This window comes from Salmonella sp. HY31 (assembly GCF_042604575.1).
Lineage (GTDB): Bacteria > Pseudomonadota > Gammaproteobacteria > Enterobacterales > Enterobacteriaceae > Salmonella > Salmonella diarizonae.
This window is the reverse complement of the sequence record NZ_CP170479.1, coordinates 3,449,043-3,506,378: the sequence shown is the minus strand read 5'-3', so window position 1 is coordinate 3,506,378 and position 57,336 is coordinate 3,449,043. Positions and strand designations below refer to the sequence as shown.

The window sequence follows — 57,336 nt, the reverse complement described above, 5'->3', positions numbered from 1 at the left end:
CTTGCGCACTGACGTAATGGATGCCGCCTTGCGCCAGCCGTTAAGCGCCTTCGACACCCAGCCTGTCGGACAATTAATTTCACGCGTGACTAACGACACGGAAGTTATCCGCGATCTGTATGTCACGGTCGTCGCGACGGTATTACGTAGCGCGGCGCTGATCGGCGCCATGCTGGTCGCCATGTTCAGCCTTGACTGGCGGATGGCGCTGGTGGCGATTTTGATTTTTCCGGCGGTATTGACCGTGATGATCATCTATCAGCGCTACAGCACGCCGATGGTACGCCGCGTGCGGGCATACCTGGCGGATATTAACGATGGATTTAACGAAATCATCAACGGGATGAGCGTTATTCAGCAGTTTCGCCAGCAGGCGCGCTTTGGCGAACGAATGGGCGAGGCCAGCCGTTCGCACTACATGGCGCGGATGCAGACGCTGCGCTTAGACGGATTTTTATTGCGTCCGCTGCTTAGCCTCTTTTCCGCGCTCATTTTGTGCGGTCTGTTGATGCTCTTCAGTTTTACGTCTGCCGGCACGATTGAGGTCGGGGTACTGTATGCGTTCATTAGCTATTTGTCGCGTCTGAACGAGCCGCTCATTGAACTGACCACCCAGCAATCCATGCTACAGCAGGCGGTTGTGGCGGGAGAGCGTGTTTTTGAACTGATGGATCGCCCACGACAGCGCTATGGCAGCGACGACAGGCCGTTGCAAAGCGGCGCGATTGATATTGATCATCTGTCGTTTGCTTACCGCGATGATAGCCTTGTTTTACAGGACATTACGCTATCAGTACCGTCCCGTAGTTTTGTGGCGCTGGTGGGACACACAGGCAGCGGGAAGAGCACGCTCGCCAGCTTGTTGATGGGGTACTACCCGCTGACGCAAGGCGAAATTCGGCTGGATGGGCGAGAAATCTCTTCTTTTAATCATCGCGTTTTACGCCAGGGCGTGGCGATGGTTCAACAGGACCCGGTAGTGATGGCGGATACCTTTCTGGCCAATGTGACGCTGGGGCGCGATGTTTCAGAGGCGCAGGTCTGGCAGGCGCTGGAAACGGTACAGTTGGCAGACCTGGCGCGCGGCCTGAGCCACGGGCTGCATACGCGTCTTGGTGAGCAGGGGAATACGCTGTCCGTCGGGCAAAAACAACTCTTGGCGCTGGCGCGCGTGCTGGTTGACGCCCCGCAAATATTAATTCTTGATGAAGCGACGGCCAGCATCGATTCCGGCACTGAGCAGGCGATACAGCAGGCGCTGGCGGCGATTCGCGAGCGCACCACGCTGGTGGTTATCGCCCATCGGCTATCGACTATCGTGGAGGCGGATACCATTCTGGTACTCCACCGCGGCCAGGCGGTGGAGCGCGGGACGCATCAACAATTGCTGACGGCGCAAGGACGCTACTGGCAAATGTATCAATTACAGTTGGTTGGTGAGGAGTTAGCCGCCAGCGTACATGAGGAGTCCGGCCCCGCGACGTAAGGTTTTGCCCCGTGGCGCAAAACCTCGCCCATCACGCACCGTCATGGTGCGTTTTTCTTTTCCTGCTTCGATTTTGGGGCGCGTCAATATAAAGACGCCCCGCTAACCGCGCCTTTCACCACTCACTCATTTCTGGCACACCCTTTGCAACGCTCATTTTGAATAGTCTATATGCCTTACCTAATTCTGACTGGAGGGGGGCTATGAAGCTGGTTACCGTGGTTATCAAACCGTTTAAGCTGGAGGACGTGCGGGAAGCGCTTTCTTCTATTGGCATTCAGGGATTGACCGTCACCGAAGTGAAAGGGTTTGGTCGTCAAAAAGGACACGCCGAACTGTATCGCGGCGCGGAGTACAGCGTGAATTTCCTGCCGAAAGTCAAAATTGATGTGGCTATCGCCGACGACCAACTGGAAGAGGTGATCGATATCATCACTAAAGCGGCTTATACCGGAAAAATTGGCGATGGCAAAATTTTCGTCGCGGAGCTCACGCGTGTTATTCGGATTCGTACCGGCGAAGCTGACGAAGCGGCGCTTTAAGACCCGCCACACAGCAACAGGAAATGAAAAAATGAAGATAGCGATGATAAAAACCACACTGGCTTCACTGGTGCTGCTGCCTGGGCTAACGATGGCCGCGCCAGCGGTTGCCGATAAAGCGGATAATGCTTTTATGATGATCAGCACCGCGCTGGTGCTGTTTATGACGATACCGGGTATCGCGCTGTTTTATGGCGGATTAATCCGCGCTAAAAACGTGCTGTCGATGTTAACGCAAGTGACCGTCACCTTTGCGCTGGTCTGTATTTTATGGGTGGTATACGGCTATTCGCTGGCTTTTGGCGAAGGGAATCATTTCTTCGGTAATGTCGAGGGGGCGATGTTGAAGAACATCGCGTTGACGGCGGTAACGGGCACGATTTATCAGTATATCCATGTCGCGTTTCAGGGATCTTTCGCCTGTATTACCGTCGGGCTGATTGTCGGCGCGCTGGCGGAACGTATTCGTTTTTCGGCGGTACTGATTTTTGTCGTGGTGTGGTTCACGCTCTCGTATATTCCGATTGCGCACATGGTGTGGGGCGGCGGCCTGCTGGCTGCTCACGGCGCGCTGGATTTTGCCGGCGGTACGGTGGTGCACATTAACGCCGCTATCGCCGGTCTGGTGGGGGCTTATTTAATTGGTAAGCGCGTCGGCTTTGGGAAAGAAGCATTTAAACCCCATAATCTGCCGATGGTCTTTACCGGTACTGCGATCCTGTATATCGGCTGGTTTGGATTTAACGCGGGTTCTGCCAGTAGCGCAAACGAGATAGCCGCGCTGGCTTTTGTGAACACCGTGGTGGCGACCGCCGCCGCGATTCTGGGGTGGATTATCGGCGAGTGGACGCTACGCGGTAAACCTTCCCTGCTGGGAGCCTGTTCCGGCGCGATTGCCGGTCTGGTCGGCGTGACGCCAGCCTGTGGCTATGTTGGCGTTGGCGGCGCGCTGGTTATCGGCGTTATTGCGGGTCTGGCGGGATTGTGGGGAGTCACCATGCTTAAACGTCTGTTACGGGTAGATGATCCGTGCGACGTATTTGGCGTTCACGGCGTTTGCGGAATAGTCGGCTGTATCCTGACCGGCGTTTTTGCCGCCAGTTCGCTGGGCGGCGTTGGCTTTGTCGACGGCGTTACGATGGGCCATCAGGTTATGGTACAACTGGAAAGTATTGCTATTACGGTCGCCTGGTCCGGCGTTGTCGCGTTTGTTGGTTACAAACTGGCGGATATCCTTGTTGGACTGCGCGTACCGGAAGAGCAGGAGCGCGAGGGGCTGGATGTGAACAGCCACGGCGAGAATGCATATAACGCGTGATTGCGCAACATGCCGGATGGCGACGCGAAAGCGTCTTATCCGGCCTACGGTAGGCCTGATAAGCGCATCGCCATCAGGCCATTAACGCCGGATAGCGGCATGTTTTTTAATTGTGATTACGCATCACCCCTTCCTGCACGGTCGAGGCGACCAGCGCGCCATCCTGAGTATAAAACTCGCCGCGAACAAAGCCCCGGGCGCTGGAGGCGGAAGTGCTCTCCACGCTATAAAGTAGCCATTCATTAAGATTGAACGGGCGATGGAACCACATAGAGTGATCGATAGTGGCGATCTGAATGCCCTTTTCCAGAAAACCGATGCCGTGAGGCTGAAGCGCGACGGGGAGGAAATTCAGGTCAGAGGCATATCCCAGTAAATATTGATGGACGCGAATGTCATCCGGAACGGTGCCGTTGGCGCGAATCCATACCTGACGGGTTGGCGCGGCGACGTGACCTTTTAACGGATTGTGAAATTCGACAGGACGAATCTCCAGGGGGCGATCGCAGAGAAACTTTTCTTTCAGAATCGGCGGCAGTAAATGCGCCAGCGACTGCGCGATTTCCGTTTCTGACGGTAGTCCTTCCGGCCCGGTTGCCGTCGGCATGGTTTTTTGATGTTCAAAACCCGGTTCCGGCGCCTGGAATGAGGCGGTCATGTAAAAGATGGGTTTCCCGTTCTGAATAGCGGCAACGCGGCGGGCGCTAAAACTATTTCCATCGCGCAGCACTTCAACGTCATAGATAATGGGTTTTTGACTATCGCCTGGTCGCAGAAAATAACTGTGGAATGAATGCACCAGTCGCTCTTCCGGCACCGTCTCTTTGGCGGCATATAACGCCTGGCCCACCACCTGACCGCCAAATACCTGACGCAGCCCTAAGTCTTCACTTTGGCCCCGAAAGAGTCCTTCTTCAATTTTTTCCAGATTCAACAATGTCAGCAAATTATTTAGCGTCTGACTCATACATGCTCTCCAGGTGACAACGATGCCGAAGCGAGGTAGGCCTGAGTATAACGCAATTTCGCAAGTGGTCCGATGGGTACAAAAGTCTGAATAACAGAGCAATTCCAGGCAAAAATGAGTGACCTGTGCCACACTTAATCACGTTATGTTTCTGTTAACCACTCTTCCGGCGGGGGGAAAGGCCTGCTGGTGCATTGATGATAAGGAGAATTGAATGAAACTCGTGCACATCGTAAGTGGTTTAGCGGTTGCGATATCTCTGGCGGCCTGCGCTGATAAAAGCGCTGATATCCAGACGCCTGCGCCAAACCCTAACATGTCGATTACAGCTAACCAGTCTACTATTCAGCAACCCAATGTTTCCGGTACCGTCTGGATCCGCCAGAAGGTCGCTCTGCCGCCAGATGCGGTGCTGACCGTAACGCTTTCTGATGCTTCTTTGGCTGATACACCGTCTAAGGTGCTGTCGCAAAAAGCGGTACGGACCGAAGGTAAACAGGCGCCTTTCAGTTTTGTGCTGCCGTTTAACCCATCAGATATTCAACCTAACGCACGTATTCTCCTGAGCGCGGCAATCACCGTTGACAATAAGCTGGTATTTATTACCGATAGCGTGAAACCGGTGATTAATAATGGCGGCACCAAAGCGGACCTGACGCTGGTACCGGTACAGCAAACGGCGGTGCCTGTTCAGGCCAGTGGTGGTGCGACGACGACGGTTCCATCGACTTCGCCGACCCAAGTCAATCCGTCTTCTGCCGTTCCTGCGCCTACCCAGTATTAATCCTGCGCCAACCCTCTCCGTAACGGAGAGGGTTAATACACCCAGCGATAGCGTTGTAAATCGATTTGCCCGCTCCCCGACACCACCACGCCTTCTGCCAGTAATGCCTGGCGTTGCCGTTGTAGATCCGGCCCGGTAAGTGATATCGCGCCGCGGCGGTTCACTACCCGATGCCATGGCAAAGTGCTGCCTTCCGGCAGACGTTTTAAAACTCCGCCGACCTGACGCGCCGCCCGAGGCGAACCGGCAAGCCGGGCGACATCGCCGTAGGTCGTGACAAAACCTTCCGGGATCGAGGCGACGATTTGCCAGACGCGCTGCGGAAATGTGTCCTGAATATCCATAATAGAATCCTGCATTAATGCTTCAGGATAATCTGGAATAAGGGGAGAGGAAAGCCCAGGTGCGCAAGAAACCAGCATCCAGCGCCTGATGGGTTGCAATTACACGGTATAGCAGTGATAATGCGCCTGCGCGTTGGTTCACAACGCTCTCAATGGGGGCTCTGTTGGTTCTCCCGCAACGCTACTCTGTTTACCAGGTCAGGTCCGGAAGGAAGCAGCCAAGGCAGATGACGCGTGTGCCGGGATGTAGCTGGCAGGGCCCCCACCCAATTCTGCCTCTCCACACTGTTCTTTTCTTCTGTGCGACGTTATAGCCGCTGTTCCGCCCAAAGAATAAATGCCGAGCCGGATAGCGGTTTACTGTATAACCAGCCCTGACCATAATGCACGCCATGCTGGCGTAGCCACTGTTCTTGTCTGGTCGTTTCGATACCTTCTGCGACCATTTTGAGTTTGAGCGTTTTTGCCATTTCAATAATATGCGGCGTGACGTTTTTATATTCCAGCGCATCGACAAAAGATTTATCAATTTTAAGGACATCCACATCCAGATTTTGTAAGTAGCTGAGGCTGGAATAGCCGGTGCCAAAGTCATCAATATAAATTGAATGCCCTGCGTTACGGTATCTGGCGACAATTGGCGCGCTGGTTTTCGGATCGGCGAACTCGCGTTCCGTTAACTCAAGCGCGATTTGCGACGGAGAAATTTGGCTACGGTTCAGCAGCGTGCTTAACAGCGCCGGGAGCGTTTCCGACGCCAGATCGGATGCCTCAAGATTGATCGAAATATGTTGCTCGGGATGGGACTTTAACCAACTCCCCATGTCTTCAAAAACGGTTTCGATGATTAGCCGGGTTAGCGGCTCCGTAAGTCCGGTTTGCTCAGCCAGCGCGATAAAAATTTCCGGTGAAAGGAAGGTGCCGTCCGCCTGTTGCCAACGAGCTAACGCTTCGGCGCCGACAATTTTCCCGCTGCTCAGGGAGACAATAGGCTGATAGTGTACGTTAATTTCGCGATTGTCTATCGCATCCTGGAGACGGTGGCGGGGCGACTGTAGCCGACGTAAAATACGCAGAATAAAGGCCGCGGCCAGCAGACCCGTTACGATGCCCGCCGGTAGCCAGATAAACGCCTGGCGATACCAGTTCTTTTCCTGCGGAGCGGTGGATGCCCAGCTTACGATAGTGATGCCCATTTCCGGAAGGGGGTGGATAGCGTACAGAATGCCTCGGTTTTCCAGCCGCAGGGGCGTCTCATGCTGAATCAGCGGAAGGATTGCGGGGTTAAGCTTACCGCTGCTGGCAACCACGGTATTACGCTCCCGACCAATAATGGCGACGTCAATCGGCCATGCTCCAAATGGAATCACATCGATAAAGGACGCCGGGTCGATCATCACGATATAGTTATCGCTACCGAGTGCCGCCATATAGCGTTTTATACCCAGATCGTTTTGCGCTGTAAACCAGGCGCGATAACCGTCCCGAGTGATTTTCATTGGCGGAGGGAAAGCGGGAATATGGCTCTCTTTTTCAAGTGAGGAGCAAACGGGAATCGTATTTTTAAGGTACAGAACTTCCTGAACATACCGAAAGCTATAAGACACGCGACGCATGGCGAGTAAATGAGCGCTGCTGCAGGGCTCGCCTTTAAAGGCGGCGATATGCGTTAACGCGGCTTTTGCCTGGTCACTGACCCTTTCTGTACGTAGCGCCACCCGGGACGAGAAGATATCCAGCTCTTCATTAAACCTTTTTTCAACTTGACGGTGCGCCAGCCACAGACTCAATCCTATCGGGAAAAGGACAGACAGGATAAGCACTCCCGTTACCAGGCTGACCAGATGTCGTGTTGTCACAGTGATGTCCTTATAAACACAGCGTAGATAAAGTATATCCGATCGCAAATCGCGCCCTCGAATGATAAAGCTATTCTATCGATTTTATAGATTCAGGAGCCAGACTAGCGCGTTACGCCACGTTGTTTTTGCCGCCAGGAAGAGATCGTGAATGTTTGCGGGTTGAAAAAAGATCGTTAATGGCGTACTGTATTGTTATGTTATAACATAATCATGAGAGTGCAATGAAACCTGATATCCATCCTGTGTACCGCACCGTCGTATTTCACGACACTAGCGCAAATGAATATGTGAAGGTGGGGTCAACTATCAAAACCGAACGTGAAATCGAACTGGACGGCGTAACGTATCCATATGTCACCATTGATGTGTCATCAAAATCACATCCTTTTTATACCGGTAAACAAAAAACGTTTGATAACGAAGGTAGCGCCGCGCGTTTCCAGAAACGTTTTGGTCATTTTATCGGCGCTAAACGGGGGTAAATGAAATGCAGGTGCTAAACTCACTTCGCAATGCAAAACAGCGGCATCCGGATTGCCAGATAGTGAAACGAAAAGGACGTTTATACGTGATTTGTAAAACAAATCCACGGTTTAAGGCGGTTCAGGGACGTAAAAAAAGACGTTAAAAGCCAACAGTTCGGGGAAAGCAGTGCGTACCAGGGAGGGTGCGCACTTTTTTATTATCGGCTTGCTTCTGCACGAGCCAGCGTAAAAATATCGTAGAAGGAAAGCTCGCCTTTACGGGCAACCATTTTTTGTAGCTGGACTTTATGCTCATTATCCACCTGTGGAGATTGAAGAATTGTCTCAATGAGCGTGGGGGGAACAAAGCGGGTGTTGTACCATTCGCCGTTGTAACAGACCCGGAGATCCAGCACGTCGATGTCGTCATAGTGATAACGCGGGGCGATGTCGAAAAAGAAAAAGCCATTAAATACGATAAATAGCACCACTAACAGCCACACTGACCCCACCAGCGTTTCTGATTGCAGCATGATCGCCAGCGTCGCAAACCAGGCGGCATACATCGCGATAAATAGCCCAGGATGCTTGCGGATAAAACTGATACTAAAACGCGGTCTGTTATCGCGTTTTTCACGGACGTTTAAGTCATCAATAGTTTCGCTAAGCAGGCGCTGTATCTCTGTCATCTTTTGCCTTCATGATTTCTGCGACATACGGGTAATAACAGCCCATTTTAAAGGGAGGCGTAACGTAAAAAAAGTAACAGATTAACCACGAATTAGCATAACAGTTGTCATTTTAACTACAATTTTTTAATAATCCGCGCCGGGTTTCCGCCTACCACGACATCTGGCGGTACGTTTTTTATCACCACAGCGCCTGAAGCGACGACGACGTTATCGCCGATGGTTACGCCCGGATTAATGACGGCTCGTCCACCTATCCAGACGTTATTTCCGATAGTAACAGGTTTGCCTAACTCTCTGCCGCTGTTGCGTTCGATGGCGTCCAGCGGATGCGTGGCAGTATAGATATGTACCCCTGGCGCGAGCATACAATTGTCGCCGATATGAATTGGGCAAACATCAAGCATGACGCAGTCGAAGTTAGCGTAAAAGGAGTGACCAAGAAAAATATTATAGCCATAGTCGCAGCGAAAAGAAGGCTCAATATAGGCGTCTTCGCTTCGGGCTAACAGATTGTCTAAAATTGCCTGACGCTTATTTATTTCATCAGGCGTAGTATGGTTGTATTGATGGATGAGTTGGCGCGCCCGCAGACGATCCTGGCATAAAGTTTCATCGGTCGGGCAATACAGCGCCCCAGCGATCATTTTTTGTTTTTCATCACTCACTGCGCGTTCCCCTTAGTGGATATTATCGTAATATAAGCGATAGTATATTATTAGAGGGAACGTTCCCTGATATTTGTATGTGATCTATGTCACTGTTATATAATAGTCCATTGTGTTATTAGCCAAAAACGAAGGGTCGGATAACACCTGAGTATTCCCTGAAAAGCAATGCCGAGTGATTAACGAATGAATTTCCATACTGAAGAGGGGATCTTGTCGTAAAGTTTGTTCATCGTCAATTCTGCAAGACGGTGATCCGCTGCTGAGTAAAATACAGCCAACTCATTATCGGACAGTTCATATTTATTTTTCTCAATGACGCGCTCCAGAGTGTCAATTGTCTGACAGCGCCGTAAACGCATCAAATAATCAGTTTTAGTTAATGGTTTATCAGACATAAATTCTACCTATGATTGTAATAATTTTTAACAAGACAAACTAACAGGATTGGCCCTGGTGGCGTTGACGAAACAGCGAAACAGGCGGTTGCCCGATTTACGCCATTTTTGCAAATCCTGCGTATTAATACCATAGCTGCTGAACAACATAAAGGTGTCGTCCAGGTATTCATCTATCTGCGCAATCAATTTATTGTCTTCATTGTACTTAATCTTATAATTAAGTGCGAAGGTTGCAATATGCTCTATCAGCTCATTGAGCTGGAGATTGACTGCTGAAGTCGGGTCATTAACCCAACCATGATTGCTTTCTTCAAGGTTTGCAAGACAGTCATGATACAGGGTTTCGCAAAGGAATTTAAGCTGTGCTATATCATGTCTTTTGGGTGAGTATTCGTCCATAATGCATCCCCTTTTTAGTGGCTTGAACTAACCGAACACCTTCGGGATGGATACAACTAACTAACCTGGTACTTCCCCACGTCACCTTATGATTTAACTATAATCTACTCTAAAAAACTTTTCATCGTCATATTACGAAAAATTACAATTGCGTGAAATCCGCTTACTGGCATACTTTTTCGAATGTTAACAGTCGGCGCCATATGCCTAAAAAGGGACCATTTTTAATGTTTGTGTAATCATTGGGTTAACGTTTTTTAGCTTTTCAGGCTAAAACAATAGTCACTGACAGGAGAAAATAGCCAGGAATATTCTTAATATTCCTTAATTAATGGCTGAATTAAGGAATTGCCGGGCTTCCTAAGAAAAGCCTTTAAAGCGGTAGGGACTATACGTTTTATTAATATGGCAAAAAATAAACAATCTAACAATAAGCGTATTTTATGATTTTTACGCAAAAAAAGGCCGCTTGCGCGGCCTTATCAACAATCAGTAGATCAGCGATGTTCTGTAGAATGGCTGTGCTCTATATCTTCGCTTTTACGGCTAAAGCGGCGGCGGACCACCACGAAGAAGACCGGTACGAAGAAAATAGCCAGTACGGTTGCCGTTACCATCCCGCCCAGTACGCCAGTACCTACCGCATTCTGAGCGCCGGAACCCGCGCCGGAACTGATAACCAGCGGCATAACCCCCAGCATGAATGCTAACGAGGTCATCAGAATCGGGCGCAAACGCATACGGACGGCCTCCAGCGTCGCTTCTACCAGACCTTTTCCTTCTTTATCCATTAAGTCTTTGGCGAATTCGACGATAAGTATCGCGTTCTTCGCCGACAACCCAATGGTTGTGAGCAGGCCCACCTGGAAGTAAACGTCGTTAGTCAGCCCGCGGAAGGTGGCGGCAAGCAGAGCGCCGATAACCCCAAGCGGCACGACCAGCATTACGGAGAACGGTATAGACCAGCTCTCATACAATGCCGCCAGACACAGGAAGACGACGATCAGCGAGATAGCATACAGGGCAGGGGCCTGGTTGCCGGACAATCGTTCCTGGTAGGACATCCCGGTCCAGTCATACCCGATGCCGGATGGCAGCTTGCTGGCCAGTTCTTCCATCATCGCCATCGCTTCACCGGTACTCTTACCTGGCGCCGCCTGACCCAGAATTTCCATCGAAGGCAGACCGTTATAGCGTTCCAGACGCGGCGAACCATATTCCCAGCGGGAAGAGGAGAATGCGGAGAACGGCACCATCTGACCATCGCTACCACGGACGTACCAGTCATTAATATCATCAGGCAACATGCGGTATTTCGCTTCGGACATCACGTAAACTTTTTTCACACGACCGCGATCGATAAAGTCGTTTACATAGCTGCCACCCCATGCTGCGCCCAACGTGGTATTAATGTCGCTAATGGACACGCCCAGCGCCTGAGCTTTTTCCTGGTCGATATCGATTTTGAACTGCGGCGTATCTTCCAGGCCGTTAGGTCGAACACCTACCAGCAGATCAGGATATTTCGCCACTTCGCCGAACAACTGATTACGCGCCTGGGTGAGTTTTTCATGGCCAAGGCCTGCCTGGTCAATCAACTCGAAGTCAAACCCGGTTGCGGTGCCCAGTTCAACAATCGCTGGCAGGTTAAAGGCGAAAACCATCGCATCTTTAATTTGTGAAAACGCTGCGGTTGCCCGTTGGGTAATCGCTTCAACCTTGTTTTCATCACCTGGACGATCGGCCCAGTCTTTTAACGATACGAACGCAATACCGGTATTTTGACCGCGTCCTGCAAAACCGAAGCCGTTGACGGCGAATACTGACTCAACGTTGGCTTTCTCTTTGTTCAGGTAGTAATCCGTGACCTCATCCAGCACTTTTTGCGTGCGTCCTTGCGTCGCGCCAGCAGGGAGCTGAACCATTGTCAGAAATACGCCCTGGTCTTCATCCGGCAAGAAAGAACTTGGCAGACGAACGAACAGATAAGCCATACCGACGACGATAATGAGATAGAGAAGCAGATAACGACCGGTGCTGCGCAGAATATTGCCTACGCTATCGGTGTAGTGATGCGTGCTCTTATCGAACAGGCGGTTAAACCAGCCGAAAAAGCCTTTTTTCTCTTCGCCGTGATCGCCTTTGGCGACGGGTTTGAGCATCGTGGCGCACAGCGCTGGCGTCAGGATCAGCGCAACCAGCACTGACAGCGCCATCGCCGATACGATGGTGATAGAGAACTGCCGATAAATCGCCCCGGTTGAGCCGCCAAAGAAGGCCATCGGAATAAATACCGCCGACAGTACCATCGCGATACCCACCAATGCGCCCTGAATCTGCCCCATTGATTTGCGCGTTGCTTCCTTCGGCGGAAGGCCTTCTTCCGTCATAACACGTTCAACGTTCTCGACCACCACGATGGCGTCATCCACCAGCAAGCCGATGGCGAGCACCATCCCGAACATCGTCAGAGTGTTTATCGAGAAACCGAAGGCCGCAAGCACGGCAAAGGTTCCCAACAACACTACCGGAACCGCAATGGTCGGAATCAACGTCGCACGGAAGTTCTGCAGGAACAGGTACATGACCAGGAACACGAGGATAATCGCTTCGACCAGCGTTTTTACCACTTCATGAATAGAGATTTTCACGAATGGCGTGGTGTCATACGGATAGACGATTTTCATCCCAGGCGGGAAGAACGGTTCCATTTTTTTCAGTTCGGCGCGAATAGCGGTAGCGGTATCCAGCGCGTTGGCGCCGGTAGCCAGTTTGATGCCAAGACCTGAAGCCGGCTGACCGTTAAATTTCGCGATGATGTCGTAGTTTTCGCCGCCAAGCTCAATTTTCGCTACATCCCGCAGACGAACCTGGGAGCCATCCTGATTCACCTTCAGCAGGATTTTGCCAAACTCATCCGTCGAGGTCAGACGCGTTTGGGCAATAATCGATGCGTTAAGCTGCTGGCCTTTTACTGGCGGCGTACCACCGAGCTGACCTGCTGCGACCTGGGCGTTCTGCGCTTTGATAGCGTTAATCACGTCGACTGGCGTTAGTTGGTATTTGGTCAGCTCTGTCGGATTCATCCAGATACGCATCGCGTACTGCGAACCAAATAGCTGAACGTCGCCCACCCCAGAAGTACGGCTGATCGGATCTTTCATATTGGCGGCAACATAATCCGAAATATCCTCCTGGGTCATGGTGCCGTCAGTGTTAATGACGCCCACTACCATCAGGAAGCTACTTGAGGATTTCTCAACGCTCACGCCCTGTTGCTGTACTTCCTGCGGAAGTAACGGCATTGCCAGTTGCAGTTTGTTCTGAACCTGAACCTGCGCGATGTCCGCATCGGTGCCGGATTCAAAGGTCAGCGTGATCTGCACGGTCCCCGTGGAGTCACTGTTTGAGGACATATACATCAGGTTATCGATACCGTTCATATTCTGTTCGATAACCTGCGTGACGGTATCCTGTACCGTTTTCGCATCAGCGCCAGGATAGGTCGCGGAGATCGTCACTGCTGGCGGCGCAATCGTTGGATATTGCGCTACCGGCAATTTGAGGATCGCGAGCCCCCCTGCCAACATGATGATGATGGCGATCACCCACGCAAATATAGGGCGATCGATAAAGAAATTAGGCATGTCTTAACGGCTCCTGTTTAAGTTAAGACCTGGGCTGAGCAGGTTGATCACCGCTTGCGGCTTGCTGTTTGTTATCCGCGGTAATTTCCTGCACTTTAACCTGTGCGCCAGGACGTACTTTTTGCAGCCCGCTGACGACTACGCGGTCGCCCGCTTTCAACCCGTCAGTCACCAGCCACTTATCGCCGATCGCCTGGTTTGCGACGATTTGGCGGGTTTCGACTTTGTTATCGGCGCCAACCACCAGCACCGTGGCATCGCCGCGTGGAGTACGGGTAACGCCCTGTTGTGGAACCAGTAATGCCGTCGGTTTTGTCCCTTCCTGCAGACGTGCGCGAACGAACATTCCTGGCAATAAGGTGTGATCCGGGTTAGGGAAGATGGCGCGCAAAGTAATAGATCCGGTGGTTTGGTCAACGGTAACGTCGGAGAATTCAAGTGTACCGGACTGTGGGAATTTGATACCGTCGCTGGTCACCAGGTCCACCTTCGCTTTGCCGTTTTCCTGTTTCAGCGAACCATTTGCCAGCTCCTGTTTCAGGCGCAGGAAGTCATTGCTGGACTGGGTCACATCCACATAGATAGGGTCTAGCTGCTGCACTGTCGCCAGCGCCGACGCCTGACCGTTCTGTACCAGCGCCCCTTCCGTTACGGACGACTTACCAATACGGCCGCTAATCGGTGAGGTAACTTTGGTATATGCCAGGTTGATACGTGCGGTTTCAACGGCGGCTTTTGCTGCGACAACGGCGGCAGTCGCTTGTTGCGCGTCGGCCAGCGCCTGATCGTATTCCTGCTTACTGATGTACTGCGTACCCAGCAGTTTTTGATAACGCTTCACCGTCAGTTCAGCGATATTCGCGGCGGCCTGTGCTTTTGCCAAATCGCCCTTGGCGCTGTCGTAAGTCGCCTGATAGGTCGCAGGATCAATCTGATAGAGAGAGACTCCCGCTTCGATATCACTTCCTTCAACGAAATTACGCTTCAGGATAATGCCGCTTACCTGTGGACGAACTTCGGCGATACGGTAAGCAACGGTACGACCCGGAAGTTCAGTTGTGATCTGCAGTGGTTCCGTTTTTAGCGTGACAACCCCAACTTCTGGCATCTGCTGGCCGCCTTGCTGGTCCTGTTTGTCGTCACATCCTGTTAGCGCTAAGCTGCCTGAGAGCATCAGAACGACCGCCAGAGGCGTTAACCCTCTGTTTTTGTTCATATGTAAACCTCGAGTGTCCGATTTCAAATTGGTCAATGGTCAAAGGTCCTTAAACCCATTGCTGCGTTTATATTATCGTCGTGCTATGGTACATACATCCGTAAATGTATGTAAATCTAACGCCTGTAAATTCACCGACATATGGCACGAAAAACCAAACAACAAGCGCTGGAAACACGACAACACATCCTGGATGTGGCCCTGCGCTTGTTCTCGCAGCAAGGCGTATCGGCGACCTCGCTGGCGGAGATTGCGAACGCTGCTGGCGTGACGCGCGGCGCAATCTATTGGCATTTCAAAAATAAGTCGGATTTATTCAGTGAGATCTGGGAGCTATCAGAATCCAATATTGGTGAGCTTGAGATTGAGTATCAGGCAAAATTCCCCGACGATCCACTATCTGTATTAAGAGAAATTTTAGTTCATGTTCTTGAAGCTACTGTAACAGAAGAACGACGCCGCTTATTGATGGAGATTATATTCCATAAATGTGAGTTTGTCGGAGAAATGGTTGTGGTTCAACAGGCGCAACGTAGCCTTTGTCTGGAAAGTTACGATCGGATAGAACAAACGTTAACACATTGTATTAATGCTAAAATGTTGCCTGAAAATCTGTTGACCCGTCGTGCGGCGATACTGATGCGCAGCTTTATTTCAGGGATTATGGAAAACTGGTTATTTGCCCCGCAATCATTTGATTTAAAAAAAGAAGCTCGCGCCTACGTCACCATCCTGCTGGAGATGTATCAACTGTGTCCGACCCTGCGAGCGTCGACGGTCAACGACACCCCCTGATACTATTCCAGGAAAACTCCTGGACGTTTTCTGTCTCGCTATTCTGTTTGTTACAGGCGTGATACTCTTGCGGCTTAATTATTTCCGCTCTGCTTGCCGGTTCAGACACTTCATTCTCATGACTATGTTGAAGCTTTATAAACGTTCACAGCATTTTGTTTTTATTACAATTAGCTTCCTTATTATCCTGCTGTCCTGTCAGTCTCTGGCGTTTGCACGGGGGCAAACGAATGGCGACCTGCCGTCAAAGGCGGATGTGCAAAACCAGTTGGATACGCTGAATAAGCAAAAAGATCTCTCCGCCCAGGATAAGCTCGTCCAGCAAGATCTTATTGATACGCTAGCCACGCTGGAGAAAATCGAGCGGATAAAAGATGAGACCGTACAACTGCGGCAGAAGGTGGCGCGGGCGCCTGAAAAAATGCGTCAGGCGACGGACGCGTTGAATGCGCTGAGCGATGTCGATAATGATGATGAAACGCGAAAAATGCTGAGTACGCTTTCGCTACGCCAGCTTGAACTGCGCGTGGCGCAGGTACTGGATGATTTGCAAAATTCGCAAAACGATCTTGCCGCTTATAACAGCCAGTTGGTTTCGTTACAGACCCAGCCGGAGCGCGTACAAAACGCCATGTATACCGCCTCACAGCAAATGCAGCAAATCCGTAACCGTCTGGACGGCAATAACGTCGGCGAGGCTGCGCTGCGCCCCAGCCAACAGGTGTTATTACAGGCGCAGCAGGCGCTGCTTAACGCGCAGATCGACCAGCAACGTAAGAGTCTCGAAGGGAATACTGTTTTGCAGGATACCTTGCAAAAACAGCGGGATTACGTGACGGCCAACAGTAATCGCCTTGAGCATCAGCTTCAACTTTTACAGGAGGCGGTCAACAGTAAACGACTTACGCTAACGGAAAAAACGGCCCAGGAGGCCATTTCGCCGGACGAAACGGCGCGTATCCAGGAAAACCCGCTGGTAAAGCAGGCGCTGGATATTAACCATCAACTAAGCCAGCGTCTGATTGTCGCGACCGAAAATGGCAATATGTTGATGCAGCAAAATATTAAAGTGAAAAACTGGCTCGATCGCGCGCTGCAGTCGGAAAGAAATATCAAAGAACAGATTGCCGTCTTAAAAGGCAGCCTGTTGCTGTCGCGTATTCTTTACCAGCAGCAGCAAACCCTGCCCTCTGCCGATGAACTCGAAGACATGACCAACCGCATTGCGGATTTGCGCCTGGAACAGTTTGAAGTCAACCAGCAGCGTGATGCCTTATTCCAAAGCGATGCCTTTGTCGACAAGCTGGAAGAGGGGCATACCAGCGAGGTGAATGATGAAGTTCACGATGCGTTGCTTCAGGTAGTGGAGATGCGCCGTGAGCTGTTGGATCAGCTAAATAAACAGTTGGGTAACCAGCTGATGATGGCAATTAACCTGCAGATTAATCAGCAGCAGTTAATGAGCGTCTCGAAAAATCTGAAAGCCATTCTGACGCAGCAGATTTTTTGGGTGAACAGTAACCGCCCCATGGACTGGGACTGGCTTAAAGCATTCCCCCAAACGTTAAAAGATCAGTTCAGCGCCATGAAAGTCACGGTGAACTGGCAAAAAGCCTGGCCCGCGGTATTTATTGCTTTTTTGGCCGGATTGCCGCTCTTGCTTATCGCCGGTTTAATTCGCTGGCGCCTGAAATGGTTAAAAGCGTATCAACAGAAGCTGGCCGCCGCCGTGGGGTCGTTGCGTAACGATAGTCAACTCAACACGCCGAAAGCTATTTTGATCGATCTGATCCGCGCGCTGCCGGTGTGCCTGATTATCCTCGCGCTTGGACTGATCCTGTTGACCATGCAGTTAAATATCAGCGATCTGCTCTGGGCCTTTAGCAAGAAGCTCGCGCTGTTCTGGCTGGTATTTGGGCTGTGCTGGAAGGTTCTGGAAAAAGAGGGCGTGGCGATACGCCATTTTGGTATGCCGACGCAGTTGACCAGCCACTGGCGTCGCCAGATTGTACGCATTAGCCTCGCATTGCTGCCGCTGCATTTTTGGTCTGTGGTGGCGGAACTGTCGCCGCTGAACCTGATGGATGACGTGCTGGGGCAGGCAGTTATTTTTCTCAACCTGTTGTTGATAACGTTGCTGGTGTGGCCGCTGTGTCGGGAAAGCTGGCGCGATAAAGAATCTCACGGCATTCGACTGGTGACCGTGACGATTCTTTCCATCATTCCGGTAGCGTTAATGGTATTAACGGCGACTGGCTATTTCTATACCACGCTGCGCCTGGCGGGGCGCTGGATTGAAACCGTCTATCTGGTCATTATCTGGAACCTGCTTTATCAAACGGTGCTGCGTGGATTAAGCGTAGCGGCGCGCCGGATTGCCTGGCGCCGCGCACTGGCTCGCCGTCAAAACCTGGTTAAAGAGGGAGCGGAAGGTGCGGAGCCACAGGAAGAACCCACCATCGCGCTGGAGCAAATTAACCAGCAAACGTTACGTATCACGATGCTGCTGATGATTGCCCTGTTCGGCGTTATGTTCTGGGCGATTTGGTCCGATCTGATCACTGTATTCAGCTATCTTGATAGCATCACGCTGTGGCACTACAACGGCTCCGAAGCTGGCGCTGCGGTGGTGAAAAGCGTAACGATGGGCAGCTTGTTATTCGCCATTATCGCTGCGATGGTGGCCTGGGCGCTCATCCGCAACTTACCCGGTCTGCTGGAAGTGCTGGTGCTTTCACGCCTGAATATGCGCCAGGGCGCCTCGTATGCGATCACCACGATCCTTAACTACATCATTATCGCTGTTGGCGCGATGACGGTATTCGGATCGCTTGGCGTCTCATGGGATAAACTCCAGTGGCTGGCGGCGGCGTTGTCGGTGGGTCTCGGCTTTGGGCTACAGGAGATCTTCGGTAACTTTGTCTCGGGTTTAATCATCCTCTTCGAACGTCCGGTACGCATTGGCGATACGGTAACGATCGGCACCTACTCCGGCACGGTCAGTAAGATTCGTATTCGTGCCACCACTATTACCGATTTTGATCGTAAAGAGGTGATCATTCCGAACAAAGCGTTCGTGACGGAGCGGCTGATTAACTGGTCCCTGTCCGATACCACGACCCGTTTGGTGATCCGGCTTGGCGTGGCCTATGGTTCGGATCTGGAGAAAGTGAAAAAAGTCCTGCTACAGGCGGCGATGGAACATCCGAAGGTGATGCACGATCCGGAACCTGCCGTATTCTTCACCACCTTTGGCGCCAGTACGCTGGATCATGAACTGCGTCTGTATGTGCGTGAATTGCGCGATCGTAGCCATACGGTGGATGAACTGAACCGCGCGATCGATCGACTGTGCCGCGAAAATGATATCAATATCGCCTTTAACCAGCTTGAGGTGCATCTGCACAACGCGAAGGGCGATGAAGTCACGGAAGTGAAGCGCGATCTCAACGGCGGCGATCTGGCGTCGGCGGCAAGCTAAAAGGCGATGGGCCGCGCGCTTTATTAGTGCGCGCGGCACCGCTAATGCGAAAGCGTGGAAAGCTCTTCCGACGTAATGCCGGCGACGCTGGCGATGAGTCCGGGTTCCAGTCCGTTGGCAAGCATTTTGCGGGCAATAGCGCGCGCTTCGGCCTCACGGCCTTGTGCTAACCCTTGCTCAAGCCCTTTTTGCAGGCCCTTTTGCAACCCTTCCGTGCGGCCTTTTTCTTCCAGCCATTCCGCTATTGTCATCAGTTGCTCCTTATACTGCGGCGCGCCCTGCGCCAGTTGACGAATCAGCGCCCCGGGTTCTGCGGCGTTTCCTGCTTTCAACATATAGTTGACCAGCACACTGAGCTGCGTGTCCGTTAAATGGTCCTGCGTTAAAAGTGTGATAAGGGGGTCGAGCAGTTCGCTTAAATCGCGTTGACGAATATGTTTTTGCAGGAGCGCTAACATCGCTATCCGCCGATGCTGCAAAAGCTGATTATCCGGCATTATCGTCAGGTCGACCAGCGCAAATTCATGGCTGTATATACCCTTCATACTTCAAGTTGCTTATGTGTTGGCTACGCTCGCTCACCCCAGTCACATAGTTATCTATGCTCCTGGGGACTCACTCCCTTGCCGCCTTTAAGCAACTCGAATTATTTTGGGTATAAGGCCTTCGCCATATCCGGTTTCACAAACATATTATGCCAGTTAAGGCTATAGGGCCACGGGCTTTCCGGACCGTGATAAAAGAGGATTGGCACCACCAGCGGCAAGGTATCATGACCGGCATCCAGATGACGCTGCATTGCGGCAATGGCGTAACGCATCAGGCGAAAAGCCATCAGCCGGTCTGATTTGCTCTGATGTTCAATGAGCGCGTAAACATACCCGGGGCCGTGTTGGGTATGCAGAGAGTAGAGAATATCTGAATAGCGGCTGCGTAAATTGCCTTCAACAAAACTCCCCGACTCCAGCTTCAGTGAATCCAGATCGCAGATTTCAAGAAAGGCTTCTGGCAAGTGGATAGCCAGAAAGTCGCGGGCGACCTCTTTTTGCATCAGCATCTGTCGAAATACCGCATCGTGCGGCGTGGTGGGTAGACGTTCCATGACCCGTCCCTTGTTGCCTGACTGTGGCGACCACTCTGTCAGCGACAACGAGGACAAACCAGGGGGCAATTACTCTGTTTGCGAGTCGTCTTCCGTACTTTTTAACTTGTTTTCATAATCACGCCTAACAATTTCCAGCGCGCGTAGCACCGTTCGTGCCGGTAAGCGATTCTCTTCAAGTAGAACAATTAAATCCACGGCCAGTTTGACTTCATCAGGGGCATTTTCAAGCGACATACTTTCTCCTGGATTAACGGGTTAAACGCGCCAGTACGTTTTCTATTTTTTCCAGCGCATGTCGACAGCGCGCCAGTCGTTCTTCATAGATCTCGACTTCCTTTTGCAGCGTTTGTTGTTCGACAAGGCGGGTCGCCTGCGCCAGACGAATTTTGCGCTCCTGTGTCATCACCAGGAGTCGACGTTCAAACTCCTGATGCTGTATTCGTCTGCGCTGCCAACGGCCAAGTCCTGGCGCGGCGGTGTCCCACTGGCGCAGCGACCAGGCGGCGGTTTCACGCGATATCGCCTCTAGTTGCGAAGCCAGATGTTCCGCCAGCCAGGCGACTTGCGGCAGTTGCTCATGTTTTACCGCCTGACGCAGCGCGGCGAGATTGGCGTCTGCCTCTTCCAGATATCCCTGCAACAGAGTACTGCGGGTACGGAAAAGATGCCGGTCAAAGCGCGCGCTTAACGTCGCATGTTGCGCCAGCGGCGCGCAGCGTTGGCGTAGCGTCGCCAGCCTCTCTTCCAGCGTCTGTAACAGCATAGCGGTTTTCAATTCAACACCCCGATGAAAATAAGACAGGCTGTGCTACAGTAGCCTTCTGTTTGATAACGATTCGCATTATGCAACGTACTATTTTAATCATCATTGGCTGGCTGGCGGTAGTATTAGGGACATTGGGCGTGGTTTTGCCCCTGTTGCCGACTACGCCGTTCATTTTACTGGCGGCCTGGTGTTTCGCCCGCTCGTCGCCGCGTTTCCATGCCTGGCTGTTATACCGCTCATGGTTTGGCGGTTATCTGCGCCACTGGCAACGCTATCGAGCCATGCCGCCGGGAGCAAAACCGCGAGCGATCGCGCTGATATTGCTGACCTTTGGTATTTCGCTGTGGCTGGTGAATATGATGTGGGTGCGGGTGCTGCTGTTGGTTATTTTGACCTGCCTGCTGATTTTTATGTGGCGGATACCGGTGATTGATGAAAAGCAACAAAAGCGCTGAAGCACACGAATCGCTGTTGCAATTGTCGTTCACAGCCAGTAAATTCGACCGTTTTCGAGCACAGGCGCAGGCGGTCAAAGAGTAACCGAGCGTTACTCCTGACCGAAAAGTATTGCGCCGTGAGTAACACCGTACTTAGCAGGCATATATCCATGACCGCGACTGCACAGCAGCTTGAGTTTCTCAAAAACAGCATCAAAAGCATTCAGGATTACCCGAAACCGGGCATTCTTTTCCGTGATGTCACCAGCTTACTGGAAGACCCGAAAGCCTACGCGCTCAGTATTGACCTGTTGGTTGAGCGTTATAAAAATGCGGGTATTACCAAAGTGGTCGGCACCGAAGCGCGTGGCTTCCTGTTTGGCGCGCCGGTTGCGCTTGGGCTGGGCGTTGGTTTTGTTCCGGTACGTAAACCGCGCAAATTACCGCGTGAAACTATTGCCGAGACCTATGAACTGGAGTATGGCACCGATCAGCTGGAAATCCATGTCGACGCGATTAAACCTGGCGACAACGTGCTGGTCGTGGACGATCTGTTGGCGACAGGTGGCACCATTGAGGCGACCGTGAAGCTGATCCGTCGTCTGGGCGGGAAAGTCACCGATGCGGCGTTCATCATCAATTTGTTCGATCTGGGCGGTGAGCAGCGTCTGGAAAAGCAGGGGATTACCTGTTATAGCCTGGTGCCGTTTCCAGGGCATTAATTCAGACTATCCGCACTGCTATTTTAGCCAGAGAGACAACCTCGCTGTATCGGCGAGGTTGTGTTAGCATTACCCTCCTATGAATCCACCTTCCAGCGTTTCAGAGCCTGCCAATGAGTTATCAGGTCTTAGCCCGAAAATGGCGCCCACAAACCTTTGCTGACGTCGTCGGCCAGGAACATGTGCTGACCGCACTGGCGAACGGCTTGTCGTTAGGGCGCATTCATCACGCATATCTTTTTTCCGGCACGCGCGGCGTCGGTAAAACCTCTATCGCCCGACTGCTGGCGAAGGGGCTGAACTGTGAAACCGGCATCACCGCGACGCCGTGCGGCGTTTGCGATAACTGCCGGGAAATTGAGCAGGGGCGTTTTGTCGATCTCATTGAGATTGACGCCGCATCGCGTACCAAAGTCGAAGACACCCGCGACCTGCTGGATAACGTCCAGTACGCGCCTGCGCGCGGTCGCTTTAAGGTCTATCTGATAGACGAAGTCCACATGCTGTCGCGCCACAGCTTTAATGCGCTCCTTAAAACGCTTGAAGAGCCGCCAGCGCATGTGAAATTTTTACTGGCGACCACCGATCCGCAGAAGCTACCGGTGACCATTTTGTCGCGCTGCCTACAGTTTCATCTCAAAGCGCTGGATGTTGAACAGATTCGTCATCAGCTTGAGCATATTCTCAATGAGGAACATATCGCTCACGAACCCCGCGCGTTGCAGTTATTATCACGCGCGGCTGACGGCAGCCTGCGCGATGCATTAAGTCTGACTGACCAGGCGATCGCCAGCGGCGATGGACAGGTCTCGACGCAGGCGGTAAGCGCCATGCTCGGTACGCTGGACGACGACCAGGCATTGTCATTAGTCGAGGCGGTGGTTGACGCTAACGGCGAACGCGTCATGTCGCTTATCAACGAGGCGGCGGCACGCGGTATTGAATGGGAAGCGCTGCTGGTCGAAATGCTTAGCCTGCTGCACCGTATTGCGATGGTGCAACTTTCGCCTGCCGCGTTAGGCAGCGATATGGCGGCTATTGAGCAACGGATGCGCGAACTTGCCCGGACGGTGCCTCCCGGCGATCTCCAGCTCTATTATCAGACGTTGTTGATTGGCCGCAAAGAATTGCCCTGGGCGCCGGACCGGCGGATGGGCGTTGAAATGACGTTACTGCGTGCGCTGGCGTTTCACCCGCGTATGCCCTTGCCGGAGCCTGAAACGCCGCGGCAGTCTTTTGCGCCCGTCGCCCCAACGGCGGTAATGACGCCGACGCAGGTGCCGCAGCAGTCGGCGCCCGCGTCGCAGACATCGCCAGCGCCGCTGCCAGCTTCCACCAGTCAGGTGCTGGCGGCGCGTAATCAGCTACAGCGCGCGCAGGGAGTAACCAAAACAAAAAAGAGTGAACCGGCAGCCGCATCCCGCGCGCGGCCGGTGAATAACTCTGCGCTGGAGCGGCTGGCCTCGGTTTCAGAGCGCGTACAGGCGCGCCCGGCGGTGTCTGCGCTGGAAACGGCGTCAGTAAAGAAAGAGGCTTATCGCTGGAAGGCCACCACGCCGGTAGTGCAAACCAAAGAAGTGGTGGCTACGCCAAAAGCGCTTAAGAAAGCTCTGGAGCATGAAAAAACGCCGGAGCTGGCGGCTAAACTGGCGGCGGAAGCTATTGAGCGCGATCCGTGGGCAGCGCAGGTTAGCCAGCTTTCTCTGCCTAAGCTGGTGGAGCAGGTGGCGCTCAATGCCTGGAAGGAGCAAAACGGCAGCGCGGTTTGTCTGCATCTGCGTTCGACGCAGCGGCATCTCAACTCCAGCGGCGCGCAGCAAAAGCTGGCGCAAGCGCTAAGCGATCTGACAGGAACGACGGTTGAACTGACCATCGTTGAAGATGATAATCCCGCAGTGCGTACGCCGCTGGAATGGCGTCAGGCCATTTATGAAGAGAAACTCGCGCAGGCGCGTGAGTCAATTATCGCGGATAATAACATTCAGACGCTACGCCGATTCTTCGACGCAGAGCTGGATGAAGAGAGTATCCGCCCCATTTGATCGTAAGCCTGGCTTGCGATTGTGAACCATCAAGAGAGAGAGCTTATGTTTGGAAAAGGCGGTCTGGGCAATCTGATGAAACAGGCCCAGCAGATGCAGGAAAAAATGCAGAAAGTGCAGGAAGAGATTGCGCAGCTAGAAGTAACCGGCGAATCCGGCGCGGGTCTGGTGAAGGTTACCATCAACGGCGCGCATAACTGCCGCCGCGTGGAAATTGACCCAAGCCTGCTGGAAGATGACAAAGAGATGCTGGAAGATCTGGTCGCTGCGGCCTTCAACGATGCGGCGCGCCGCATTGAAGAGACGCAGAAAGAGAAGATGGCTTCCGTCTCTTCCGGTATGCAACTGCCGCCAGGCTTTAAGATGCCATTCTGATGCAAACCAGTCCGCTGTTAACTCAGCTTATGGAAGCGTTGCGCTGCCTGCCGGGCGTCGGCCCTAAGTCGGCGCAGCGGATGGCGTTTACCCTGTTGCAGCGCGATCGCAGTGGCGGAATGCGCCTGGCGCAGGCGCTGACCCGGGCGATGTCGGAAATCGGCCACTGCGCCGATTGCCGCACCTTTACCGAGCAGGATATCTGTAATATCTGTTCGAACCCGCGGCGTCAGGAAAACGGCCAGATTTGCGTGGTGGAGAGTCCTGCGGATATCTACGCCATTGAGCAGACCGGGCAATTTTCCGGGCGGTATTTTGTACTGATGGGCCACCTGTCGCCGCTGGACGGCATCGGGCCGGATGATATCGGTCTCGATCGTCTGGAACAGCGACTGGCGTCAGAAAAAATCAGCGAGCTGATCCTCGCGACCAACCCGACGGTTGAAGGGGAGGCTACCGCGAACTATATTGCCGAGCTGTGCGCGGAGTATGGCGTCGAGGCTAGCCGTATCGCCCACGGCGTGCCGGTTGGTGGCGAACTGGAGATGGTCGACGGTACGACGCTGTCCCACTCTTTGGCGGGACGCCATAAGATTATTTTCTGAACAAACGGAGGCGGCATTCGCGGCCTCCGCTTGAAATCACACCCGCTTGTCCCCATCTCACCCTCAACGTATTTTTACCATTAAAAATGGCATTGTTGAGGTCTATCCACATGAAAGGACAAGAAACGCGTGGTTTTCAGTCAGAAGTTAAACAGCTTCTGCACCTGATGATCCATTCTCTTTATTCCAATAAAGAAATCTTCCTGCGTGAACTCATCTCTAACGCCTCAGATGCGGCGGACAAGCTGCGTTTCCGCGCCCTGTCAAACCCGGACCTGTATGAAGGCGATGGCGAGCTGCGTGTGCGCGTCTCTTTCGATAAAGATAAGCGTACGTTGACCATTGCTGATAACGGCGTGGGGATGAATCGCGATGAGGTGATTGACCACTTAGGCACCATTGCCAAGTCCGGCACCAAATCTTTCCTCGAATCAATGGGGTCCGATCAGGCGAAAGATAGCCAGCTCATCGGTCAGTTTGGCGTAGGCTTCTACTCCGCGTTTATCGTTGCCGATAAAGTGACCGTACGTACCCGTGCGGCAGGCGACAAGCCGGAAAATGGCGTGTTCTGGGAATCGGCAGGCGAAGGCGAATACACCGTTGCCGATATCACCAAAGATGACCGCGGTACGGAAATCACCTTACACCTGCGTGAAGGCGAAGATGAATTCCTCGATGACTGGCGCGTACGCTCGATTATCAGCAAATATTCCGATCACATCGCATTGCCGGTAGAGATTGAAAAACGGGAAGAAAAAGACGGCGAAACCGTGATTTCCTGGGAGAAAATCAACAAGGCCCAGGCGCTGTGGACCCGCAACAAGTCGGAAATTAAAGACGACGAGTACAACGAGTTTTACAAGCATATCGCGCATGATTTTACCGATCCGCTGACCTGGAGCCACAACCGCGTGGAAGGCAAGCAGGAATACACCAGCCTGCTGTATATCCCGTCGCAGGCGCCGTGGGATCTGTGGAACCGCGATCACAAACATGGCCTGAAGCTATACGTACAGCGTGTGTTCATTATGGACGATGCCGAGCAGTTCATGCCGAACTATCTGCGTTTCGTGCGCGGCCTGATTGATTCTAACGACCTGCCGTTGAACGTCTCCCGTGAAATCCTGCAGGACAGCACGGTGACGCGTAATCTGCGCAGCGCCCTGACCAAACGCGTTCTGCAAATGCTGGAAAAACTGGCGAAAGACGACGCGGAAAAATACCAAACCTTCTGGAAACAGTTCGGTCTGGTGCTGAAAGAAGGCCCGGCGGAAGATCACGCCAACCAGGAAGCGATCGCCAAACTGTTGCGCTTTGCCTCCACCTATACCGACTCTTCCGCACAGACCGTGTCGCTGGAAGATTACGTCTCCCGGATGAAAGAAGGGCAGGAAAAAATCTACTACATCACCGCAGACAGCTATGCGGCGGCGAAAAACAGCCCGCATCTGGAACTGCTGCGTAAGAAAGGCATCGAAGTGCTGCTGCTCTCCGATCGCATCGACGAGTGGATGATGAACTACCTGACCGAGTTTGACGGTAAAGCGTTCCAGTCTGTCGCCAAAGCCGATGAGTCCATCGAAAAACTGGCGGATGAAGTAGACGAAAACGCGAAAGAAGCGGAAAAGGCGCTTGAGCCGTTTGTGGAGCGTGTCAAAACCCTGCTGGGCGATCGCGTGAAAGACGTGCGTCTGACGCACCGTTTAACCGATACGCCGGCGATTGTCACCACCGATGCGGATGAAATGAGCACCCAGATGGCGAAACTGTTCGCCGCGGCCGGTCAGTCCGTACCGGAAGTGAAATATATCTTTGAGCTCAACCCGGATCATGTGCTGGTCAAACGCACTGCCGATACCCAGGATGAAGCGCAGTTTAAAGAGTGGGTCGAGCTGCTGCTGGATCAGGCGCTGTTTGCCGAACGCGGCACGCTGGAAGATCCGAACCAGTTTATCCGCCGTATGAACCAACTGCTGGTATCCTGATAGCGGTTATGTGATGCCGGATGGCGCTAACGCTTATCCGGCCTACAACATCTCGTCGATCTCAGGCCGGATAAGGTGTTTACACTGCCATCCGGCATTTTCCCGCCTTATTTTCAATTTTCCCATCGTTAACCGTTTCAGCCCGGGGCTGCTTCCTTGAGCGAAATGCGTGATGGTGGTATCGTTTAGCGCTTTTTTAAAAATATCGACAACCTTTGAGGGGATTTTCGTAATGCGTATTATTCTGCTTGGCGCTCCGGGCGCGGGTAAAGGAACTCAGGCTCAGTTCATCATGGAGAAATATGGTATTCCGCAAATCTCCACCGGCGATATGCTGCGCGCCGCAGTGAAATCAGGCTCCGAGCTGGGCAAACAGGCGAAAGATATCATGGACGCCGGTAAACTGGTGACCGATGAACTGGTGATCGCGCTGGTTAAAGAGCGCATCGCCCAGGAAGACTGCCGTAACGGCTTTCTGCTGGACGGTTTTCCGCGCACGATCCCGCAGGCTGACGCGATGAAAGAAGCGGGTATTGTGGTGGATTACGTGCTGGAATTTGACGTACCGGACGAACTGATCGTTGACCGTATTGTTGGTCGTCGCGTACACGCCGCATCTGGCCGCGTTTACCACGTTAAGTTTAATCCGCCGAAAGTAGAAGGCAAAGATGACGTCACCGGTGAAGATCTGACGACTCGTAAAGACGATCAGGAAGAGACCGTTCGCAAACGTCTGGTGGAATATCATCAGATGACCGCGCCGCTGATTGGCTACTACCAGAAAGAAGCGGAAGCGGGCAACACTAAATACGCCAAAGTTGACGGTACGCAGGCCGTTGCCGACGTGCGTGCCGACCTGGAAAAAATCCTCGGTTAATGTATGACGCTATCCGGCGCATTGAGTGCCGGATAGCGGCGTAAACGCCTTATCCTGCCTACAAGACCCCAGGTCTTAACGCTGCGCGCCATCAGGCAACATCCCTTTGTGCCTTTCACAGCAATTAGTTTTTCTTCTTCGCTTTTCCGCTACAATTATCAACAATTTGAATAGATAAGAGGCGGCAATGCGTCAGACGAAAACCGGTATCCTGCTGGCTAACCTTGGCACGCCAGATGCCCCAACTCCCGAAGCGGTAAAGCGCTACCTTAAACAATTTTTAAGCGACAGACGCGTGGTAGATACTCCTCGTCTGCTATGGTGGCCGCTACTGCGCGGCATTATTTTACCGTTGCGTTCTCCGCGCGTCGCGAAACTCTATCAATCTATCTGGATGGATGGCGGTTCGCCGCTCATGGTATATAGCCGCGAACAGCAACAGGCGCTGACCGCGCGGCTGCCAGACACGCCCGTCGCGCTGGGGATGAGCTACGGCTCGCCCTCGCTGGAAAGCGCTGTCGATGAACTGTTAGCAAGCGACGTCGACCATATCGTCGTGCTGCCGTTGTACCCGCAGTACTCTTGCTCAACGGTGGGCGCAGTCTGGGACGAACTGGGGCGGATACTGGCGCGTAAACGTCGTATTCCCGGTATCTCATTTATTCGCGATTACGCGGATGACGGCGCTTATATCGATGCGCTGGCGAAAAGCGCGCGTGAGTCGTTCGCCAGACACGGCGAGCCGGATTTACTTCTGCTCTCCTATCACGGCATTCCACAACGTTATGCGGATGAAGGCGATGACTACCCGCAGCGCTGTCGCGATACCACGCGCGAGCTGGTTTCCGCATTGGAGCTGCCGCCGGAAAAGGTAATGATGACATTCCAGTCGCGCTTTGGCCGTGAACCGTGGCTGACGCCGTACACCGATGAAACGCTAAAAATGTTGGGTGAAAAGGGAACGGGCCATATTCAGGTTATGTGTCCGGGATTTGCCGCGGATTGTCTGGAGACACTGGAAGAGATAGCGGAACAGAACCGCGAGATTTTCCTTGAAGCGGGCGGTAAAAAATACGCGTACATTCCGGCGCTGAACGCGACGCCGGAACATATTGATATGATGCTGAAACTCACGGCGCCGTACCGTTAACGCGGCGTCTTAATTCTCGCCATAAAGAAGCGCGCGCCGTCCTGCAAGGCATCGTCGGCGCTTGTCATCATCCGTGAATAGTGCAGGAAGGCGTGCAGCGTGCCGGGATACATTTTGTATTCGCAGGGCTGCCGGTGCGCCTGTAATGTCTGGTGCAGCAAACGGCTGTCATCAATGAGCGGATCAAACTCCGCGCTGGCAATAAAGCAGGGCGGCACGTTACGCGTCAGATCGTTATTAAACAGACAATACCAGGGCGATTCCCGATCTTCTTCGTTACGCAGATAGGCCTTTTCGTACATGTCCAGATCCTCACGCGTCAGGCCGTCCCACTCGCCGCCGAACAGACGCCGGCTTACCGAATCCTGCAACCCATACAGCCCATACCACAACAGAATAGCGATAACGTTACCGCAGCGAATTTGCTTATCACGTAACCAGAGCGCGCTGGCAAGCGCCAGCATGGCGCCTGCGGAATCTCCGGCGAAACCGATCTTCTCCACGTTGAGCCAGTATTTATCGGCATGTTGAGAAAAGTAGCGGCATACCGCGACGGTTTCTTCAATGGCCTGCGGATAACGCGCTTGTGGCGACAGCGAATAATCAATACCGATAACGGTGCAGCAGGTATAACGCGCCAGCAGACGCATTATCCGGTCATGCGTATCCAGATTACCGAGGATAAATCCGCCGCCGTGCAGATAGTATAAGGTGGCCTGACTGGTCGGCTGCGGCGAGTAGAGCCGGGTTATTACATCGCCATAAGGCGTAGGGACGGCGCAGGTGCGAGTGGCCATGGGCGGCGCGTCGGCATTCCAGAAACGGCGCTCAAGAAGATAATACTGACGTTGGGTCTCAATATCGCCATCGGCAGGCCAGGGGGGAAGGCCTGGTTGCTGGAAGTTCACGACGGCTTTCATTTCGTCTGAAAGTCGGGTGAGTACGGGAATTTTATTTTCCGGCTTCATAAAACGCTCCTTGTGAAAGTGAACCATTGTAAAAAATGCGGCTGGAGAAACTGCGATCTCGCCGTCTGATATTGAAACGCCGTCACCCGTCGCGCGTATTAGGAGGAATGTGCTACCATGCAGCGCTCCGTTATTCATCCGTAAGCACAATCATGAAATTTCCCGGTAAACGTAAATCCAAACACTATTTTCCCGTCAATGCGCGTGACCCGTTGTTGCAACAAATTCAGCCAGAACAGGAAACCAACGCCTCCTGGGTCGTCGGTATCGACCAAACGTTGGTGGATATTGAGGCGAAAGTGGATGACGATTTTATTACACGCTATGGATTAAGCGCCGGGCATTCTCTGGTGATAGAAGACGAGGTGGCGGAGAAGCTGTATCAGGAACTGACGCGGGAAAATTTGATCACTCATCAGTTTGCTGGCGGTACTATAGGCAATACGATGCATAACTACTCGGTACTGGCGGATGACCGTTCGGTGTTACTGGGCGTGATGTGCAGCAACATTGAGATTGGCAGCTACGCTTATCGCTACCTGTGTAATACTTCCAGCCGTACCGACCTGAATTATCTGCAAGCTGTAGATGGCCCGATTGGCCGCTGTTTCACGCTGATTGGCGAATCCGGCGAGCGCACTTTCGCTATCAGTCCCGGGCATATGAATCAGCTACGGGCGGAAAGTATTCCGGAAGCGGTGATCGCTGGCGCCTCCGCGCTGGTGTTGACCTCATATCTGGTGCGCTGTAAGCCTGGCGAACCGATGCCTGACGCGACGATGAAAGCGATCGAATACGCGAAAAAGCATAACGTGCCGGTTGTCATGACGCTGGGCACCAAATTTGTGATTGCCGATAACCCGCAGTGGTGGCAGGCGTTTCTCAAAGAGAATGTCTCGATTCTGGCAATGAATGAAGAAGAAGCGGAAGCGCTGACCGGCGAAAACGATCCGCTGCTGGCGGCGGATAAGGCGCTGGACTGGGTCGACCTGGTGTTATGCACCGCCGGGCCGATAGGGTTATATATGGCAGGCTTCACCGAAGAGGAAGCAAAACGTAAAACCCAGCATCCGCTGCTGCCGGGGGCTATCGCTGAATTTAACCAGTATGAATTTAGCCGGGCGATGCGCCATAAAGATTGTATTAATCCGCTACGCGTCTATTCGCACATTGCGCCGTATATGGGCGGGCCGGAAAAAATCATGAACACCAACGGCGCAGGCGATGGCGCGCTGGCGGCACTGTTGCATGATATTACGGCGAACAATTACCATCGTAGCAACGTCCCGAATTCCAGTAAGCACAAATTCACCTGGCTGACCTATTCGTCGCTGGCGCAGGTGTGTAAATATGCTAACCGTGTCAGCTATCAGGTACTGAACCAACACTCTCCGCGTCTGACGCGTGGGCTACCGGAGCGTGAGGATAGTCTGGAAGAGTCGTACTGGGATCGCTAGTCTGTCTTGCCCGATGGCGCTGGGCGCATCGGGCCGTCCGGCGTTGACTGCCTGGTGGCGCGGTCTACGTAAACCGGGACGTTCCATGCCGGATAAGGCGCCTGGTGTCATCCGGCAACCCCTCAACTGGCGACGACTTCACCCACGGGCGGCGTTTCAAGGAGTTCCAGCATCGCCCGGGCAATCTCTCGCTCGCCCATCACGACCTGGTTCGCCCCGCGTTCAGTAATGTAATCGACTTCATCGTCGTAATGCGCTCTGGCGATAATTTCAATACCCGGGCTTTTTTCCCGCGCTGAGGCGACGATCTCACCGGCTTCGTAACCGTTGGGGATGGTCAATAGCAGCCAGCGGGCGCAGTCCAGATGCGCCAGATTCATGATTTCTTCGTTGGCGGCATTGCCCAGCACGGCGCGAATCCCGCGTTCGCGCAGTTCATCCACGCGGGTACGGGACGTTTCGATAACCACCAGCGGAATACCCGCCGCCAGTAATTTTTCCCCCAGCAGACTGCCGACGCGGCCAAAACCCACCAGTAGGGCATGATTACAAATATCCACCGGAATTTGCTTCTCTTCTTCGATAGCCTCTTCCAGCGTCTGCTCTTCCAGCGTTTCAGTTTTCGCCAGATACTTCTCCAGCAGGGCAAACAGCACAGGATTAAGCATAATCGACAAAATAGCGCCTGCCAGCACCAGGTTCTGACCCGCTTGCGGTAGCAGGTTGAGCGCCATGCCGAGTCCGGCGAGAATAAAGGCGAACTCGCCGATTTGCGCCAGGCTGGCGGCAATGGTCAGCGCGGTTCGCGGCGAGTGACCGAACAAACGCACCAGGAAAAACGCGGCGATCGATTTACCAAAGACGATAATGGCAAGCGTCGCCAGCACCGCCAGCGGTTGTTGGATCAATATTAACGGATCGAACAGCATGCCGACGGAAACAAAAAACAGGACGGCAAATGCGTCGCGTAGCGGCAACGTATCGTGCGCCGCCCGGTGACTCAGTTCCGACTCATTAAGCACCATTCCGGCAAAGAACGCGCCCAGCGCAAAAGAGACGTCAAACAATTCTACCGCGCCAAACGCAATGCCTAACGCCAGCGCCAGTACGGAAAGAGTGAATAATTCGCGCGAACCGGTGGCGGCGCTGCGGGCCATAATCCACGGTACCAGGCGGCGTCCAACCAGCATCATGATGGCGATAAACGCCACCACTTTACCAATGGTCATCCCCATATCGACCGCCAGCGAGGCTATGCCGACATCGCCTTTTTCCACCATGCCGGCGACGGCGGGCAGCAAGACCAGCGTTAGCACCATCACCAGATCTTCGACAATCAGCCAGCCGATGGCGATTTGTCCGCGCTGGCTATCAAGGAGTTGTCGCTCCTCAAGCGCGCGCAGCAGGACGACGGTACTGGCGGTAGACAGACAGAGCCCAAAGACGATGCCGGTCATTAATGACCATCCCAACACGGCGGAAAGCGCCATACCCAGCAGCGTCGCCACCGCTATCTGGGCGACGGCGCCGGGAATGGCGATAGACTTTACCGCCATCAAATCCTTCAGTGAAAAATGCAGCCCGACGCCGAACATCAATAGAATCACGCCGAGCTCCGCCAGCTCAGGAGCCAGTTTGGTATCCGCAACAAAACCCGGTGTAAAGGGTCCCGCCAGAACGCCCGCTAACAGATATCCCACCAGTGGAGAAATACGCAATTTGTTGGCAATCATGCCGAGAATAAAAGCGAGCACAAGGCCGCCGACAATGGTGGTGATAAGCGGGGTGGCGTGATGCATTCCGTCTCCTTTGGTTGTTGGACTCCAAAACTCCGGGTAATAGTTTATGACAATTTCAATCAGGATGTTTATAAATAATGGTTGTGTTTTGGAAAAAGATAGAATCTGACGGTAAAAAGAGCACGGGACGGAAAAGTGGTAAGTATGGGATGGGCAAAGCGTGATGGCATCGGGATGTGCGGGCGGTCAAAGCGTACCTTTAACCGCCATAAAATCATGCTTTATGTCGATTATCAGGTAAGAATATGGTTAGTATCCCCAGAAGCGGCAGGAAAGCACAGATTTTATAAACTAAATAGATACTGGTATGGTCGGCAATCAGTCCCAGTACCGCTGCGCCCAAGCCTCCCATCCCGAAGGCAAACCCGAAAAACAGGCCGGAAACCATACCGATACGTCCTGGCAGCAGTTCCTGGGCATAAACCAGAATGGCGGAAAACGCCGAAGCGAGAATAAAGCCGATAATAACGGTTAAAATCCCCGTCCAGTACAGCGTGGCGTAGGGTAAAACGAGGGTAAACGGCGCGACGCCGAGAATAGACCCCCAAATCACATATTTTCTGCCGATTTTATCGCCCACCGGCCCGCCGATTACCGTCCCGGCAGCCACCGCAAACAGGAAGGCAAACAGATGGAGCTGCGCGTTTTGTATTGATAATCCGAATTTTTGCATCAGATAAAAGGTGTAGTAGCTACTGATGCTCGCCATATAAAAATATTTAGAGAAAATGAGTAGCAGTAACACGCTTACGGCCAGCACGACTTTATTGCGCGGCAGCGGGTTAGCTATTATTGCTTTTGGCTTTCCTTTCGCTATCCGGTGCTGGGCTGCGTACCAGCGGCTGATCTGCGCCAGCACCACGATCGCCAGCAGCGCGGCCAGCACAAACCAGGCGACATTCCCTTTGCCATAAGGCGCGATAATCACGGCGGCCAGCAGCGGACCCAACGAACTGCCGAAGTTACCGCCGACCTGGAAGATAGACTGCGCCAGGCCATGACGTCCGCCGGAGGCCATACGAGCCACGCGGGACGATTCCGGGTGAAAAACGGACGAGCCGGTACCCACCAGCGCCGCTGCGAGCAATACGGCGCCAAAACTTCCCGCCATCGCCAACAGCACCAGCCCGCTCAGGGTAAAACACATGCCGACAGGCAGCGACCACGGCATGGGATACTTATCCGTCCAGTAGCCGACGACCGGTTGCAGCAGCGATGAGGCGAGCTGGAACGTCAGGGTGATCAAGCCTATCTGGACGAAGGTCAGCGAGAACTCCGCCTGCAACAGGGGATAAATGGCTAAGATTAGCGACTGGATCATATCGTTCAGCAGATGGGAAAGACTGATCGCGCCCAAAATACCAAACGAAGTACGTGCTTTAGCGGCCGCTGCGGGCGCGCCGGCTAACGGCTGGGTTGGTTCACTCATGGCCATAGAAAGTCACTTAAATTTTATGCAATATTGGAGATAATCGGATGTGTAATTATTACTCGCCTAACATACCTGTGAAATGTGTTTGAAGGAAGTCTCAATTCTGAAAACATATTTGTCTATTATTGCGAGGAAAGGTAATTTCTGCGGTTGATATTGAGTCAGGGAGAGAAACATGAAATTTTTGAAACGGGGTGTGGCGCTGGCGTTACTGACGGCGTTCGCGCTGGCGAGTCAGCCTGCACAGGCTTACGAAAAAGATAAAACCTATAAAATTACTATCCTGCACACCAACGATCACCACGGTCACTTCTGGCGCAGCGAATATGGTGAATATGGTCTGGCGGCGCAAAAAACGCTGGTGGACAGTATCCGTAAAGAGGTGGCGCAAGAGGGGGGAAGCGTCCTGTTGTTATCCGGCGGCGACATTAATACCGGGGTGCCGGAATCCGATCTCCAGGATGCGGAGCCCGATTTCCGCGGGATGAATCTTATTGGCTACGACGCTATGGCCGTCGGTAATCATGAATTTGATAATCCGCTCACCGTATTGCGCCAGCAGGAAAAGTGGGCGAAGTTTCCTTTTCTTTCCGCCAATATTTATCAAAAAAGTACCGGCGAGCGTCTGTTTAAGCCGTGGGCTATTTTTACACGCCAGGATATAAAAATCGCGGTAATCGGCTTAACCACCGATGACACAGCGAAAATAGGCAACCCGGAATATTTCACCGATATTGAGTTTCGTAAACCTGCTGAAGAAGCAAAGGTGGTGATTCAGGAACTCAATATGAATGAAAAACCGGACGTGATTATCGCGGCCACGCATATGGGACATTATGACAACGGCGATCACGGTTCGAATGCGCCGGGCGATGTAGAGATGGCGCGTAGCCTGCCTGCCGGTTCGCTGGCGATGATTGTGGGTGGCCACTCACAAGACCCGGTATGCATGGCGTCGGAAAATAAAAAACAGGTGAATTACGTACCGGGAACGCCCTGCGCGCCGGATAAGCAAAACGGCATCTGGATCGTGCAGGCGCATGAGTGGGGTAAATATGTGGGCCGCGCGGATTTCGAATTCCGTAACGGCGAAATGAAAATGGTTAACTATCAGCTCATTCCGGTAAATCTCAAGAAAAAAGTGACCTGGGATAACGGGAAAAGCGAGCGTGTACTTTACACGCCGGAAATCGCAGAAAATCCGCAAATGCTCTCGTTATTAACGCCGTTCCAGAATAAAGGTAAAGCGCAACTGGAGGTGAAAATTGGTAGCGTGAATGGGTTTCTTGAAGGCGATCGTAGTAAGGTCAGATTTGTCCAGACCAATATGGGGCGGGTGATTCTGGCCGCGCAGATCGCGCGCACTGGCGCCGATTTTGGCGTGATGAGCGGCGGCGGCATTCGCGACTCGATTGAGGCGGGAGACATTACCTATAAAAGCGTGCTCAAGGTGCAACCGTTCGGCAACATTGTGGTGTATGCCGATATGAGCGGCAAAGAGGTGGTTGATTATCTCACTGCCGTAGCGCAGATGAAACCGGACTCCGGCGCCTATCCACAGTTCGCCAATGTGAGCTTTGTCGCCAAAGAGGGCAAGCTCACCGATCTGAAAATCAAAGGCGAGCCTGTTGATCCGGCCAAAACCTACCGCATGGCGACGCTGAGTTTCAACGCCACGGGCGGCGATGGTTATCCGCGCATTGATAACAAACCGGGATACGTGAATACCGGGTTTATTGACGCGGAAGTGCTGAAAGAGTTTATTCAGCAGAATTCGCCGCTGGATGCGGCGGCTTTTGCGCCAAAGGGTGAGGTGAGCTGGCTGTAGCGGTACTGATAGCCATCACTGCCTGATGGCGCGCAGCTTTAAGGCCTACGGATTATATATGCTGTAGGCCGGATAAGGCGTTTGCGGCGCCATCCGGCAAAACTATTTCGCGCAGGCTTAATCCCGACGCGCGATATCAGCGAATTTGGCACCCAGTATGGCAGCCAAATCGTCAGCCGCCAGTTCAATATCCAGTCCGCGTTTACCGCCGGAAACATAAATAGTGGCAAACGTGCGGGCGGGCGCGTCAATCAACGTGGGCAGCCGTTTTTTCTGCCCCAGCGGACTGATCCCGCCGACCAGATATCCCGTGGTACGTTGTGCTACCATCGGGTCGGCCATATCGACCTTTTTCGCGCCCAGTGCTTTGGCGACTTTTTTCAAATCCAGTTGCCCGGCTACAGGCGTCACGGCGACTGCCAGTTGCTTCATATCGCCATTCACGGCAACCAAAAGCGTTTTATACACCTGATCGGCGTTTAGCCCGAGCTTACGCACCACTTCATCGCCAAAGTTAGTTTCATTCGGATCGTGATCGTAGGTGTGAATGTTAAACGGAATCTTGTTCTTTTCGAGTAACTTAACTGCGGGTGTCATAACGTTCCTTCTTACTACAGACGTGATTTGCCATCAGCATACGCCCGAAGGCGGACTAAAAAATAGTATAATCTTGTGCATTAGGTCTTGGCAGTTGCGGCAACTTTGAGCGACAATCTGAAGATCCGAAGCGAAAGCGTCGGGATAATAATAATGATGAAATTCCTCTTTGACGGGCCAATAGCGATATTGGCCATTTTTTTAACGCATCAATTCCGGCAGATTTCCTTCCCCATAAAGATGGAGCGCGCCAACGGCGACCACGTATTGTCCTGGCGGCATGGCATTCAGGCGATCCCGCCAGGCAAGATTACGTTGATGCATCAGCACATCATACAGTGACTGGCTAAAGGTTTTGGGTAAGGTGATATGGCCATTCTGCTGCGGCATTTTTAACCACCAACTCATCATTTGTTGTAGCAGACGGGCGTTGGTATGCCAGTGCGTCAGCGTATCATCCAGCAGCGCCAGCCCGTTATCCGGTAACTGACACAGTAGCGCAATCTGACTGGCTGCGCCTTCCAGTTCGATCACCGGTTTTTGCGTCTGTTTCGCGGCCTGCAACAGTTGATAATCGATTCCGTATTCGGGGCGTAAGCCTAACTGTTGCGCTTGCGTCGCCTGTAAAATCATGGCGATTTGCCATAGCGGCTGAGTGGAAAACAGCGACAGGGAAATGCCTAACTCTTCGACGACTTTTCGCAGGTTGCGCAACTGCTCTTCGCTGATGCGATCTTCCAGCGCAGCAAACGTCGGCAGACTGGCAAACGGGGAATCATGACCGGAGACATCGGCTTCGACAATCAGCGCATCGGCGCGTTTAAGCTTTTTAAGCAGTCTGGAGGGAAGGGGCGCCATATCGCGCGTACCCATATGGATACTGCCGACGAGGTGAAAATGACGGTTGCCAGGCAAAAAGATATCGATGGCAGGCCAGGTATAATGATTGCCGCGCAATGCGGCCCACAGCGTTTTTACCCGGTACAACAGATCCATACGACCTCCTTGAGTAGACAGCCATGCTAGCGCGTGGCCCAGGAAGATACAATGAATTCGCGACGAGAGAAAAGGCCGGATAGCAACGCGAACGCGTCTTATCCGGCCTGGAGAAATCCCGTCAGACCGGATAAGCGTTTACGCTTTTGGTTTAAAGCGCAATAATCGGTTGGCATTGCTCACGACGGTAATGGAAGACAGCGCCATTGCCGCGCCCGCCACTACCGGGTTTAACAAGGTACCGGTAAACGGCCACAGAATACCGGCGGCCACCGGGATACCAATGCTGTTGTAGATAAATGCGCCAAGCAGGTTTTGCTTCATATTGCGCAACGTCGCGCGCGAAATGGCCAGCGCATCCGCCACGCCCATCAGACTATGGCGCATCAGCGTAATCGCCGCGGTTTCAATCGCCACATCACTGCCGCCGCCCATCGCGATACCGACGTCCGCCTGCGCCAGCGCGGGTGCATCGTTGATACCATCGCCGACCATCGCGACCTGACGACCCTGGCTTTGTAGACGTTTAATCGCATCGGCTTTGCCATCTGGCAGAACGCCCGCAATCACTTCATCAATGCCCGCTTCTTTGGCAATTGCATTAGCCGTCGTTGGGTTATCCCCGGTGAGCATCACCAGACGGTATCCGGCGCTGTGCAGGCGTTCAAGCGCGGCAATACTATCGCTACGCAATGGATCGCGTACTGCCAGTAACGCCGCCGCTTTACCGTCAATCGCCAGCAGGACCGGGGTAGAGCCTTGCGAGGCCTGCGCGGTGATTTCCGCCGTCATGTCATCCGTGGCGACGTGTTGTTCGTTCAGTAACGCCTGGTTCCCAAGAAGCAGTTGATGACCTTCCGCTTCACCGCTGATGCCCAGTCCGCGCAGCGTTCTGAAACCGTTCACCTGCGGCAGTTTATCGTCGCCGGCTTTTTCCAGAATTGCATGGGCCAGCGGGTGGCTGGACCCTTGTTCGAGCGCGGCTGCCAGACGTAACGCCTGAGCTTCATCAACGCCATTAAAGGTTTTTACCGCCACTACTTGCGGCTTGCCTTCCGTCAGAGTCCCGGTTTTATCAAAAACGAGGGTATCCAACGTACTGGCGCGTTGCAGGGCATCGGCGTCGCGTACCAGCACGCCGAACTCGGCAGCGCGGCCTACGCCGGAAATAATCGACATTGGCGTCGCCAGGCCTAATGCGCAGGGGCAGGCGATAATCAGTACGGTTGTGGCGATGACCAGCGTATAAACAATTTGCGGCGCCGGACCGAAGAAATACCAGATAGCGGCGCTGATCAGCGCAATGGCCACCACCACAGGAACGAATACTGCGGAGATTTTATCGGCCAGTTGGCCTATTTCCGGTTTACTACTTTGCGCCTGGCGTACCATGCGAATAATGCGTGACAGCGTGGTATGACTGCCCACCGCGCTGGCGCGGAACAGGACGCTGCCGTCCTGTACAACGGTACCGGCATGAACGCTGTCGCCTTCGCCTTTTTGCTGCGGAATAGGCTCGCCGGTCAGCATGGCTTCATCAAGCCACGCTTCGCCCTGGGTAATTTCGCCATCCACCGGCACGCGATCGCCGGTAGTTAGCCGCAATAGCATCCCCGGCTGAACGTCCGCCAGCGGGACACTTTTTTCGCCGTCTTCTGTCACTACGCGTGCGGTTGGCGGGGTGAGGTCGAGTAATTTTTCCAGCGCTTTTGAGGAACGCTGACGGGCGCGCGCTTCCAGCATGTGTCCGAGATTAATCAGACCGATAATCATCGCGCTGGCTTCGTAATAGAGGTGCCGCGCTTCCATCGGGAACCACTGCGGCCACAGGTTGACGCTCATGGAGTAGAGCCAGGCGACCCCAGTGCCGAGCGCCACCAGCGTATCCATCGTCGCCGTGCCGTTCAGCAGGCTTTTCCACGCGTTACGGTAAAAGTGACCGCCCGCAAAGACCATCACCGCAAGCGTGATGAGGCCAATAGCCAGCCACAGGCTGCGGTTGTCGCCGGTCACCATCATGTTATCGCCGATCATCCCCCAGACCATGACCGGTATACCGACCGCCAGAGCGACGATTGCCTGCCAGCGAAAACGTTTCATGGTGGCGATGGCGGTTTCCTGCTGGCGCTCGCGGCGTTTGATGTCATCTTCAATCGCCTCTGCGCCATAGCCGACTTTTTCCACCGCCTGCACTAAATCAGCGGCGGACGCGCTGCCCATCACCAGCGCAGTGCGTTCCGCCAGGTTTACCCGTGCCTGCGTGACGCCCGGTACGCTTTGTAGCGCATGTTGTACGCGGGTGACACAACTGGCGCAGCTCATGCCGCTTAACAGCAACTGTTGGCTTTCTTCATCGGCCGTCGCTACCGGAAGCTCATGAGGAACCGCTGCCAGTGCTTCCGACGGGATTGATGACTCCGTCAGCGGTTTAGCCTTTGGGTGGCTTAACGTCGCACCATACCCGGCTTGTTTGATGGTTTCAATTAACGCGTCCGCACTGGCGGTACCGGTAACGTGCGCTTCGGTTACGGTGACGTCCGCCAGCTCAACATCCGGACGTTGTTCAAGACTTTCTTTCACGCGTTTAACGCAATGACCGCAGGACAAACCGTCCAGGGTCAGGTCGATAGTTTGAGACATAGTAAAAACTCCTTTATGATTGGTCATCAATTCATTGACCTTAGTAATCGTAGTGACTCACTGTGATAAAGGTTAAACCTTCCAGCAAGGTTAAGGTCAAGGGGGAAATATGAATATTAGCGATGTGGCGAAAAAAACCGGTTTAACCAGCAAAGCCATTCGGTTTTATGAAGAGAAAGGGTTGGTGACGCCGCCATTACGTAGCGAAAATGGTTATCGCACCTACACGCAGAAGCATTTAAACGAGCTGACGTTGCTGCGACAGGCGAGGCAGGTGGGGTTTAATCTGGAAGAGTGCGGCGAGCTGGTCAATCTGTTTAACGATCCGCGACGTCATAGCGCAGATGTGAAAAAGCGGACGCTGGAAAAGGTCGCGGAGATTGAGCGCCATATCAGCGAGCTGCAATCAATGCGCGATCAACTGCTGGCACTGGCGGAGAGTTGTCCCGGCGATGACAGCGCCGACTGCCCGATTATTGATAATCTTTCCGGCTGCTGCCATCACAAGGCACAAAAGTCACGTTGATTAAACAGCACGAATGCGTAGGGTGATGCCTTCCACGGCGATCACTTCGACATGCGTACCTGCGCGCAGGTCTTCGTCAGCGCATACCGGCCACGAGCTGTCGCCGACACGCATATGCCCCCGTCCGTTAACTAACGCGGCATCAAGCATAAACCGGCGGCCTACCAGTTGTTGTCCGCGTTGGTTAAGGCGGCTGTCGGTCGGCTTCTGTTCCCGCACGCGACGCGCCAGCCAGCGCCACCAAAGCCAGGCTGCCAGTAACGTTAAGGCCGCAAACAGCACGCCCTGCCATTCCCAGCCGAGCGGTAAGAGCCAAACGGTTAAGCCGGTAATCACTGCCGCCACGCCGCTCCACAGCAAATAGCCGTTACCGCCGAGCATTTCCGCGGCCAACAACAGGCCGCCGAGGCTAAGCCAGAAGATATGCGGATGTACCAGAATCATCGCTATCATGGTTTTTTCCGTTCGCTGGCGCTGTCCTTAACCAGCTCGCTGATCCCGGCGATAGCGCCCATCAGACTGCTGGCATCCAGCGGCATCATGACCACTTTGCTGTTATTCGCCGAGCCGATTTGCTGTAACGCTTCGGTGTATTTCTGCGCCACAAAGTAGTTTATCGCCTGAATATCCCCGGCGGCGATGGCTTCAGACACCATCTGCGTAGCGCGGGCTTCTGCTTCGGCGGAACGTTCGCGCGCTTCCGCCTGCAGGAAAGCGGACTGGCGTTCGCCTTCGGCTTTCAGAATCTGCGACTGTTTTTCCCCTTCGGCTTTCAGGATTTCCGCCTGACGTACCCCTTCGGCCTCAAGGATATAGGCGCGTTTGGTACGTTCCGCTTTCATCTGGGCGTTCATCGAGGAGATCAATTCCGCGGGCGGGCGGACATCGCGAATTTCGATACGGGTAACTTTAATTCCCCACGGATTGGTGGCTTCATCGACAATATGCAGCAGCCGCGTGTTGATGCTGTCGCGCTGGGAAAGCATTTCATCCAGCTCCATCGAACCGAGCACCGTACGGATATTGGTCATGGTAAGGTTAATGATCGCCAGTTCCAGGTTACTGACTTCATACGCGGCGCGCGGTGCATCGATAACCTGAATAAAACAGACCGCATCGATAGTGACGTTGGCGTTATCTTTTGAGATCACCTCCTGAGACGGAATATCCAGCACTTGCTCCATCATATTGATCTTGCGGCCAATTCTGTCCATAAACGGTACAACAAGGCTTAATCCCGGCTGCAGAGTTTTGGTGTAACGTCCAAAGCGCTCCACCGTCCACTGGTATCCCTGCGGAACGATTTTGACGCCCGCGCCGACGATCACCAGCGCGACGAAAATGAGAATAGGGATAAGAATGAGCATAGCTAAACCTCCTGTTGCGTTGTCCATAAACCAATTTTGCTGACGAATTAAGCGAATTATACCTGATTCAGTAAAGCATGTTCCCCCCTTATTAATTACAGGGATACACTATCGCTATAAAAATATGAACAACGGATGCGCAATAAATGACAGAACGTAGCATGTTGCTTGAGTTAAAGCAGGTCGGTTACCAGACCGCGACAGCAAAGATATTGAATAACATCAGTTTTACGCTGCAACACGGCGAATTTAAGCTCATTACCGGCCCTTCCGGCTGCGGAAAAAGTACGCTGCTGAAAATGGTGGCCTCGTTAATAAGTCCTGATATCGGCGTGATTCTTTTTGAGGGACAGGATATTACTACTCTGAGCCCGGAAGCCTATCGCCAGCAGGTTTCTTATTGCGCTCAGACGCCAGCGCTATTTGGCGATACGGTTTACGATAATCTGATTTTTCCCTGGCAAATTCGTCATCAGCGCCCGCAGCCGAAAGCCTTCGCAGGCGATCTGGCGCTTTTTGAACTGCCGGAGACGATTCTGCAAAAACCGATTTCCGCACTTTCCGGCGGGGAAAAACAGCGTATTGCTTTAATTCGTAATCTTCAGTTTTTGCCGAAAATACTGTTACTCGACGAAATAACCAGCGCGCTGGATGAACATAACAAACGGAATGTGAATGATATTATTCATCGCTATGTTCGCGATAAGCAGGTAGCTGTTTTATGGGTAACGCATGATAAAGATGAAATTCAACACGCGGATAAGGTGATAACGCTAACACCATCTGCCGGAGAGATGCAGGAGACGCGTTATGAACGAGCATAATATTACCAATACGTCGCTGGCGTTATCGATGCTGCTGGTGGTGGTCGCGATGCTCATCAGTCACAAAGAAAAACTGGCGCTGGAAAAAGATATTCTGTGGAGCGTATGCCGGGCGGTGATACAGCTCATTATTGTCGGCTATGTACTGAAATACATCTTTGGCGTTAACCATGCCGCTCTGACGCTACTGATGGTGCTGTTCATCTGTTTTAACGCCGCCTGGAACGCGCAAAAGCGCAGTAAATATATCGATAAGGCATTTCTCTCCTCGTTTATCGCCATCACCGTCGGCGCCGGGCTAACGCTGACGGTACTGGTGCTTACCGGTTCGATTGAATTTGCGCCGATGCAAGTTATTCCCATCGCTGGCATGGTCGCCGGCAATGCGATGGTGGCGGTAGGGCTGTGCTACAACCAACTGGGGCTGCGTTTTCACAGCGAGCAGCAGCAAGTCCAGGAAAAGTTAAGTTTGGGCGCCACGCCGAAAATGGCCTCCGCCGGGCTTATCCGCGACAGTATCCGCGCATCGCTTATCCCGACGATCGATTCGGCAAAGACCGTTGGGCTGGTGAGCCTGCCAGGGATGATGTCCGGGCTGATTTTTGCCGGGATCGATCCGGTAAAAGCGATTAAATATCAAATTATGGTAACGTTTATGCTGTTGTCGACAGCCAGCCTGTCTACCATCATTGCCTGCTATTTAACCTACCGGAAATTCTATAATTCGCGTCATCAGTTGGTAGCGACGCAGCTCAAGAAATCATGATATTTGCCGGATGGCGGCGTGAACGCCTTATCCGGCCTGAGGACGATGGGTAGGCCTGATAAGCGCAGCGTCATCAGGCAAGAGATGATTAGTACAGCAGCGCGTACAACTGGCGGCGGTATTTTGAGGCCAGCGCGTCGCCGGTGCCGAGCGCGGCAAGAATCTCCTGGAAGGTTTTGCGCGTCTGTCCCTCGGCGGCGGCAAGATCTTTTCTCAGATGGCTGAATAGCAATTCCAGCGCTTCTTCATTACGTCCGACCTGGTGCAACTGTAACGCCAGTTGCGTTGCCAAAGCCGCATCCTGCGGATTCTCCTCTACCTGCTGCTGAAGCTGTTGAATTTCCGGCGTATCCGCTGCCTGTTTAAGCAGCTCGATCTGCGCAACCAGCCCCTGATAACGGGTATCCTGATCCTGTAGCGGGATGGTTTTTAATACCGCCTCGGCCTCTTCAGAGCGGTTCAGAGCAATTTGCGCTTCCGCCAGTAACAGGCCAATCTCACTGTTCTGCGAAGAGAGCTGCCAGGCGTCTTTTAGCAACGGCAGCGCGTCAACGTAGTTGCCCTCCTGCATTAACTGCATCGCCTGCTGCGCTTTTAGCTCTTCTTCGCGCGGCAGTACTTTATCCAGCAGAGCGCGGATCGCCTCTTCCGGCTGCGGCCCCTGGAAACCATCGACCGGTTGGCCATTCTGGAACAGATAGACTGTCGGGATAGCGCGCAGACCAAACTGAGCGGCGATCATTTGTTCAGCGTCACAGTCCAGTTTTGCCAGAATAAACTGACCGTTGTACTGGGTAGCCAGACTTTCCAGCACTGGCGTTAATTGCAGACAGTGTTGGCTGCGTTCAGACCAGAAATAGAACAGTACCGGCGTGGTCATGGACTGTTCTAAGGTTTGCTGCAGGTTGGATTCATTAATATTGACAATGTTCTGTACGGACATGGCGTCGCTCTCTTTTGTCTGTGTCACGTTTACATGGGGGCTGACGGGCGCGCTTCAACTCAGCTTTGTAAAATTTTATCCAGTATACGGCCCGGTAATATGCGTTTCAGCGCCATCACCACCCAGGTGACCAGCGTAACGGGGTAGCGCAGCTTGGGTTTATCGCTTTCAAAAGCATGGCGGACTTTCGCCACCACTGCGTCAGGATCGCGGGTGAAACGTGCGGCAATGCCGGGATTTTCTACCGGTTTATCGCGTTGCGTTTGGTTAACGTTATCCGTAAAACGGGTACGAATCGGTCCGGGCTCTATCAGGCTCACTTTAATACCTGTGTGCCGTAGCTCCATACGCAGCGCGTCAGACCAGGCTTCAAGCGCATATTTGCTGGCGGCGTAAGCGCCGCGCCCTGGGGTGGAAATCAGCCCCATCACCGATGAGGTCATCACAATGCGCCCTTCGCCATGCGGCAACATGGCGGGAAGTAAGCGCATGGTAAGCTGATGCGCGCCGAAAAAATTACTGGAAAACTGTTGTTCCATCTGCTCGCGGCTGATGGTGGAAAGGGGGCCATACACACCGTAGCCGGCATTGTTAAAGATCCCGTACAGACGATTATCGCTCAGGGCGATCACATCGTCGGCGGCACGATCCACGCTTTCAGGGGAGTCGAGATCGATCAACACGCCGGTAAATCCCATACTGTTCATCCGGGCAACATCATCGGGTTTGCGGCAGCCCGCCAGGATTTGAAAGCCCTGGCGTTTAAGTTCAAGCGCACTGTCCAGACCGATTCCGCTGGAACATCCTGTTATTAAGACCGATTTTTGCATAACTTTACCTGTCAGGATCTCCGTTGATTTAAGAGTCGTGGTTAACTATATCCGTCATACTTCAAGTTGCCTGTGCGTTTGTTCACCCCAGTCACATAGGTATCTATGCTCCAGGAGATTCTCTTACGTGCTGCCTTCATGCAACTCGAATTATTCAGGAGAGAAAAGGGGTCAACTGCTTCGCCATCCAGTCGGCAATAAACGGCTGCGCATCGCGGTTGGGATGAATACCGTCATCCTGCATCCACTGCGGTTTCAGATATACCTCTTCCATAAAAAACGGTAACAGAGGAATATCGAACTCTTTGGCGAGCTTAGGATAAATGGCGCTAAAGGATTCATTATAACGGCGACCGTAGTTCGCGGGCAGATGAATTTGCATCAGTAACGGTTGGGCATCGGCGGCTTTCACCGCCTGAATGATTTTACGTAGCGTCTGTTCGGTTTGCGCAGGCGCAAAACCGCGCAAGCCATCGTTGCCGCCAAGCTCCACCAGTACCCAGCGCGGTTGATGCTGTTGCAACAGCGCCGGCAAACGCGCCAGTCCCTGCTGCGAGGTATCACCGCTTATACTGGCATTAACGACCGGCGTTTTGTTTTGCCATTTATCATTAAGGAGCGACGGCCATGCCGCGCTGGCGGCCATACGGTAACCGGCGCTGAGGCTATCGCCCAGAATTAATAAGGTGTCTGCGGCGGCGGCGCGGAAGGTTAACAGGATCAAAAACAGGAAGGGCAAATGCCAGCGGAAAACAGTGTTGAAGTTCATCGTCTCAGGAAGTCCGTCGGTCAGGGGGAGCATGAGCTTTCCATCCTTACCGGTGTTGAACTGGTTGTCAAATGCGGCGAAACCATTGCGCTGATTGGCGAATCAGGATCGGGAAAATCTACGTTGCTGGCGATTCTCGCCGGACTGGATGACGGCAGTAGCGGGGAGGTCAGTCTGGTGGGGAAACCGCTTCACCAGATGGACGAAGAGGCGCGGGCACAGCTTCGCGCTCAGCATGTCGGTTTTGTTTTTCAATCCTTCATGCTCATTCCTACGCTTAATGCGCTGGAAAACGTTGAACTGCCGGCCCTGCTGCGCGGTGAAAACAGCGGTCAGAGCAAGGCGGGGGCGAAAGCGCTGCTTGAACAACTAGGGCTGGGAAAACGGCTTGACCACCTTCCGGCGCAGCTTTCCGGCGGCGAACAGCAGCGCGTAGCGTTGGCGCGTGCGTTTAACGGGCGTCCTGATGTGCTGTTTGCCGATGAGCCGACGGGCAACCTTGACCGTCAGACCGGAGATAAAATCGCCGACCTGCTATTTTCGCTTAACCGCGAGCACGGCACCACGCTGATTCTGGTGACGCACGACCTGGCGCTGGCGGCGCGCTGTGACCGGCGGCTGCGGTTGGTCAACGGTCAGTTACAGGAGGAGGCATGATAGCCCGCTGGTTTTGGCGCGAATGGCGCTCGCCCTCGCTGATTATTGTCTGGCTGGCATTGAGTCTGGCGGTGGCCTGCGTACTGGCGCTCGGCAGTATCAGCGACCGGATGGAAAAAGGGTTAAGTCAGCAAAGTCGCGAGTTTATGGCGGGCGATCGGACGCTACAAAGTTCGCGAGAGGTGCCGAAAGCCTGGATTGAGGAGGCGCATAAACGCGGCCTTAACGTGGGCGAGCAGTTAATCTTTGCGACCATGACGTTTGCCGGCGATACGCCGCAACTGGCTAGCGTGAAGGCGGTAGATAGCGTTTATCCGATGTACGGCGAATTGCAAACCCGTCCTGGCGGAGTGAAACCGCAGCCGGGTAGCGTACTGCTGGCGCCGCGTCTGATGGCGCTGCTTAATTTGAAAACGGGCGATACCATTGATGTCGGCGACGTGACCTTGCGTATTGCCGGTGAAGTGGTGCAGGAGCCGGATTCCGGGTTTAACCCTTTTCAGATGGCGCCGCGTCTGATGATGAATATGGCCGATGTGGCAAAAACCGGTGCGATACAGCCGGGGAGTCGCGTGATGTGGCGGTATAAATTCGGCGGAACGCCGCAACAGCTTGCTGGCTATGAAAGCTGGCTGTTACCGCAGCTTAAACCGGAACATCGCTGGTACGGACTGGAGCAGGATGACGGGGCGTTGGGGAAATCGCTCGAACGTTCGCAGCAGTTTTTGCTGCTTTCGGCGCTACTAACGCTACTGCTGGCGGTAGCTGCCGTCGCGGTGGCGATGAGCCATTACTGCCGTAGCCGCTACGATCTGGTGGCGATTTTAAAAACGCTGGGCGCGGGCCGGGCCCAGTTGCGTAAGATTATCATCGGACAGTGGTTGATGGTGCTGGGGCTTTCCGCCGTCACGGGAGGCGCGATTGGGTTACTGTTTGAAAACATATTACTGGTGCTGCTAAAACCGGTGCTGCCCGCCGATTTGCCGTCCGCCAGCCTGTGGCCCTGGCTGTGGGCGCTGGGCGCGATGACGGTCATCTCTCTGCTGGTCGGTTTACGGCCCTATCGATTGTTGCTGGCGACCCAGCCGCTACGGGTACTGCGCCGCGATGTCGTCGCTCATGTCTGGCCGTTAAAAATTTATTTGCCTGTCGCCTGCGCCGTCGTGGTGGCGCTGCTCGCCGGATTGATGGGCGGAAGTATGCTGTTGTGGGCGGTTCTGGCGGGCGCCGTGGTACTGGCGCTGTTGTGCGGCCTGGTGGGCTGGATACTGCTTAACGTGTTGCGCGGCATGACGTTGACGTCGCTACCGTTGCGTCTGGCCGTCAGTCGCCTGCTGCGTCAGCCGTGGTCAACGTTGAGTCAGCTTTCGGCGTTTTCGCTTTCGTTTATGCTGCTGGCGCTCTTGCTGGTGCTGCGCGGCGATCTCCTTGAACGCTGGCAACAGCAGCTCCCGCCGGAAAGTCCGAACTATTTCCTTATCAATATTGCTCCAGAGCAGGTTGCGCCGCTGAAAGCCTTTTTGTCGGAACATCAGGTGATCCCGCAGACGTTTTATCCGATTGTACGGGCGCGGTTAACCAGGATAAACGATAATCCGACGGAAGGTCAGCAGGATGAGTCGCTCAACCGTGAACTGAATTTGACCTGGCAGGATACGCGCCCGGAGCATAATCCGCTGGTCGCCGGTCACTGGCCGCCAAAACCGGGCGAAGTCTCCATGGAGGAGGGGCTGGCGAAGCGGCTGAATGTCAGGCTCGGCGATAGCGTAACCTTTATGGGCGATACGCAGGCGTTTAGCGCCAAAGTCACCAGCCTGCGCAAAGTAGACTGGGAAAGTCTGCGGCCTAACTTTTTCTTCATTTTTCCTTCCGGGGCGCTCGACGGGCAACCGCAAAGTTGGTTGACCAGTTTTCGCTGGGAGAATGGCAACGGCATGTTAACGCAGCTCAACCGCGAGTTTCCTACCGTCAGCCTGTTAGATATCGGGGCGATCCTGAAACAGGTGGGACAGGTGCTGGAGCAGGTCAGCCGGGCGCTGGAGGTGATGGTTGTGTTAGTCACCCTCTGCGGCATGTTGCTATTACTGGCCTAGGTGCAGGTGGGAATGCGTCAGCGCCATCAGGAGCTGGTGGTGTGGCGCACGTTGGGGGCTGGAAAGAAACTGCTGCGTACCACACTCTGGTGCGAATTCGCCATGCTGGGGTTAGTTTCCGGGCTGGTCGCCGCGATTGGCGCGGAAACGGCGCTGGCGGTCTTACAAATCAACGTTTTTGATTTCCCCTGGGAACCGGACTGGCGTTTATGGATAGCGCTGCCGTTTTGCGGCGCGCTACTGCTTTCCGTATGCGGCGGCTGGCTTGGCGTCCGTTTGCTGAAAGGTAAAGCGCTATTTCGCCAGTTTAGCGGATGATTCATAATGTGAATAATTTCGCGCCGGTTTTTAAAACGGCGCATACTTGTTTAGTTGCATAAATTGATAACTCCTTGATTTTTAGTAGCACAAATCATTAAAAAATACACAACACGTAAGGTTTTATAACAGTTATTATTAGTCTGCTAAATTATTTGGATTGGCTATCTATCAAGGAAAATATAATGACAATTAAAATAACAGCGTTGGCGGCATCGATCGGCGCGGCAGTGGCTGTCATGCCTTTCGCCACTCAGGCGGAAATCACCGTTTTAAAACAAGATCCCCAGGCGGGTAATCCACTCAGCCGACTCAATTTCACCGTCGGCGGGAGTATTCGTCCACAGTTCCAGAATATGACCGGCAATGATGGCGCTAACGGCTATAAACGTAATGGTTTTGATGGCGGGACGCGTTTCCGCTTCGCTGCGGATTACTATCTGTTTGATGATATCAATTGGATTAGCTATTACGAGCTGGGCGTCAATATCCCTGCGGTATTTGACTGGGATAACCATTATGCGAAGGGCGCGACTGATACCACTCGCCGTATGCTGTATACCGGCTTCAAGAGCGCGACGTGGGGGACGCTGACCTTCGGTCAACAGAACAGCATTTATTACGATGTGGTGGGCGTAAAAACCGATATCTGGGATTACGACATGATAGGTCAGGCGCCGGGCAACGGGATTAACGGCGATTACGATGGTTCTTACCGTACACGTAAATCATTGAAGTATAAGAAAACCGTTGGCGACGTTGATCTCTACGCGTCTTATCTGTTCAGCGACGATTATAATGCCAATAACGGCCTGAATTACAAACGTAAAGGCGGCGGTTCTTTAGGCGCGGATTACCATCTTACCGACGATCTAACCTGGGGAACGGCATGGAACTATACCCGTGCGGAGATGCGCGGCAACGGCAATAAAACTTACGATCAAAATATTGTCGGTACCGCGTTAAGCTGGACGCCGGAAAACTGGACTATCGCCGCAGGCGGCGGCTGGTATCAGAACTTTATGACCACCAAAAAAGTGTCTGTGAATGATTACTTTGCCGGCGATGCGTGGGGTCTGGAATATTTTGTCGGTTACGCTTTCCCGATTGGTCAGTATGCTGTGAAAGCTATTCAACCGTACTTTATGGGCGACCGCATTGAATATGTGAATGGCCGCGACTATCTGCGTATCGATAATGGCGTGGGGATCACCTTCCAACTGGATTATGGTTTCCGCGTTGATTATGAACATGTTTTCACCTCCAGTACTGACAACCTGGGCGATATGAACCTGGTGCGTCTGCGTTACGATTTCTAAAGCGTTTTCCTGTGCCGGATGTTGGCATTAAGACGTCTTATCCGGCATTTTTCCTTTACGCTATTCCATCCTGACAAACGCCTGAGCGCCTGCCTCGCACATTCAACGACACACCTGGAAACATCATGAAATAATTTCAAGGACAGCAGGCTGTGATCTGTGTCATGTTAAGAAATAGCCTTTCGTTTGGGCCAAAACAGACGATGCCGCATGAACGGCGTCCAGCACAGCATCACACTATTTAAAATGGAGAAATTATGGGATTGCGTCAGAGTTTACGCATTGCGGCCAGCACACTATTACTGGCCTGCGGATTACAGTTTGCCCATGCTGATGGTTCCCCGCAAACGATCGTATTTGGCGTCGCGCCAGGTCCGTATGGCGACATGGTTAAGCAGGCGATTGCGCCGACATTAAAAGAAAAAGGGTATAAGGTCGTGGTGCGCGAGTTTAGCGACTATGTCCAGCCCAATATGGCGTTAGCTAACGGCAGCATCGACGCCAACCTCTTTCAACATACCCTCTATTTTGACAAATTTACCGCTGACAAAGGGCTGAAGCTCAGCAAACTTATTGTTGTACCGACAGCCGGGATGGGCTTCTATTCACGTAAAATCAAAAGCCTGAATGCGCTTAAAAAAGGGGACATTATTACCCTCTCCAACGATCCGACCAACCTGGCGCGCGGCCTTCGCTTCCTGCAATCGTTGGGGCTTATCACGATTAAGGACAGTATCGATCCGACTAAAGCCTCTGAACGAGATATCGCCAGCAATCCAAAAGGACTGGTTTTCAAACCGCTGGAAGCCGCACAGCTACCACGCACGCTGGATGGCGTGACCGGCGCGTTGGTTAACGGGAACTTTGCGGTGGCGGCAGGACTGGATCTCTCTGGCGCGATTAAGCAGGAACAACTGGATGAGAATCTGAAAAATATCATTGCGGTACGCAGTGAAGATGCCGATAAGCCGTTTGCCAAAGATATTGTCGAGGCGGTGAAATCGCCGGCTTATCGCGCGGTCATCGACGATCCAAAGAATATTTATAGCGCCTTCCAGAAACCGGAATGGATGACCGCGACACCCTGATCACAGCGGCGACCATCCCCAATCTCTGAGGTGAATATGATTGAAATAGAAAAAGTCTGCGTCGATTTTACCGCAGGCCGCGGCACCCCGACGCGCGCGGTGGATAATGTGAGCCTGCATATCGCCGCAGGCGAGATTTTTGGTATTGTCGGTACCAGCGGCGCAGGAAAAAGCACTCTGCTGCGTACCCTGAACGCCTTAACGCGTCCCAGTCAGGGGCGCGTCAACGTCAACGGCGTGGAGATTTCGGCGCTGGACGGAAAAGCGTTACGCCAGGCGCGGCAGCGTATTGGTATGATTTTCCAGCATTTTAACTTAATGCATACCCGGACAGTGGCGCAAAACGTTGCGTTTAGCCTGAAAGCGGCTGGCTGGGAGCGCAGCAAAATCGCGCCGCGGGTGGCGGAAATTTTAACGCTGGTGGGCCTGGCCGATAAAGCGGACCGTTTTCCGGTACAGCTCAGCGGCGGGCAAAAACAGCGGGTGGGGATAGCCCGCGCCATCGCTAACCACCCGGATGTTTTGCTGTGTGACGAACCGACTTCCGCTCTGGATCTGGAAACCTCCGCCACTATTCTGGCGCTGCTCAGACAGATCAATGCACGGCTCGGGATCACTATTGTGCTGATCACCCATGAAATGAACGTGATCAAATCTATTTGCGATCGCGTGGCGGTGATGTCGGGCGGTAAGGTTGTGGAGTCTGGCGAGGTGTTTGATGTGTTTGCCCACCCGCAACATGCTTTCACACAGCAGTTGGTGTCCCATACCCTTAATTTGACCCTGCCGGAACGTTTACGGGAACACCTGCCCGGGCAGTTGCTGAAAATTTTGTTTATCGGCGATTCGGCGGAGCAGCCGGTGCTGTCGGAGGTGGCGATCAAGTTTGGTGTCGCGGTCAATATCCTGCATGGCAAGATTGAGTATATCGGCGAACGCGCGTTGGGCATTCTGATGGTGCAATTAACCGCGCCGCATAATCCAACGGCGGTGGCGGCCGCCGTGGAGCATATCCGTCAACGTACCGCACAGGTGGAGGTGATCCGTGGATGATTTACTGCCGGATTTAACGCTGGCGTTCAATGAAACTTTCCAGATGTTGAGTATTTCAACGGTACTGGCGATTCTTGGCGGCCTACCACTCGGTTTTCTGATTTTTGTCACCGATCGTCATTTGTTCTGGCAGAACCGTTTTATTTATCTCGTTGCCTCGGTTCTGGTGAATATTATCCGCTCGGTGCCATTTGTTATTTTACTGGTGCTGTTACTGCCGCTAACGCAGCTTTTGCTGGGCAATACGATAGGCCCGATTGCGGCCTCCGTCCCGCTGTCGGTGGCCGCAATAGCATTTTATGCGCGCCTGGTAGATAGCGCGCTCCGTGAAGTCGATAAAGGGATTATTGAGGCGGCACTGGCATTCGGTGCCAGTCCGATGCGTATTATCTGTACCGTGCTGTTACCGGAAGCCAGCGCAGGGTTACTGCGCGGCCTGACGATTACACTGGTGAGCTTAATCGGCTACTCGGCGATGGCCGGGATTGTCGGCGGCGGCGGGGTAGGCGACCTGGCGATTCGCTATGGCTACTACCGTTACGAAACCGAAGTGATGGTCGTTACCGTAGTGGCGTTGATTGTGCTGGTTCAGGTCGTTCAGATGCTGGGCGACTGGCTGGCGAAACGTGCCGACAAGCGCGACAGACACTAAGCCGGATCAATGTAGCGTCATCCGGCAATAAAAATAAGCTATTGCGCTTTTAGCCAGTCGGCAGCCTCTTGCCATGTGCCGCGAAAAACGATATTCGCGGCTTTTTTCTCCAGTTGATAGCGATACATTGGGTCGTAATATTCATTCAGTAGCGGAACCAACCATGCCATATGTCCGTCTGTGCTGCCGCTGGATAATTGATCCGCCAGCGCCATATCCAGCGTGTTCGTCAGTTCAACAAAGCGTTGCAGCCCCAGACGGCGGCGAATAGCGAAAAGTCCGTGGCGCAGGTACTCGCTGTACGCCTGCCAGCCACGTTCATCGCCGTAGGCGCGGGTGAAATCGTGATGCATACGGATGAAATATTCTTCACGCAATCGTTCCAGACGAAGCGCAAATGGATCTTCCACTACCGCAATGGGTGCCTGCGCCATTCTTTCGCGTAAACACTCAGGCAGATGGTTGGCGCCGATCGTTCGCCCTTCATCTTCCAGTACCCACCTTTTTAGCGCCTGACGCGCGTTAATTTTCAGCAATTCAACGGCAAGTTTGTTTTCAAAGCTGGCCTGGCTGAGTTGTGGTTTCAGCGTGCGGCCAAAAGAGGAGCCGCGATGATGCGCGAGGCCTTCCAGATCGACACCGTTGGGCTGTTGTCGCACCAGTTGCGTTTTGCCGCTGCCAGTACAGCCGCCAATTAAGAGAATAGGTTTTTGCACCAGTTGCCAGGTCGTCTGAATTGCCGTCTGGCGCAGCGCCTTATAGCCGCCTTCAATAAGCGGGCAGTCAATCCCTGTTTCTTGTAGCCAACGTTGTACGATATGCGACCGCTGACCGCCGCGCGCGCAACACAGATATCCGTTGGGGAAACGTCGATATGCGGCTTTCCAGGTTTCAAGCCGCTGCTGGCGAATGTCGCCGCAAACCAGCCGATGCCCCAGCGCTAACGCTGCATCCGCGCCCTGACGTTTGTAGCAGGTGCCGACGGCGGCTCGCTCATCATCCATCATCAATGGCAGGTTGATAGCGCCTGGCATGGCGCCCTGTTGAAACTCAACCGGCGCGCGTACATCAATTAAAGGCGTATCGGCAAGAAGGAGCGCGCGATAATCCGTTCCATCGTTCATGTGTAATCCCGAAAAACAAAACAGCAATAGCGAGATTTTACGCGCTGAGGGAGGAGCCGGGAAAGGGGAAGATCATTCTCCCGGCATTTTATGTGTTATTTAAGCTTACTTTGCGCCCAGATAATGCCGCTGGCGTATTCTGGCGGCAGGAGCGGAGAGAGCGCTTCCAGGGTGGCGCTAAGACGTGACGTATCGCTGTCGGTCAGATTCAGATGGCCGACTTTTCGCCCCGGACGTACCGCTTTATCATACCAGTGCAGATGTATCAGCGGCAGCTTCAGCCAGTCGTAATTCAGCTCGCTGCCGATCAGATTGATCATCACCGACGGGGCGTTAATCACCGGCGCGGGCAACGGCAGGCCGGTAATCGCGCGCAGATGCAATTCAAACTGACTGATGCTGGCGCCATTTTGCGTCCAGTGTCCGCTGTTATGCACGCGCGGCGCCAGTTCATTAATTAACAGGCCTTCCGGCGTGATGAAACACTCCATCGCCATTACGCCGACGTAGTTCAGCGCCTGCATAATTGCTGACAACATCGATTCCGCCTGCTCCTGCTGTTCGGCGTTCGCCTGTGGGAACGCGACGCTGGTCCGCAAGATACCGTCCTGATGCAAATTGTGCGTCAGCGGGTAAAACACGGTGCTGCCGTCGTGAGCGCGCGCGCCAACTAACGACACTTCGCCGGAAAAACGGATGCCGCGCTCAACAATACATTCGCCATAGCAGTCATCCGGTAGTTGCCCGGTTTCGTCCGCGTGTAGACGCCACTGCCCGCGGCCGTCGTAGCCGCCAACGCGACGCTTAACAATCGCCAGTTCGCCCAGTTTATTGAACAGACCAGACCATTGGCCTTTATCCGTCAACCGTTCCCAGGGGGCGGTCGCCAGTCCCAGTTTATCGAAAAGCTGTTTTTGTGTCAGACGGTCGGCGATGATCGGAAATACATCGCGATTGACAAATGCCGGGTGGCGCGCCAGCTCACGGGTAAGCGCGGTTTCCGGCCAGCGCTCAATCTCTGCGGTAATGACGCTCTGCTGTACCGGAACGGCGGTAGGCTCTGCATCCAGGCCAACCGGCCAGACGGCGATACCCAGCGGTTCGCCCGCCTGGCGCAGCATTCGGCCCAGTTGTCCGTTGCCGAGAACGCAAACTTGCTTCATAGCGTCCCCCGCGGATCGGGATTTTCCAGAACTTCATCGGTTTGCGCTTTGCGCCAGTCGCTCAGGCGCTGATGCAGCTCACTATCATGCGTAGCCAAAATTTGCGCTGCCAGCAGCGCGGCGTTCGCCGCCCCGGCTTTGCCGATCGCCAGTGTACCCACCGGAATGCCGCGCGGCATCTGCACAATGGAGTAAAGGCTATCCACGCCGCTTAGCGCAGCGCTTTGTACCGGCACGCCGAGTACCGGTATCAGCGTTTTTGCCGCAATCATTCCCGGCAGGTGCGCCGCGCCGCCCGCGCCGGCAATAATCACTTGATACCCGTTGTCTTCCGCCGTTTCGGCGAAGCTGAACAGTTTATCGGGGGTTCGATGGGCGGAAACCACTTCTACATGGTGCGGAACATCCAGAATTTCAAAAATTTCGGCGGCGAATTGCATGGTAGCCCAGTCGCTTTTGGACCCCATCACGATGGCGACACGCGCCGGATTATTGCGGGAAGACATGCGTCTTAAAACTCCTGTGGTGCGGGACACGCTGCTTTTGAGGTGTCAGAGAATAGCATGATAATCGGGCAAGGAAAACGGTTGCGTGCGCGCCGTAACGGACGATTCGACGAATATTTACAAGGGGAAGGCGATTAACTCAACATTGTCCGGCGTGACTTTTACCATTGAACCTTCATGGTGCCATGCACCTAACACCACGCGGAACGCGGGCTGGCCGTTGGCGGAAAGTTCATGCACTGCCGGGCGGTGGGTGTGACCGTGAATCAGCCACTGTACGCGGTGTTTCTCCATTTCGGCGACGACGGCCTGCGAATTGACGTCCATAATATCCAGCGATTTGCTGCTGTTGGCGGCTTTACTGCCGGCGCGCATTCTGGCGGCGATACGGCGGCGGATAAACAGCGGCAGGGTAAGGAACAGTCGTTGAACCCACGGATTATGGACTTTGGCGCGAAACGCCTGATAACTGGCATCATCGGTACAGAGCGTAT

At 53.5% G+C, this 57,336-nt stretch carries 52 protein-coding genes, 1 other RNA gene, 4 pseudogenes and 1 other annotated feature (2 of these 58 running past the window's edge); of the genes and pseudogenes, 28 read left to right on the top strand and 29 right to left on the bottom strand.

Translation table 11 applies throughout. The features are described from left to right. The 3 genes from ACE15A_RS16675 to amtB all read left to right on the top strand — a co-directional run. Positions 1–1,486, top strand: the 3' portion of a protein-coding gene (locus ACE15A_RS16675) for a SmdB family multidrug efflux ABC transporter permease/ATP-binding protein (RefSeq protein ID WP_023246694.1). The gene continues 296 nt to the left of window position 1, outside the view; the window shows 1,486 of its 1,782 coding nt (coding positions 297–1,782); the start codon falls outside the window, past its left edge; its stop codon occupies positions 1,484–1,486. A 203-nt stretch (positions 1,487–1,689) separates the two neighbouring features. Further along, the gene (gene glnK / locus ACE15A_RS16670; RefSeq protein ID WP_023246695.1) at positions 1,690–2,028 is read left to right on the top strand and encodes a P-II family nitrogen regulator; all 339 of its coding nucleotides are present in this window, start codon (positions 1,690–1,692) and stop codon (positions 2,026–2,028) included. 31 nt (positions 2,029–2,059) lie between these two features. Beyond that, a complete protein-coding gene (amtB, locus tag ACE15A_RS16665; RefSeq protein WP_023246696.1) occupies positions 2,060–3,346 on the top strand; it encodes an ammonium transporter AmtB in 1,287 nt (428 codons plus the stop codon). A 106-nt stretch (positions 3,347–3,452) separates the two neighbouring features. Here amtB and tesB read toward each other — a convergent pair whose 3' ends face one another. Then, positions 3,453–4,313, bottom strand: a complete 861-nt coding sequence (gene tesB / locus ACE15A_RS16660; protein WP_023246697.1) for an acyl-CoA thioesterase II — start codon at positions 4,311–4,313, stop codon at positions 3,453–3,455. Positions 4,314–4,527: 214 nt separating this feature from the next. Here tesB and ACE15A_RS16655 point away from each other — a divergent pair, with 214 nt between their 5' ends. Beyond that, entirely contained in the window at positions 4,528–5,097 is a 570-nt protein-coding gene (locus tag ACE15A_RS16655) for a YbaY family lipoprotein (protein WP_000779808.1), read from the top strand. Positions 5,098–5,129: 32 nt separating this feature from the next. Here the strand turns inward: ACE15A_RS16655 and ACE15A_RS16650 are convergent, their stop codons facing one another. Next, positions 5,130–5,519 (bottom strand): MGMT family protein, encoded by a 390-nt coding sequence (locus ACE15A_RS16650; protein ID WP_023246698.1) that lies wholly within the window; start codon positions 5,517–5,519, stop codon positions 5,130–5,132. Between the two features lie 84 nt (positions 5,520–5,603). Between ACE15A_RS16650 and ffs the strand changes: the two genes are divergently transcribed. Continuing rightward, an RNA gene (gene ffs / locus ACE15A_RS16645) (signal recognition particle sRNA small type) lies at positions 5,604–5,700 on the top strand. 49 nt (positions 5,701–5,749) lie between these two features. On the opposite strand, the gene ACE15A_RS16640 is transcribed toward ffs, so the two are convergent. Next, positions 5,750–7,300, bottom strand: a complete 1,551-nt coding sequence (locus tag ACE15A_RS16640) for an EAL domain-containing protein (protein ID WP_053508537.1) — start codon at positions 7,298–7,300, stop codon at positions 5,750–5,752. Between the two features lie 224 nt (positions 7,301–7,524). Between ACE15A_RS16640 and ACE15A_RS16635 the strand changes: the two genes are divergently transcribed. Next, complete coding sequence (locus tag ACE15A_RS16635; RefSeq protein WP_023182818.1) at positions 7,525–7,785, top strand: type B 50S ribosomal protein L31; 261 nt, start codon at positions 7,525–7,527, stop codon at positions 7,783–7,785. Between the two features lie 5 nt (positions 7,786–7,790). Further along, the gene (gene ykgO / locus ACE15A_RS16630) at positions 7,791–7,931 is read left to right on the top strand and encodes a type B 50S ribosomal protein L36 (protein WP_001197749.1); all 141 of its coding nucleotides are present in this window, start codon (positions 7,791–7,793) and stop codon (positions 7,929–7,931) included. Positions 7,932–7,985: 54 nt separating this feature from the next. On the opposite strand, the gene ACE15A_RS16625 is transcribed toward ykgO, so the two are convergent. The 6 genes from ACE15A_RS16625 to acrA all read right to left on the bottom strand — a co-directional run bounded on the left by ACE15A_RS16625 (position 7,986) and on the right by acrA (position 14,787). Then, the gene (locus ACE15A_RS16625; RefSeq protein WP_053508535.1) at positions 7,986–8,456 is read right to left on the bottom strand and encodes a YlaC family protein; all 471 of its coding nucleotides are present in this window, start codon (positions 8,454–8,456) and stop codon (positions 7,986–7,988) included. Between the two features lie 116 nt (positions 8,457–8,572). Next, on the bottom strand, positions 8,573–9,124 hold the full coding sequence (maa, locus tag ACE15A_RS16620; protein ID WP_053508533.1) for a maltose O-acetyltransferase: 552 nt from the start codon (positions 9,122–9,124) through the stop codon (positions 8,573–8,575). A gap of 179 nt (positions 9,125–9,303) precedes the next feature. Further along, positions 9,304–9,522: an HHA domain-containing protein gene (locus ACE15A_RS16615; RefSeq protein ID WP_001280991.1), complete on the bottom strand. Its 219-nt coding sequence runs from the start codon at positions 9,520–9,522 to the stop codon at positions 9,304–9,306. A gap of 27 nt (positions 9,523–9,549) precedes the next feature. Next, the gene (gene tomB / locus ACE15A_RS16610) at positions 9,550–9,924 is read right to left on the bottom strand and encodes an Hha toxicity modulator TomB (protein WP_000344807.1); all 375 of its coding nucleotides are present in this window, start codon (positions 9,922–9,924) and stop codon (positions 9,550–9,552) included. Between the two features lie 497 nt (positions 9,925–10,421). Beyond that, positions 10,422–13,571, bottom strand: a complete 3,150-nt coding sequence (gene acrB, locus ACE15A_RS16605; protein ID WP_023246702.1) for an efflux RND transporter permease AcrB — start codon at positions 13,569–13,571, stop codon at positions 10,422–10,424. A 22-nt stretch (positions 13,572–13,593) separates the two neighbouring features. Continuing rightward, entirely contained in the window at positions 13,594–14,787 is a 1,194-nt protein-coding gene (gene acrA / locus ACE15A_RS16600; RefSeq protein ID WP_023246703.1) for a multidrug efflux RND transporter periplasmic adaptor subunit AcrA, read from the bottom strand. A gap of 141 nt (positions 14,788–14,928) precedes the next feature. Between acrA and acrR the strand changes: the two genes are divergently transcribed. Next, positions 14,929–15,582 carry a multidrug efflux transporter transcriptional repressor AcrR gene (acrR, locus tag ACE15A_RS16595; protein ID WP_023246704.1) on the top strand — a complete coding sequence of 218 codons (654 nt, stop codon included), beginning with the start codon at positions 14,929–14,931 and terminating at the stop codon, positions 15,580–15,582. A 118-nt stretch (positions 15,583–15,700) separates the two neighbouring features. Next, on the top strand, positions 15,701–19,063 hold the full coding sequence (gene mscK, locus ACE15A_RS16590; protein ID WP_053508530.1) for a mechanosensitive channel MscK: 3,363 nt from the start codon (positions 15,701–15,703) through the stop codon (positions 19,061–19,063). A gap of 41 nt (positions 19,064–19,104) precedes the next feature. Here the strand turns inward: mscK and ACE15A_RS16585 are convergent. From ACE15A_RS16585 to priC, 4 genes and pseudogenes are all read right to left on the bottom strand, one after another. Beyond that, a pseudogene (locus ACE15A_RS16585) lies at positions 19,105–19,596 on the bottom strand (Rpn family recombination-promoting nuclease/putative transposase); the annotation flags it as partial. Between the two features lie 125 nt (positions 19,597–19,721). Then, positions 19,722–20,165, bottom strand: a pseudogene (locus tag ACE15A_RS16580) (Rpn family recombination-promoting nuclease/putative transposase); the annotation flags it as partial. Between the two features lie 69 nt (positions 20,166–20,234). Continuing rightward, positions 20,235–20,402 carry a pleiotropic regulatory protein RsmS gene (rsmS, locus tag ACE15A_RS16575; protein ID WP_023246708.1) on the bottom strand — a complete coding sequence of 56 codons (168 nt, stop codon included), beginning with the start codon at positions 20,400–20,402 and terminating at the stop codon, positions 20,235–20,237. Between the two features lie 13 nt (positions 20,403–20,415). Then, positions 20,416–20,943: a primosomal replication protein N'' gene (priC, locus tag ACE15A_RS16570; protein ID WP_053508528.1), complete on the bottom strand. Its 528-nt coding sequence runs from the start codon at positions 20,941–20,943 to the stop codon at positions 20,416–20,418. A gap of 68 nt (positions 20,944–21,011) precedes the next feature. Here priC and ACE15A_RS16565 point away from each other — a divergent pair, with 68 nt between their 5' ends. The 8 genes from ACE15A_RS16565 to hemH all read left to right on the top strand — a co-directional run bounded on the left by ACE15A_RS16565 (position 21,012) and on the right by hemH (position 29,127). Next, positions 21,012–21,389, top strand: coding sequence for a DUF454 family protein (locus tag ACE15A_RS16565; RefSeq protein ID WP_023178567.1), 378 nt, complete (start codon positions 21,012–21,014; stop codon positions 21,387–21,389). Between the two features lie 152 nt (positions 21,390–21,541). Next, entirely contained in the window at positions 21,542–22,093 is a 552-nt protein-coding gene (gene apt, locus ACE15A_RS16560; RefSeq protein ID WP_023246710.1) for an adenine phosphoribosyltransferase, read from the top strand. 113 nt (positions 22,094–22,206) lie between these two features. After that, positions 22,207–24,135, top strand: a complete 1,929-nt coding sequence (gene dnaX / locus ACE15A_RS16555; protein WP_053508524.1) for a DNA polymerase III subunit gamma/tau — start codon at positions 22,207–22,209, stop codon at positions 24,133–24,135. Next, positions 23,468–23,532: a sequence feature (DnaX frameshifting element), on the top strand. (Overlaps the previous gene by 65 nt.) A 45-nt stretch (positions 24,136–24,180) precedes the next feature. Next, positions 24,181–24,510 (top strand): YbaB/EbfC family nucleoid-associated protein, encoded by a 330-nt coding sequence (locus ACE15A_RS16550; RefSeq protein WP_053508522.1) that lies wholly within the window; start codon positions 24,181–24,183, stop codon positions 24,508–24,510. Further along, positions 24,510–25,115, top strand: coding sequence for a recombination mediator RecR (gene recR, locus ACE15A_RS16545; RefSeq protein ID WP_001195019.1), 606 nt, complete (start codon positions 24,510–24,512; stop codon positions 25,113–25,115). The genes ACE15A_RS16550 and recR overlap by 1 nt, the downstream gene beginning before the upstream one ends. 110 nt (positions 25,116–25,225) lie before the next feature. Beyond that, entirely contained in the window at positions 25,226–27,100 is a 1,875-nt protein-coding gene (gene htpG / locus ACE15A_RS16540; protein ID WP_053508520.1) for a molecular chaperone HtpG, read from the top strand. Positions 27,101–27,332: 232 nt separating this feature from the next. Beyond that, complete coding sequence (gene adk, locus ACE15A_RS16535; protein ID WP_023246713.1) at positions 27,333–27,977, top strand: adenylate kinase; 645 nt, start codon at positions 27,333–27,335, stop codon at positions 27,975–27,977. Positions 27,978–28,164: 187 nt separating this feature from the next. Beyond that, on the top strand, positions 28,165–29,127 hold the full coding sequence (gene hemH, locus ACE15A_RS16530; protein ID WP_053508518.1) for a ferrochelatase: 963 nt from the start codon (positions 28,165–28,167) through the stop codon (positions 29,125–29,127). Here hemH and aes read toward each other — a convergent pair. Then, a complete protein-coding gene (gene aes / locus ACE15A_RS16525; RefSeq protein WP_023246715.1) occupies positions 29,124–30,095 on the bottom strand; it encodes an acetyl esterase in 972 nt (323 codons plus the stop codon). The genes hemH and aes overlap by 4 nt on opposite strands. A gap of 152 nt (positions 30,096–30,247) precedes the next feature. Between aes and gsk the strand changes: the two genes are divergently transcribed. Beyond that, complete coding sequence (gsk, locus tag ACE15A_RS16520; protein ID WP_023246716.1) at positions 30,248–31,552, top strand: inosine/guanosine kinase; 1,305 nt, start codon at positions 30,248–30,250, stop codon at positions 31,550–31,552. Between the two features lie 122 nt (positions 31,553–31,674). On the opposite strand, the gene ybaL is transcribed toward gsk, so the two are convergent. Together ybaL and ACE15A_RS16510 are read right to left on the bottom strand one after the other, a co-directional pair. Beyond that, on the bottom strand, positions 31,675–33,351 hold the full coding sequence (ybaL, locus tag ACE15A_RS16515) for a YbaL family putative K(+) efflux transporter (RefSeq protein ID WP_053508516.1): 1,677 nt from the start codon (positions 33,349–33,351) through the stop codon (positions 31,675–31,677). A 214-nt stretch (positions 33,352–33,565) separates the two neighbouring features. Then, positions 33,566–34,786, bottom strand: coding sequence for an MFS transporter (locus ACE15A_RS16510; RefSeq protein ID WP_023246718.1), 1,221 nt, complete (start codon positions 34,784–34,786; stop codon positions 33,566–33,568). A 172-nt stretch (positions 34,787–34,958) separates the two neighbouring features. On the opposite strand from ACE15A_RS16510, the gene ushA reads away from it, so the two are divergent. Then, entirely contained in the window at positions 34,959–36,611 is a 1,653-nt protein-coding gene (gene ushA, locus ACE15A_RS16505) for a bifunctional UDP-sugar hydrolase/5'-nucleotidase UshA (protein WP_023246719.1), read from the top strand. A 117-nt stretch (positions 36,612–36,728) separates the two neighbouring features. Here ushA and ybaK read toward each other — a convergent pair whose 3' ends face one another. The 3 genes from ybaK to copA form a co-directional block, all read right to left on the bottom strand. Then, complete coding sequence (gene ybaK, locus ACE15A_RS16500; RefSeq protein WP_000186618.1) at positions 36,729–37,208, bottom strand: Cys-tRNA(Pro)/Cys-tRNA(Cys) deacylase YbaK; 480 nt, start codon at positions 37,206–37,208, stop codon at positions 36,729–36,731. A 201-nt stretch (positions 37,209–37,409) separates the two neighbouring features. Beyond that, positions 37,410–38,204, bottom strand: coding sequence for a TraB/GumN family protein (locus tag ACE15A_RS16495; RefSeq protein WP_023246720.1), 795 nt, complete (start codon positions 38,202–38,204; stop codon positions 37,410–37,412). Between the two features lie 138 nt (positions 38,205–38,342). Further along, positions 38,343–40,844: a copper-exporting P-type ATPase CopA gene (gene copA, locus ACE15A_RS16490; protein WP_053508514.1), complete on the bottom strand. Its 2,502-nt coding sequence runs from the start codon at positions 40,842–40,844 to the stop codon at positions 38,343–38,345. Between the two features lie 109 nt (positions 40,845–40,953). Between copA and cueR the strand changes: the two genes are divergently transcribed. After that, positions 40,954–41,370, top strand: a complete 417-nt coding sequence (gene cueR, locus ACE15A_RS16485; protein WP_001026761.1) for a Cu(I)-responsive transcriptional regulator — start codon at positions 40,954–40,956, stop codon at positions 41,368–41,370. Here cueR and ACE15A_RS16480 read toward each other — a convergent pair whose 3' ends face one another. After that, positions 41,371–41,823, bottom strand: coding sequence for an NfeD family protein (locus ACE15A_RS16480; RefSeq protein ID WP_000561177.1), 453 nt, complete (start codon positions 41,821–41,823; stop codon positions 41,371–41,373). After that, the gene (locus ACE15A_RS16475) at positions 41,820–42,737 is read right to left on the bottom strand and encodes an SPFH domain-containing protein (protein WP_000906147.1); all 918 of its coding nucleotides are present in this window, start codon (positions 42,735–42,737) and stop codon (positions 41,820–41,822) included. The genes ACE15A_RS16480 and ACE15A_RS16475 overlap by 4 nt, the downstream gene beginning before the upstream one ends. Before the next feature lie 146 nt (positions 42,738–42,883). Between ACE15A_RS16475 and fetA the strand changes: the two genes are divergently transcribed. Together fetA and fetB are read left to right on the top strand one after the other, a co-directional pair. Then, positions 42,884–43,561: an iron efflux ABC transporter ATP-binding subunit FetA gene (fetA, locus tag ACE15A_RS16470; RefSeq protein WP_053508512.1), complete on the top strand. Its 678-nt coding sequence runs from the start codon at positions 42,884–42,886 to the stop codon at positions 43,559–43,561. Continuing rightward, positions 43,548–44,327 (top strand): iron efflux ABC transporter permease subunit FetB, encoded by a 780-nt coding sequence (gene fetB, locus ACE15A_RS16465; protein WP_053508510.1) that lies wholly within the window; start codon positions 43,548–43,550, stop codon positions 44,325–44,327. Before fetA ends, fetB begins: the two co-directional genes overlap by 14 nt. A gap of 2 nt (positions 44,328–44,329) precedes the next feature. Here the strand turns inward: fetB and ACE15A_RS16460 are convergent. From ACE15A_RS16460 to tesA, 4 genes and pseudogenes are all read right to left on the bottom strand, one after another. Then, positions 44,330–44,411 (bottom strand): annotated as a pseudogene (locus tag ACE15A_RS16460) (hypothetical protein); the annotation flags it as partial. A 4-nt stretch (positions 44,412–44,415) separates the two neighbouring features. After that, a complete protein-coding gene (gene cnoX, locus ACE15A_RS16455; protein ID WP_023246724.1) occupies positions 44,416–45,270 on the bottom strand; it encodes a chaperedoxin in 855 nt (284 codons plus the stop codon). A gap of 59 nt (positions 45,271–45,329) precedes the next feature. Further along, complete coding sequence (locus ACE15A_RS16450; protein WP_023246725.1) at positions 45,330–46,100, bottom strand: SDR family oxidoreductase; 771 nt, start codon at positions 46,098–46,100, stop codon at positions 45,330–45,332. Positions 46,101–46,254: 154 nt separating this feature from the next. After that, a complete protein-coding gene (gene tesA, locus ACE15A_RS16445; protein WP_023246726.1) occupies positions 46,255–46,869 on the bottom strand; it encodes a multifunctional acyl-CoA thioesterase I/protease I/lysophospholipase L1 in 615 nt (204 codons plus the stop codon). Between tesA and ybbA the strand changes: the two genes are divergently transcribed. The 6 genes and pseudogenes from ybbA to ACE15A_RS16415 all read left to right on the top strand — a co-directional run bounded on the left by ybbA (position 46,840) and on the right by ACE15A_RS16415 (position 54,049). Continuing rightward, positions 46,840–47,526: a putative ABC transporter ATP-binding protein YbbA gene (ybbA, locus tag ACE15A_RS16440; RefSeq protein ID WP_053508508.1), complete on the top strand. Its 687-nt coding sequence runs from the start codon at positions 46,840–46,842 to the stop codon at positions 47,524–47,526. The genes tesA and ybbA overlap by 30 nt on opposite strands. After that, positions 47,523–49,937: pseudogene (ybbP, locus tag ACE15A_RS16435) on the top strand (putative ABC transporter permease subunit YbbP). Before ybbA ends, ybbP begins: the two are co-directional and overlap by 4 nt. Before the next feature lie 185 nt (positions 49,938–50,122). Continuing rightward, positions 50,123–51,256: a porin gene (locus tag ACE15A_RS16430; RefSeq protein ID WP_053508506.1), complete on the top strand. Its 1,134-nt coding sequence runs from the start codon at positions 50,123–50,125 to the stop codon at positions 51,254–51,256. Positions 51,257–51,513: 257 nt separating this feature from the next. Next, positions 51,514–52,344 (top strand): MetQ/NlpA family ABC transporter substrate-binding protein, encoded by an 831-nt coding sequence (locus tag ACE15A_RS16425; protein WP_023246729.1) that lies wholly within the window; start codon positions 51,514–51,516, stop codon positions 52,342–52,344. 36 nt (positions 52,345–52,380) lie between these two features. Then, complete coding sequence (sfbB, locus tag ACE15A_RS16420) at positions 52,381–53,397, top strand: virulence-associated ABC transporter ATP-binding protein SfbB (protein ID WP_053508504.1); 1,017 nt, start codon at positions 52,381–52,383, stop codon at positions 53,395–53,397. Continuing rightward, positions 53,390–54,049: a methionine ABC transporter permease gene (locus ACE15A_RS16415; protein ID WP_000342247.1), complete on the top strand. Its 660-nt coding sequence runs from the start codon at positions 53,390–53,392 to the stop codon at positions 54,047–54,049. Before sfbB ends, ACE15A_RS16415 begins: the two co-directional genes overlap by 8 nt. A 38-nt stretch (positions 54,050–54,087) precedes the next feature. On the opposite strand, the gene mnmH is transcribed toward ACE15A_RS16415, so the two are convergent. From mnmH to lpxH, 4 genes are all read right to left on the bottom strand, one after another. Then, positions 54,088–55,173: a tRNA 2-selenouridine(34) synthase MnmH gene (mnmH, locus tag ACE15A_RS16410; protein WP_023246731.1), complete on the bottom strand. Its 1,086-nt coding sequence runs from the start codon at positions 55,171–55,173 to the stop codon at positions 54,088–54,090. A 95-nt stretch (positions 55,174–55,268) separates the two neighbouring features. After that, positions 55,269–56,336 (bottom strand): 5-(carboxyamino)imidazole ribonucleotide synthase, encoded by a 1,068-nt coding sequence (purK, locus tag ACE15A_RS16405; RefSeq protein ID WP_053508502.1) that lies wholly within the window; start codon positions 56,334–56,336, stop codon positions 55,269–55,271. Further along, positions 56,333–56,842, bottom strand: coding sequence for a 5-(carboxyamino)imidazole ribonucleotide mutase (purE, locus tag ACE15A_RS16400; protein ID WP_023246733.1), 510 nt, complete (start codon positions 56,840–56,842; stop codon positions 56,333–56,335). The genes purK and purE overlap by 4 nt, the downstream gene beginning before the upstream one ends. Before the next feature lie 117 nt (positions 56,843–56,959). After that, positions 56,960–57,336: the 3' portion of a UDP-2,3-diacylglucosamine diphosphatase gene (gene lpxH / locus ACE15A_RS16395; protein WP_053508499.1), read on the bottom strand. It continues 346 nt past the right edge of the window; 377 of the gene's 723 nt are visible here — the last part of the coding sequence; its start codon lies beyond the right edge, outside the window; it ends in the stop codon at positions 56,960–56,962.

Bases quoted from the DNA above. Each gene is read 5' to 3' on its own strand.
- glnK (WP_023246695.1), top strand. From the start codon at position 1,690: ATGAAGCTGGTTACCGTGGTTATCAAACCGTTTAAGCTGGAGGACGTG.
- amtB (WP_023246696.1), top strand. From the start codon at position 2,060: ATGAAGATAGCGATGATAAAAACCACACTGGCTTCACTGGTGCTGCTG.
- tesB (WP_023246697.1), bottom strand. From the start codon at position 4,313: ATGAGTCAGACGCTAAATAATTTGCTGACATTGTTGAATCTGGAAAAA.
- ACE15A_RS16655 (WP_000779808.1), top strand. From the start codon at position 4,528: ATGAAACTCGTGCACATCGTAAGTGGTTTAGCGGTTGCGATATCTCTG.
- ACE15A_RS16650 (WP_023246698.1), bottom strand. From the start codon at position 5,519: ATGCTGGTTTCTTGCGCACCTGGGCTTTCCTCTCCCCTTATTCCAGAT.
- ACE15A_RS16635 (WP_023182818.1), top strand. From the start codon at position 7,525: ATGAAACCTGATATCCATCCTGTGTACCGCACCGTCGTATTTCACGAC.
- ykgO (WP_001197749.1), top strand. From the start codon at position 7,791: ATGCAGGTGCTAAACTCACTTCGCAATGCAAAACAGCGGCATCCGGAT.
- ACE15A_RS16625 (WP_053508535.1), bottom strand. From the start codon at position 8,456: ATGACAGAGATACAGCGCCTGCTTAGCGAAACTATTGATGACTTAAAC.
- ACE15A_RS16615 (WP_001280991.1), bottom strand. From the start codon at position 9,522: ATGTCTGATAAACCATTAACTAAAACTGATTATTTGATGCGTTTACGG.
- tomB (WP_000344807.1), bottom strand. From the start codon at position 9,924: ATGGACGAATACTCACCCAAAAGACATGATATAGCACAGCTTAAATTC.
- acrB (WP_023246702.1), bottom strand. From the start codon at position 13,571: ATGCCTAATTTCTTTATCGATCGCCCTATATTTGCGTGGGTGATCGCC.
- acrA (WP_023246703.1), bottom strand. From the start codon at position 14,787: ATGAACAAAAACAGAGGGTTAACGCCTCTGGCGGTCGTTCTGATGCTC.
- acrR (WP_023246704.1), top strand. From the start codon at position 14,929: ATGGCACGAAAAACCAAACAACAAGCGCTGGAAACACGACAACACATC.
- mscK (WP_053508530.1), top strand. From the start codon at position 15,701: ATGACTATGTTGAAGCTTTATAAACGTTCACAGCATTTTGTTTTTATT.
- rsmS (WP_023246708.1), bottom strand. From the start codon at position 20,402: ATGTCGCTTGAAAATGCCCCTGATGAAGTCAAACTGGCCGTGGATTTA.
- ACE15A_RS16565 (WP_023178567.1), top strand. From the start codon at position 21,012: ATGCAACGTACTATTTTAATCATCATTGGCTGGCTGGCGGTAGTATTA.
- apt (WP_023246710.1), top strand. From the start codon at position 21,542: ATGACCGCGACTGCACAGCAGCTTGAGTTTCTCAAAAACAGCATCAAA.
- dnaX (WP_053508524.1), top strand. From the start codon at position 22,207: ATGAGTTATCAGGTCTTAGCCCGAAAATGGCGCCCACAAACCTTTGCT.
- ACE15A_RS16550 (WP_053508522.1), top strand. From the start codon at position 24,181: ATGTTTGGAAAAGGCGGTCTGGGCAATCTGATGAAACAGGCCCAGCAG.
- recR (WP_001195019.1), top strand. From the start codon at position 24,510: ATGCAAACCAGTCCGCTGTTAACTCAGCTTATGGAAGCGTTGCGCTGC.
- htpG (WP_053508520.1), top strand. From the start codon at position 25,226: ATGAAAGGACAAGAAACGCGTGGTTTTCAGTCAGAAGTTAAACAGCTT.
- adk (WP_023246713.1), top strand. From the start codon at position 27,333: ATGCGTATTATTCTGCTTGGCGCTCCGGGCGCGGGTAAAGGAACTCAG.
- hemH (WP_053508518.1), top strand. From the start codon at position 28,165: ATGCGTCAGACGAAAACCGGTATCCTGCTGGCTAACCTTGGCACGCCA.
- aes (WP_023246715.1), bottom strand. From the start codon at position 30,095: ATGAAGCCGGAAAATAAAATTCCCGTACTCACCCGACTTTCAGACGAA.
- gsk (WP_023246716.1), top strand. From the start codon at position 30,248: ATGAAATTTCCCGGTAAACGTAAATCCAAACACTATTTTCCCGTCAAT.
- ybaL (WP_053508516.1), bottom strand. From the start codon at position 33,351: ATGCATCACGCCACCCCGCTTATCACCACCATTGTCGGCGGCCTTGTG.
- ACE15A_RS16510 (WP_023246718.1), bottom strand. From the start codon at position 34,786: ATGGCCATGAGTGAACCAACCCAGCCGTTAGCCGGCGCGCCCGCAGCG.
- ushA (WP_023246719.1), top strand. From the start codon at position 34,959: ATGAAATTTTTGAAACGGGGTGTGGCGCTGGCGTTACTGACGGCGTTC.
- ybaK (WP_000186618.1), bottom strand. From the start codon at position 37,208: ATGACACCCGCAGTTAAGTTACTCGAAAAGAACAAGATTCCGTTTAAC.
- ACE15A_RS16495 (WP_023246720.1), bottom strand. From the start codon at position 38,204: ATGGATCTGTTGTACCGGGTAAAAACGCTGTGGGCCGCATTGCGCGGC.
- copA (WP_053508514.1), bottom strand. From the start codon at position 40,844: ATGTCTCAAACTATCGACCTGACCCTGGACGGTTTGTCCTGCGGTCAT.
- cueR (WP_001026761.1), top strand. From the start codon at position 40,954: ATGAATATTAGCGATGTGGCGAAAAAAACCGGTTTAACCAGCAAAGCC.
- ACE15A_RS16480 (WP_000561177.1), bottom strand. From the start codon at position 41,823: ATGATAGCGATGATTCTGGTACATCCGCATATCTTCTGGCTTAGCCTC.
- ACE15A_RS16475 (WP_000906147.1), bottom strand. From the start codon at position 42,737: ATGCTCATTCTTATCCCTATTCTCATTTTCGTCGCGCTGGTGATCGTC.
- fetA (WP_053508512.1), top strand. From the start codon at position 42,884: ATGACAGAACGTAGCATGTTGCTTGAGTTAAAGCAGGTCGGTTACCAG.
- fetB (WP_053508510.1), top strand. From the start codon at position 43,548: ATGAACGAGCATAATATTACCAATACGTCGCTGGCGTTATCGATGCTG.
- cnoX (WP_023246724.1), bottom strand. From the start codon at position 45,270: ATGTCCGTACAGAACATTGTCAATATTAATGAATCCAACCTGCAGCAA.
- ACE15A_RS16450 (WP_023246725.1), bottom strand. From the start codon at position 46,100: ATGCAAAAATCGGTCTTAATAACAGGATGTTCCAGCGGAATCGGTCTG.
- ybbA (WP_053508508.1), top strand. From the start codon at position 46,840: ATGCCAGCGGAAAACAGTGTTGAAGTTCATCGTCTCAGGAAGTCCGTC.
- tesA (WP_023246726.1), bottom strand. From the start codon at position 46,869: ATGAACTTCAACACTGTTTTCCGCTGGCATTTGCCCTTCCTGTTTTTG.
- ACE15A_RS16430 (WP_053508506.1), top strand. From the start codon at position 50,123: ATGACAATTAAAATAACAGCGTTGGCGGCATCGATCGGCGCGGCAGTG.
- ACE15A_RS16425 (WP_023246729.1), top strand. From the start codon at position 51,514: ATGGGATTGCGTCAGAGTTTACGCATTGCGGCCAGCACACTATTACTG.
- sfbB (WP_053508504.1), top strand. From the start codon at position 52,381: ATGATTGAAATAGAAAAAGTCTGCGTCGATTTTACCGCAGGCCGCGGC.
- mnmH (WP_023246731.1), bottom strand. From the start codon at position 55,173: ATGAACGATGGAACGGATTATCGCGCGCTCCTTCTTGCCGATACGCCT.
- purK (WP_053508502.1), bottom strand. From the start codon at position 56,336: ATGAAGCAAGTTTGCGTTCTCGGCAACGGACAACTGGGCCGAATGCTG.
- purE (WP_023246733.1), bottom strand. From the start codon at position 56,842: ATGTCTTCCCGCAATAATCCGGCGCGTGTCGCCATCGTGATGGGGTCC.